The following is a 55,415-nucleotide window of genomic DNA, read 5'->3' as shown; positions in this document are numbered from 1 at the left end:
AGATCGAGGACGAGGACGTCTTCACCCTCCGCTCCATCAACGACGTCGTCCGCACCGTCGAGGCGGGACTGGCTGCCGCGGCCGTCTGACGTGGGGTGATCCGCCGGTGGCGGGCACCAGCGGACTCCCTTTCCCACGGATCGCCGAACTTCCGAGTGACCTGAGACACGTAGTACGCATCACATTCACTGAACATCGACGTTGCAGCGCAACGGTGCGGCACCGAAGGCACATCGATGCCGCACCGTTTTCCCAACCTCCTGTTCGCACCGGTTTCCGGAACCGGAGAACTGCCATAGCCTGCCGCCGTGGATGTCCACATCCGGCACCTGCGCTATTTCGTCGCCGTCGCGGAGGAACTGAGTTTCACCGTGGCCGCGCGCCGGTTGTTCGTGTCCCAGCCGGCGCTCAGCAAACAGATCCGCCAGTTCGAGTCGTCCTTTCGGGCCACGCTCTTCGAGCGCAGTGCCCGGGCGGTCAGCCTCACCGAGGCGGGCCAGGCGCTGCTACCCAACGCCCGCCGGGTCATCGCCCAGTGGGAAGACGCTCAGCGTGCGGTCGCCAACGCCGTCGACGCGCAGTACCGCACACTGATCGTCGGCTTCCAGGCCAAGATCGGCCGTGGCCTGATCCCACACGTCACCGCCACCATGGGCGCGGAGCTCCCGCAGTGGCGGCTGCTGTTCCGCCAGATCGGCTGGAGCGACCCGTCGGTGGGCCTCGCCGGCGGCGAGGTGGACGTGGCGCTCGCCTGGCTGCCGGTGCCCGCCCACGGCGGCTTCTCCTGGAAGGTCGTCGCCACCGAACACCGCCTGGTGGCCCTGCCGTCCACCCACCATCTCGCCCCCCGCGCCGACCTCACCTTCGCGGACCTCGCCGCGGACCCCTTCATAGCCCTGCCCGCGCAGGCCGGCCCGCCCCGCGACTTCTGGCTGGCCACCGCCCGGCGCGGCACCCAACCAGCCGTCGCCGCCGAGGCCGCCACCGCCGAGGAGGCCCTCGACGCTATCGCCGCCGGCACGGGCATCGCCCTTCTCCCCGCCGGCCACGCCGACCTGGCCCGCCGCGACGACATCATCCTGCGCCCCGTGCGCGACCTGCCCCCCGCCGAACTCGCCGTCCTCTGGCGCTCCGGCGACGACCGCCCCGCGGTCCACACCTTCACCGCCGCCTGCCACCACCACCTGCGCACGGCAACCGACGCCTGAGCCTCGCGATCCCGGCCCAGCCGTTCGTCCCTCCGCATGGGGCGCGATTCCCTCGTCCCTCCTGTGATAATTACGGGCGAGCAGTCGCACGTCTTTCGGGGGAGACGAAGTGATCTTTTTGGCGCCGCTGATCCATCCTTTTCTTCAGGGGGCCCACGCTGGCTGGCAGCTGTCGAAGTGGCTCACACAGCCGGTCGAACGGCCATTGACTCTGGTCAACTCGACCGCCAAGAACGCCTTCTTCGCTGTCTGTCTCTTCAGCCCAAGCGGAGAGGCCGCCGATACGGTCTCCACCGGCTGGGTGATGGTCGGTCCCAGGACGCGGGAGACGGTGTCGGTTCCGGTGCCACGGGTCGGCTCCCGATGGGTAGCCCTCCACGGGCGATCACGCAAAGGCGTGCGAACCTGGGGTGGCGGCTCGGGAAACGAGAAGCGAAACTTCGATGTCGTCCTCCCTTCCTCCGGTGGGAAGCTGGCCGACGATGCGCGATTCACCGTCGTCGGCCCCGTCTCGAACTCGCCGGAGCTACTGATGAACCAGAACGGTGTCACCCGCCTGGTGACGGTCTCAGGTTCCCTCTTCAAGCTCCAGACCAGCTTCACCTACACCATCGAGTAGACGGTCGTTCTCAAGATCCCGGAGGGATCGAAGAGGGGCTCTGGCCGGAGCGCGGACGGCACCGGCCGTAGCCCCTCTTCCGCTGAGCTGTCAGCTGGTTCCGGCGGTTCGGTAGGCAAGTCCGGAGGCGTTGAGCCGTTCACCATCGCCCAGGCTGTGGACGACCTCGACCAGTTGCGCGCCGCGCTGAGCATCGATCGAACCGCCCGCAGCGACCCGCCACGCCATCCTGACCCACGTTGACCGAAGTCGTCCCGGTTAATCAGTTTGCCGGGAGTAACGGCTGCGGACGTGATTCGATACGACTGGTGATCGTCGGATCACGCTGACGGTCTGGGGCAGTCGCACGCCGGAGGTTGGGATGGCGATCACGCCGCGGTTTCGGCGGGTGGCCGCGTTGCAGCGGCAGTTCGTGGATCGGGAACCTCTCCTGCGGGCGTTCCAGGAGGAGATCGGTCTGGTGCAGGCGGCGCTCACCGACGGCGCTCCTTTTCCGCGCGTGTTGAACGTGACGGGCGTCGGGGGAATCGGCAAGTCGCGGCTGTTACGGGAGCTGCGGGTTCGGGCACCGGAAGGATGGCGCACCGCGTCGCTGGATCTGCAGGTGCCGGCGATGCGGCAGCAGGAGGACGCGCTCGCGGTGCTGCGTGCCGACCTGGGCGGGCAGGGCGTCCGGTTCGATCGGTTCGACCTCGCCTACGCGGTGCTGTGGCAGCGGATTCACCCACACCTGCGGATCAGCCGGGAGACGCTGCCGTTCGTCGAGGAGAGTGGCATCCTCACGGAGATCGTCGACTCGGTGGCCGGCCTGCCGGTGTTCGGCACGGCGCTCGGTCTGCTCAAGGCCGCGGAGAAGGTGACGACGGACGCCCGCCGCCGGCACCGCATTCGTCATGACGAGACGTTGTCGTCGCTGGACGATCTCCCGAACGCCGAGATCGTCGACGCCGTGACCTTCCTGTTCGCCGAGGATCTGCGGGCCGCGTCCGAGAATCGTCCGTATGTGCTGACCATCGACACCTACGAGGCGCTGGTCCCGGAACCGACCCGCTCCGGGCGCACCCAGCTGGCGGACGTCTGGCTGCGGGACCTGATCGCCCAACTCGACCGCGGACTGGTCGTCATCGCCGGCCGGGAACCGTTGCGCTGGGATGTGTACGACGCCGACTGGCGCGGGCTCATTCGTACCCGTCCGATCGACGGGCTGCCGTTGGAGGCGCGCCTCACGCTGCTCGGCACGTCCGGAATCACCGAGGAAGGCGAGCGTCGGCGGCTGGCGGAAGCGAGCGCCGGCCTTCCGTTCTATCTGCATCTCGCGGTCGACACCAGCGGCTCCGGCTCGGACGGCGGCGCCAGCGGACCGCGCCGGGCACGAGCCGCGGCGACCCAGCAGGAGATCCTCCAGCGGTTCCTTCAGCACGTCGGCGCCGAGGAGGTCCGCACACTGGAGGTTCTCGGGGTGGCGAGGATCTTCGATCACGACATCTTCCGGACGCTGACCGCCGCGCTGCAGCTGCCCGGTCACCGGACCGCCTGGGAGTCGATCGCCTCGTATTCGTTCGTCTATCCGGCCGGCGAGCAGCTGCGTTTCCATCAGCTCATGGCCGAGGCGCTACGCGACCTGCTCTCCGCCCCCGCCCGGCTCGAACTGCACCGGCTCCTGCGCGACGCCTGGGCACACCGGGCCTTCGAGGACCCGGAGGACGACGGCCTCACCGGCCAGGATGCGTCCCGCACGGTGGACGGGCGAATGCTGGCCGACCCGGTGGCATTCCAGGAAATGGTCTTCCACGCGTTGCACATCGGGGAGCTGACCGGGGCGGAACTCCTCGACCTGGTCGAGGTCGCGGTGCGCGGCGGTTCCGAGAGCGCCGCCGGCGGAGTGCTGGACGACCTGCGCGACTTCCTCCGCACCCATCCCGACCGGGCCACCCCCGAGTTCGTCCAGACCGCCCAGGTGCTCGACGTCGAGGCGGTCCTGCGTAGCGGCGAGGCCACCCGGGCACTCGAGCTGACGCCGGAGCAGGCCTGGGAGGCCGGCAGCCCGGTCGGCGCCCGGCTCGCCGTCGCGGCCGGCCAGGCGCGCCGCATCGCCGGGCGGACGTCCGAGGCACTCGCGCTCTACACCCAGGTCTGGAGCGGCGACGACGACACCGCCCGGATGAACGCCGGCCTGTGGGCCGCCGACCTGCACATGTGCCAGGGCCGCTTCGCCGACGCCGAACGGTTCGCGGCCGAACTCGACGTCATCGCCGCCCGCCGGCACCCCGAATGCCGCGGTGACGTCGCCCGCCTGCGCCACCTCGCCCACCGGTTCGCCTTCGACCTCGTCGCCGCCCGCCCCTTCCTCGACGAGGCCTCGACCCGCTACCAGACGGCCCGGTCCTACCTCGGCAACGCCAACATCAGAACCAACCGGGCCGAGTTCCTCGCCTTCGCCGACGCCGAGGCGACCTTCACCGAGGCGGACGCCGCCATCGAGGTGCAGACCGAGATCGGCGCCCAGCACGAACTCGGTAAATGCCACACGGCGATTGCCGTCGCCGCCCTGCGCCTGGGCCGTCTCGACGCCGCCGAGCGCGCCTTCGACGACGCGGTCGTGGCCCTGACCCGGGCGGGCTACCGGTCGGGACTCGCCCGCGCCAGCCTGTACCGGGGGGCGCTCGAAGCCCGCCGCGGCCAGCTCGACCGTGCCCGGAGAACCGTGTCCTGGGCGGTCAGCGAACTGGAAGCCGCCGAGGTCTACCCGACGCTGATACTGGCCGCAGGCATCGCGCTGCGAGAACTGGGAATCGAGGACGGGGAGGTGACGCGGGCCTGCCAGCGCGCCGAACGCGCCATCCAGCCACCCACGACGCTCGACGACCTGAAGGGCCGTATCCACGTGTTCGTCCGCGACCTGTTCGGCCTCGACGAGGCAACCCGATGACCCTCCCCGAGCCCGTGGACCCGGCCGCCACCAGCAGCAGCGATTCCGACGAGCTCTACCGTCTGGCTCTGGCCCGCACCGACCGCAGCGCCGGCTTCTACAACCACAACGTACGGATCGACACCCCCGACGGACCGGTCGTCGTGCGCATCCCGATCCCCGGCGCCGACACCATGGACCTCGCGATCTGGCCCGAGGCCGCTGTCGTCCGGGCCATCAACCCGGTCGTCCGGCAGTCACCACGGCTGATCCGTGCCAGCACCGACCCCGCCTACCAGGTGGTCGAGTTCATCACCGGCGATGTCCTCGACGCGGTGGCACCGCGCGGCAAACGGGTCCCGGACCATGTGCTCGGCGACGTCGGCAGCCTGTTCCGCCAGCTCGGCGGGGTCCCGCTCCAGCACCTGCCGGCGCTGCCCGAGGGCTGGCCCGCAGACGGCGACACGGCCACCTTCGCGCACCGACTGTCCGACGTCACCGTGGGCGTCCACACCCGCTTCCGCGACGCGTTCGGCGCCCTTTTCACCGCCCTCGGCTTTCCGTCAGACCCGTTCGAGACGATTCTCGAACGCTGGCACACCCTCTCCCCCCGGCCGTTCCGCCTCCTGCACACCGACATCCACCGCAAGAACATGATCGTCGATGCCGGCGTGACCCATTTCCTCGACTGGGAACTCGCCCTGTGGGGAGACCCCGTCTACGACCTCGCCGTCCACCTCCACAAAATGGCCTACCGGCCGGACGAGGAGGACGCCGCTCAGGCCGCGTGGCATGCCGCCGTCCCCGCCGAATCCGCCGTTCAGTGGACGGCCGACCTCGCGATCTACCTGGCCCATGAACGCGTCAAATCAGCGATCGTCGACACCGTCCGTTACACCAAGCTGATCACCGCCAGATCCGAATCCCCCGCCGCCGAGGCCGCCCTCCTCGACAAACTCACCACCAAACTCACCGCGGCCCACGCCGTCTGGCGGACCGGCCATCACCCCGATCGGCGCGAGGTGGAGCGGCAGGTGCGGCTTCCCCGATAGTCGAGGTCGTCTTCGGGAACGCGCTCGGGCTGGTCCGGGTCCGGGTCAGCCGACGCTGCATGACGTTCCCCGAGATGGCCGCGGTCATCGCTTGGCCTCGCCCTGGTTCATGGCAGCCGCCAATGAACGGCTGTCCCTACGCGACCCTGCGACCAGCCGGCGCGCTACCGATCATGCTGACCTTCGCCAGAGCCGGCCAGATCGAGCTCTTCGCCCCCATTCCCGGCCCTGCTAGCTGACAGCGAGTCCGACCGCAGCATCGCCGGACGCCTGTTCGCTAAACACCGTTGGCGCCCAATCCAGGCCTTAGTTACAGGCCACCCGGCATCGGGATGACACACGTATTCGTATTCGACAGCCCGGTCGCACAAAGTAGCGATCATGGATAGTGTTTCCTCTCGCGGGAAGAGCCGCAAAATCGGAAGTCGCGAGAAAGGGATCAAGAATGCCTCAGCAGGAGCAGCAGCAGCGGCAGCAGATCGAGCAGCAGCTGCGGCAGAACTGGCGGCAGCTGCGTTACCGCGTGCTCGACCAGTTCGGCCAGGTCGGCACGTCGGACATCGACGCCGCTACTGGCATCAACGACCTCATCGCACGGATCGCGGACCGGACGAACCACAGCGAGCGGTATGTCGAGAACCGTCTGCGCGAGCTGGCCGGCGTGGGCGCCGGCCAGGGCAGTGGTTCCGGCGAGCGGTTCGGAGAGGGCAGCCAGGGCCAGCAGGGCCAGCCCTTCGGCTCCTAGGGAAAAGCGGTCCGTCGGACCGGGCAGGCGCCCCGCAGGACGGAGCGCCTGCCCGGATTCACGCGCCGGCCAGTGGGCAGGGGTCGTCGAGGTTCGCCAGCAGCGACCGAAGATCCAGCAGCTCGTCGATGAGACTGGCAGTCGCCACGGTCCGCGGCAGCCTGCGTAGCTCCTTCAACATCGCATCCGTTTCCGACATACTGGGAATGTCGTCTACAGACGATGCCAGCGCGACGATATCGGTCATGGGTCACCCGCCAGTCAGGGATCAGAGGCACGCCGCCTGCTCGGACAGATGCCAGGATTACTCAGACTCACGCGCAATAGTGTACCCACCGCTACGCCGACGCTACAGGTTTACTACACCTACCCCTCGCCCGGCCACTTTCCGTGATGATCGAAGAACTCGTCGACCGTCAACTCGGGCACTTCACCGTCGGCCGGAATTTGCGCTCAGCCTGCCGATCAGCCCGCAGCACGCACCACCGGGAGGGTCACCGCGCTGACTGAGACGTGCGGAACGGACCGGTCATGGTCAGCGCCGAGTACGGCACTGCGTGCTCGCAGCCCTGGCTACTGGGCTGATCGCCAGCGCGGTGGCCGGCTGCTCCCGGTCGTCCTGACCTTCGCCCGGGCAGGCCAGATCGAGCTCTTCGCGACGATCCCCGGACCAGCCAGCTGACCGCCGTCCGGCATGCCGGCGCAGCCACCAGCCCACGAGGGTGCGAGGGTGCGGATTCCGCCGGCCACATCCGTACGACGCGCACAGCGATCGGCTACCGGCTGAACCCCGCGTGGGCCCCGCTGGAGTTCAGGTGGTCCCGGTCGCCGTGAGCCGCACCAGCGCTGAGCGCTGAGCGGCCGTCAACGAGCTCCAGCGTTCGTCCACCGCGGTGGTTACCGCTGCTCGCAGCCGCCGACCGAAAAGCCGTCCGTCGTCGGTGAGGTGCAGCCGGGTGACGCGTCGGTCGTCCGGATCGGTCCGGCGCGCGACCAGACCACGGCGGGCCAACCGGTCGGCCATGCCGGTGATGTTCGTCTTGTCGCAACCAAGCAGCTCGGCCAGCTCGCCCAGGGCGGGACGGCGATCGCCGAGGGCGCAGAGCAGCTCGATCTGCGCGACGGTCAGCCCCTCCTGGCGCGCGACGGAGGCGAGTACCACCCGCATCTGCCGGTGCACGTCCAGCAGGGTGCGGGCGAGATCGTCGGGCTGCCCGGTCGGCTCCACAGGACGGAGCGTACCCGGACAGTTGACATGCTCTACCAAATCAGTTGAGGATCTCGATAGACGAGATACTCAACTAACTAGGAGCGGGTGTGGAGCAGGAGCGCAGGGTCGCGTTGGTGACGGGGGCGTCGCGGGGAATCGGCCGGGCCATCGCCGAGCGCCTCGGCGAGACCGGGGCCCGCGTGATCGTCAACTATCGCGCCGATGGTGCCGCCGCCGGCGGCGTCGTGGACGCCATCGCCCGCTCGGGCGGCAGCGCCGTGGCGATCCAGGCCGACGTCACCGACCAGGCGCAGCTGCGCGGCCTGTTCGACGCGACCGAGCAGCGGTTCGGCCGGCTGGACATCGTGGTCAGCAACGTGGGCGTCGCCCGGTTCGCACCCGTGGCCACCACCACGGACGACGACTTTGACGCCTGCTTCACCGCCAACACCCGCGCCGGCTTCCTCGCGCTGCGCGAGGCGGCCAACCGGGTCGTCGACGGTGGCAGGGTCGTGGTCATCTCGTCCGGGGTGACGATCACCAGACGGCCGGGCACCGGCGTCTACGCGGCAAGCAAGGCAGCCGTCGAGCAGCTGGCCCGGGTGCTCGCCCGAGAACTCGGCCCCCGGCAGATCACCGTCAACTGCGTACTCCCCGGCGCCGTCCGCACCGACGCACTCGCCGCAGGCGTCCCCGCCGAGACGGTCGACAGAGCGGTCACCGAGATCCCCCTCGGCCGCCTCGGCGAGCCGAACGACATCGCCGACATCGTCGCCTTCCTCGCCTCCGACAACGGCCGCTGGATCACCGGCCAGTCCATCCCCGCCAGCGGCGGCGCCTTCTGACAGCGCTGGACCTGTTCGCCCGCGACGGCAATCAGGCCCGCGAGGCGGCGGTCGATGTGACGGCCGCCGTCCGACCTCGCCAGCGGCTCCGGGGTCGTCCCAGTCCGCTGACGTGGCCACACAGTCGGCCCCACGACTCGACCGTGGATGACGCCATGCATGCGCCGCTGCAGTCGCCTGGCGTTGTTACGCGGCCCACTCTTGTAGCGTTGCGCTCAGGCCGTCGAGCGCCCGGATCAGCTCGTCGAGACTCGCATCGTCAAGACTCGGATCGAGACCGAAGCACACGTCCATCGGAAAGGTCCCCGCGCTGATGAGACCCGCGGAACCGACCGGTCATGGTCGGCGCCGCGTGCCGACCGCCGTGCTCGCCGCCCTGGCCGCCGGGCTGATCGCCAGCGCGGTCGCCGGCTGTTCGTCAACCGGAGGCCCGGTCGCGGTCTCCGGCTCGTCCGCTCAAAGCCAGCCTCCCGCGACGGGTCACACGCTCGCCGTCGGCCGGGCAGGAGCGAAAGCCATCACGATCACAGGTGCCCAGGTCACGCCGCTGGCCCCGGGCACTTCCATCACCGCGAACTCCAGCACCGCCGGACCGTCCGCGAGCACCGCCTCGATCCACCTGGCCATCCACAACGCCGCCGCCGCGGCGGACACGCTGACCGCGGCCAGCAGCGAACTCGGCGGCTCGATCACCCTCGTCACCGCCCCGGGCGACACGCCGACGCGTGGTGTGGCCATCCCCGCCGGCCACACCGTCACCATCGGAGCTCCGGCCGGCCCGCGGCTCCTCCTACGCGGCGCGACCCTCCGGCCAGCCGGCACGCTACCGATCGTGCTGACCTTCACCCGAGCGGGCCAGATCGAGCTCTTCGCGCCAATCCCCGGACCGGCCAGCTGACAGCGGTCCGGCACGCTGCCGCCGTCACGGCCGCCAGCCGGCCCGCCCCAGCCAACCGCGCACAGTCGGATCCCGCGAGCTCAGCTGGTTCTGGTCGCCGTGAGCTGCGCCAGCGCCGTCCGCTGGGCCGCGGGCAGCGAACTCCAGCGTTCCTCCACCGCGGTGGACACCGCTTCTCGCAGCCGCTGACCAAACAGCCGTCCGTCCTCGGTGAGCCGCAGGCGGGTGGTGCGTCGTCAGCAACGTGGGCGTCGCCCGGTTCTCGCGCCCGGCTCCGCCACCACGGATGACGGCCTCGACGCCTGCTTCACCGCCAACACCCGCGCAGGCTTCTTCGCCCTGCGGGAGGCTGCCGACCGGGTCGGCGACGGCGGACGGATAGTGATGATCTCGTCCGGGGTGACGATCACCGGCCGTCCGGGCAGCGGGTCTACGCGGCGAGCAAGGCAGCCGTCGAGCAGCTCGCCCCGCGTGCTCGCGCGGGAACTCGGTTCCAGACAGATCACGGTCAACTGTGTGCTCCCCGGCGCCGTCCGTACCGAGGCACTCGCCTCCGGCGTCCCTGCCGAGACGCTCGGCAGGATAGTCGCCGAAATCCCCCTCGGCCGCCTCGGCGAGCCAACCGACATTGCCGACATCGTCGCCTTCCTCACCTCCGACCGCGCCCGCTGGATCAGCGTTCAGTCCTTCGCCGCCGGCGGCGCATTCTGACAGAACCGCCCCTCGACCGACATCGCCTCGTCGGCCTATTCGCCTGAGGCGGAGGTCAGGTCGGCGAGACGGCGGTTGATGTCGTCGCGGTCGAAGGGGGTGGGATCTTCGGGATACTCGGGATTCCAGTCCTCGACCGGGGCGTCACCGCGGCCGGCCAGACAGGTCGGAAAGGAGACAGCCGGATCAGCGTCGACGATCTTCTCCAGGGTGATGGTGTGTTCCCACCAGTCCCCGAAGTCGTACACGTAGCTCATCGCGGCTCCGGCTCTGGGCAGCACACGGGACAGCCGGATAGTGCTCTCGTCGCCGCAGTCGTCCAGCTCGTAGTACGGGTCGGAGTATCGAGCGCCGTCGGCAGCAAATGAGTGGAGGTGGTCGTCGCCCCAGCCCAGAATGACCCGGATCACGGCATGCAGGTCGCCGAGGGTGGCGCTGGCCGGCACCAGTATGCGCCGCCACACCGGAGGCCGGCCCCGAGACAGCGCGACTTTCAGCTGGAACACACGCAGTCGGAGACCGGAACCGAAGAATTCGGCCACTGCATCGCGCAGTACCTTCTCGTTGGGATGCCCGCTGTGCTGGAGGGCCCCGAGCCCGCCGTGCTCCTCCACCTCATAGCAGGCGGCCTCGGCGCCGTCCCGGTCCAGGGTGGCCAGGGCGTACTCGACCGTCAGCCACCACTGGCAGGCATCATCGGGATCAGGGCCACGCTGCCAGGCGGCCAGCACGGCTCGCGCGTGGTGGGCCAGCTCCGGGATGTCGACAACCGCCCGCCAGGCCGGCAGGACCGGCTCTCCCAGCCCGGCGATGACGCCGACGGCGGCGACCCGCTGGACCGGTGTGGCCGCCGCCGCGGCCCGCAGAAGCACGGTAGCGGACTCGACCGCCGGCCGGTCGCCACGCCAGCGGCGGTATCAGGCGTCCGCATCCTCTTCGTCCGCCGCTGCCAGCCGGGTGAGGAGCATCTCGGCCGGCAGGTCCGGGGTGACCGGCTCGCCTGCGCGGTCCCGCAGCTGCTCAAGGGCCCGACCACCCAACGGCGTCAGGCGCGTCTCGTCGTCGACCGCACCGAAGTCGGCGAGGACGCCCAGCGCCGCGTCCACCGCCGTCTTCCCTCGGCGGAACGCCTGGAACATCGCGCTGGCGACACCCAGGTCGCCGGCATCCTCGAGCAGCCGGAGCACCGCGCTTTCGATGTCCTCACGACGTGTGGATGGATGATCGGCCAAGACGGCGAGCACCAGCCGGCACGCGGCCGCCCCGCCGCGGCCTCGATGGTCATGCGACTCCGCCAGCAGGACCGCGTCCAGGCCAGCCAGCCACACCCGCAGCGGATCGTCGTCGGCCCCCGGCCCCGGGCCAGCCATCACCCTGACCGCGTCGACCACCAACAGCCTGGCGCTCCGCGCGACCAGCCAGGTGTGGTGCAGCAGTTCGACATCGGCCGCGGACCGCACGCGGCCCGGAAGGTCGACACCCGTTGCCTTCGCCGCCTCAGCGACATCGACCGGCCGCAGCACACCCTTCGCGGTCACCCGCCTACCCGTCGCCCCGACCCAGCGGGCCAGCGCGCGGGCGCGGGACATCACAGCACAGCCGTACGCATCATCGACGAGGTCCCCGCTCATCCGAGTGATCGTACGAGAGGTCCCGCACGGGATCGCGGCCGACTGTGTGGCACCGGTGGGGGATATCGGCAGCACCGATAGTGTCGGCGCCTATGGATGACGCGGACCTCCTCAAGCAGGTATCCCAGCTGCGGGACGCGGGAAGGTCGCCGAAACAGATAGCCCGCGTCCTGGGCATGCCGCCGTCGGCGGTCGCCCGGCTGGTGCGCACGGTCGCGGCTCAGACGCAGGCCGAGGCCGGTGAGCCCGCGGTTGTCGGCTGCTGGGTCAACGCCGGCTGGAGCCGAGGGCTCACTGTCGACCCGTCCCGGGGATGGGTCGACCAGGCACCGGAACCTGACGGCATCGGCGGGCTGGTCAGCGTGCTGGTCGCTCGCAGGCACCGCTGGGACAGGGTCTCGGTGTGCGGATACCTGGCCGACGTCTACTGCCTCGGGGTGAAGAACGCCTTCGGCCCAGACGTCAAGACCGAGCTCGAGCTGTCGCGGTTCCTGCCGGACTACTTCGCCAGCTACCCGGACGGCTGGCAGGACGCCCCGGGCGACCTGGCGGCCGACCTGGTGTTCGGCGCGGTCGAATATGCCCGCGGCCTGGGTTTCGAGCCGCACGTCGACTTCGCTCCGGCCGCCGGCCATCTGGGTTCGTGGGCGGGCCCGTCAGCCATTACCTTCGGCAGGGACGGCAAGCCGTTCTACATCTCCGGCCCATATGACAACCCCAGCAAGGTCATGAAGACCCTGCAAAGCACGGCCGGCTCACCCCCCGCATTCAACTTCCTCACCGGCATCGAAGGCTGACAGCCAGAAGGGACTCGTGGCCGCTTCCTGTCCCCTCACAGGTATGCCGCTGAGGTTTCGTCGTGCGCAGCCATCGGTCGTGGTCTGCCAGTTTGGTTGACGCGGGCTGGCCGTGTCCCGGCGAGCTATGCCGCCGGGCTCCCCGCCTGATGGCTCTCACACCGCCTTTTCTCCAACGCTCAGCACGACAGTCTTCAGCTAACGCACCTTGAAGTGGTTTTGCTCCTCCCCCGTAGGACGACGCAGGAGCGCCTGCGGCCCTCACGATCAAGGGTCCGCCTCCTCCATCGTCCGTGCAGCACGCACGTGTAATGAGCTACCGGCCTACCTTCAGAAAGCTCCTTCCCCGCGCTCGGGGCGCAACAAAAACAAACGATCTACGAGACCTGACCGGTTACGCCCGGGAGAGCCCGCCACATAACTACGAAATCCGAGATACCACGAAAGCCGAGATATTCCGCGAGTTGCGACTATCCACGCCGACTCGGTAGTCAGGTGGTGCGCCGCGAAGGCGTTGGATAGCGTCTCTTCTCGCGGGGAACGCCAGGCAAACAAGAACCACGAGGAAGGAATCATAGAATGACTCAGCAGGAGCAGCAGCAGCGTCAGCAGCTCGAGCAGCAGCTGCGGCAGAACTGGCGACAGCTGCGTTACCGCCTGCTCGACCAGTTCGGCCAGGTCGGCACGTCGGACATCGACGCCGCGACCGGCATCAACGACCTCATCGCGCGGATCGCGGACCGCACGAACCACAGCGAGCGGTACGTCGAGAACCGACTGCGCGAACTGGCTGGCGTGGGCGCGGGCCAGGGCGGCGTGTCCGGCGAGCGGTTCGGGGAGGGCGGCCAGGGCCAGCAGGGCCAGCAGCCCTTCGGCGCCCAGTAAGAGCGCTCCACGGACCGGGCAGGCGCGACCAGGGACCTTCAGCCCCTTCCCCGGCGCGCCTGCCCGGGTTCACGCCTCGCGGGCGGGATCCGTCGAGATCGCCAGCAGCGACCGGAAATCCAGAAGGCCATCAATGAGGTTGGCGGTCTCCACGGTCCGCGGCAGCCTGCGCAGCTCCTCCAGCATCGCATCCGTTTCCGACATGCTGGGAATATCGTTCACGGACGCTGCCAGCGTCACGATATCAGCCATGGGATCACCCGCCATTCAAGGATCAGAGGCACGCCGCCTAGCCGGGCAGATGCCAGGATTCCTCAGGCTCACATACGAGAATGTACACGCCGTTACGCCGAGAATGCAGAATCGTCACATCTCCTCATCGTCCGGGTGCATTGCGTGATGATCGATGGCGACCGGGGTCCACGCAGGACCAACATGATGGGTCTGTCTGACCTGCGCGAAGATCGTCACCCCCGCAGCGAGCAGGTGCTGTGGGACCGCTGGTCGGGCAGTTGGCACGGGGGACGTTGAACCTGGCGGACCGGAACTTCTTCTCGATGGGTCGCTGACGGGTCGCGGCCGCGACCGGCGTGCACCTGGCGTGGCGGGTGAAGAACGGCCACAGCTCCCTCGGGGAGATCCCCGGCGTCCTGTGGACGCCCGGATCCGTTTCCGCACCGGTGCCGCTGATCCTGGTCGGCCACCCCGGCGGGCTGCCCACGATGCGCCCCCGGCTGGCGGGGCGGGCCCGGCACCACGCGGCACAGTACGGCTTCGCCGCGGCGACCATCGAGCTCCCCGGCAGCGGTGACCGCCCCCGCTCTGCCGGCGCCGAGGCGGCCCGCGCCGACCTGCGCCGGGCGATGGCGGCCGGCGAGCCGGCCGGCGAGATCGTCAACGCCGTCGTCCTCCCGCTGGTCGACGCGTCGGTTCCGGAATGGCAGGCCACCCTCGACGCACTCCTTGCGCTGCCCGAGATCGACGGCCCGGTCGGGTTCGGGGGCGGACTGATCGCCCTCGGCATCCGGTTGGCGGTGGTCGAGCCGCGCATCTCGGCCGCCGTGTTCTTCGCCGGGCCTTTCGTGCCCGACGCCCTGGTCGACCAGGCCCGGCAGGTCACCATTCCGCTGCAGGTCCTGCTGCAGTGGGACGATGAGGGCAACGACCGGCAGTCGGCCCTGGACCTGTTCGACGTCTTCGGCTCCCAGGAGAAGACCCTGCACGTCAACCCTCGGCGGACACACCGGCGTCCCGTGGTTCGAGGTGGACGACGGGGCCCGGTACTTCGCCCGGCACCTGAGGTGAGGCCAGGCCGGCAGGCCAGCAGCGGACGGTAGGCGGTCTTCCGACTCTGCGTACTACGTCTGGGACCGCGTTTGGGTGATCATGCTGCGGATGTAGTGGTGGTGACGGGGAGTGGCCAGGCCGGGCGGGTGGCGCGGGAGGCGACGTAGCGGGCGCGGGTCTGCTGGTGGACGATGTTGGTCGGGCCGAACGCCGTGCGTGGGGAGGTAGGGAAGTTCATTGATGTGGTCCCGGTAACGCGCGAAGCGCACGTACCGTCGTCCCCGCCTATTAGGCAAGAAGGCCAATTGATCTCCAAGTCGGGGTCGCGCGTCAGCGGGCGAAGACGTTCCGGACGAAGAAGGACGCTCGCGCGTTTCTGGCGACGGTGGAGGCGGAAAAGTCGTGCGGCGCGTACCTCGATCCGTCGGCGGGGAAGATCCTGTTCCGCGACCACGCGGCAAGGTGGATAGCTGCACGGAATGTGGAGCTGACAACTGCGGCGGCGTCGGATTCCCGTATGCGATGCCACGTACTGCCGCAGTGGGGAGACTGGCCGCTGATCGCCATCGGATATCTGGACGTGCAAGGGTGGGTGACTCGCCTCTCGGAGAGGCTCGCGCCACAGACCGTGGTGGCCTGCTTCCGGCTGTTGTACTCGGCGATGAAGGCGGCCGTCCGGGCTCGCCTGGTGGCCATCAACCCGTGTGGAGGTGTGAGTCTTCCGGCTCGGAGGGCGCGCGGGTCGGTCGACGCGCGATCACTCGGGCTGAGCTGGTCGGCAAGATTCTTCCTGCGCTGCCCGAACGATATCGGGCGCTCGTGCTGACGGCTGCCTACACGGGGCTTCGGTGGGGTGAGTGCGCCGGTCTCCGCTGGGCTCAAGTGGACATGGACGCGCGGCGGCTCGTGGTCATCGAAACGGTGGTGGAGGTGTCGGGTCGGCTGACGAGAAAGCCCTATCCGAAGTCGGAAGCGGGTCGGCGCGCGGTGCCACTCCCGCAGGCTCTCGTCACTCGCCTCCGACGACATGCGGAACTCGTCCCCTCGGGCGCGGACGACTTGGTGTTTCCGGACTCGGGCGGCAGCTTCCTGCGACGGTCGAACTTTCGGCGCCACGTCTGGGTGCCGGCTCGGGCGGCGGCGGGGGTGCCGGACTCCCTGGCCTTCCACGGGCTGCGGCACTGCTACGCCACGTGGCTGATCACGGAGGGGGTGCCTGTGAACGTCGTACAGGTCGCACTCGGGCACGAACGCGCGAGTATGACGCTCGACCGGTACACCCACCGTCCGCGCGACTACGAGGACCGGCTGCGAGACGCGCTGACCGACTCTGCTGACGATTCGCCGACCGGCGATGATCGTGAGGGGTAGTCGATCATGCAAATATGCTGGTGGAGACGCGGGGATTTGAACCCCGAACCCCTGCCTTGCAAAGTCGGCCCGGTCCGTCCGCAGACGTCCACGTCTGTCCGTAGCGCTCCCTCCGACCTGGCCATCTGGGCCGCCATCGACCGCAGCCGTCCGCGAACGTCCGCAGGCTTGGCTACACGTTTGGCTACACCGGGCCTCCTAGACGAGTAATTCCTGACCCGGTCCTGACCGGCCGGCCGCGTCCTGACGCTGTGCATCTGGTGCGTAGACGTGGAGAGAGGGCCTCCAAGATCGAGTTGTGACGCAAGACCTGGAGACCCTCCTCACGGCACTTTACGTAAAGATCGACAACAGGTACGACGGGAGGCGGCGCGCGGGCAGACACCCACTACTGTCCGACGCCGAGCTTGTCTGCCTGGCCGTCGCCCAGTCGCTACTCGGCTTCACCTCGGAAGCCCGCTGGCTGCGGTACGCCCGCAAACACATGTCCGACATGTTCCCCTACCTTCCGCTGCAACCGGGCTACAACAAGCGACTCCGCAACGCGTTGCCGCTGGTCAAGAAGGTCATCCGAGACCTCGCGGCCGACACCGACTTCTGGTTCGACGACGTGTGGATCATCGACGCGACGCCCGTGCCCTGCGGGATGTCCCGGCCAACGGTCAAACGCTCCAACGCGGCCGGCTGGGCCAACTACGGCTACTGCGCGTCACACTCACGCTTCTACTGGGGGCTCAAGCTCTACCTGGTCCGCACACCCGTCGGCATGCCGATCATGTGGGCGCTGGCCGACCCGAAGATCGGCGAGCGGGAGGTCCTCGAGGCGATACTCGACCGCGACGAGGATCTGATCAACCAGCGCGGTCAGATCCTGTTGATCTCGGACAAGGGCTTCGCCTCCGGGGAGCTCGAGAAGCACCTGTCCGAGGAGGGCATCGAACTGCTCCGGCCGCACCGCAAGAACGAGAAGGTACGGCCCGGGGAATCGCTACTCAAGAGCGTCCGACAGCTGATCGAGTCGGTCAACGACACCCTCAAAGGGCAGCTTGACCTGGAAGAACACGGCGGACGGACCCTCGAGGGCATCGGGATCCGGGTCGCCCAGCGGATCACGGCCATGGCCGCGGGGCTCTGGCACAACCACAAGACCGGCGCGCCAGTGATCCGCTCGTTGATCGCCTACGACCACTGACCCTCAGGAATTACTCGTCTAGGGCGGCTCGGCCCACACACGGACTGGGAGACCACCGCATCTCGTCCGCCGACGCGTCCGGGCATCCGAAGACCTGGTCACGGACACAGCCTCGCCCAACCGGACCATCGATCACCGCAGGCTCGCAACACGCTCGAGCCCAGAATCACTCCACGTGTTCCTTCAAGTAGGTGGCCGTATGAAGCGACATGTCGTAGAGTGTCCTTTCTGGCACGCATCGTGCAGTCCGCGCCGGGGGGTGGGAGTTGAGTCGGAGACAGTTCGGACGCTTGGATCTGAGTGGCGCAATCGGCCGCTACGGAGTTTCCTATGTTCGAAAAGTGTGTGCGCATGCCCACGTCCCTTTTGGCGAGAATTCTGCCGACGAAGACATTTTCGCCCTTGATGGCGACATCAAGTACCTAGAAGGATCTATACGCGTCCAGATTAAGGGCACCACCCAGTGGTCCTTAAAAAACGGGCGCGAATCGCTATATTTTCCCATTGAAGATGAGTGGCGGGAAAAATGGAGGCGCCAGATTAATCCTGCCTACCTAGTCGTAGTTTTGCTTGCGAGAGACGAGCTTGACTGGGTGCGCTACGAGGAACAGTTCACCGTTCTAAACTCATACGCACTTTGGTCTCGCATAGACGGAATCGACGAAGGTACCACGTCAGTTGAGCTGAAAAGAACCCGGAGATTCACTGCAGAGACGATAGACGATTGGCACTCCACGCTCATCTCAGAGTATGGTGTGGGCGTGTGAGTCACCCTGTTCACGAACCTCGCCAGGCACCGAGCTCCCTACCGCGCGTGGAAACCGTGAAGAGGTTTCTTCAGATCCAAGGCTGGGCGCTTGCCGGCACCGGCTCCAGGGGTGAGATGTGGGGGAAGGACCGATTCCGAGTTGCCATCCCCAATAACTGGGCCTCAGACTTCGCGCTGGCTAGGGAAACGGTCGCAAGACTCGCAAATGCTACAGATACAGATCCTGGCTCCTTGTGGCTTCGCCTAATAAACGACGGTTTCGATCTAATAAAGATGCAAATTGAGGGCCAGTCCCTGAGGCCTGGATATATTCAATTAGGCGAGGCCAGCGCAGCAGTATCAAGTGCCAAGCGTTTGATTTCATGCGCCGGAACGTCAGCCGTTCGGCCCACTCGACGTATAGACGGGAAATACGATAGGAGAGCGCAGCGAGTAGCACGCGAGGCTCTCTTGGGGCACACAAAAGACGGGTCTTTCATATTTCCCATATACGTCCAAGTCCGCTCGGTCGACACCCGAGACGAGCTGTTCTCAGACGAGCTTTTCGAAGCATTTCCACGCCGAACCACAAGAGCCCTCTCGGATTCACTCACCATGGCTCGTCGCTTGGTTGATCAGACAGGAGAGAGCATCGAAAGAGATTTGGATGATGCAGTTGCTGCTGGCGTCTCTAGTGAGCTATGTTCCTCTCTCGCAAAAATGCTACAGGGGCAAGACATTGAGCATTTAAAAATTGCTTTCGAGTGGGGCCTATCTCCCGGTCCGGCGCCTGAGGGCACAACAACGATTGCATTCGATAAGGCCGCTCAGTCGGTTCTCAAATCGCTCGCGCGACGTCTCGCGACTCCCGCCCCTGATCGAGAAATGAATTACGTCGGACGACTCATCACCATAGGCCGGGATCCAGACGAACGGGAACATTTTATTGTGATCCACACGTATCGCAACGGGCGTCCCACAGAGCTACGCGTTCTAGTCGGCGAAGAGGTGCATTCAAAGGCAGTTCGCTGGTACGAAGAGAAAGCAACAATCATCGCCCGTGGAATTGTTCAAGATGTGCAGTCGCAAGCAATTATAAGGGAGCCTCTGTCAGTTAAGGCGATCGTCGAAAGCCAGCTTTCCTAATCGCCCCGGTTAAACGATCGGGGGCGTGGGGCGAGCATGGCGCCGGCCGGCGCACGCGCCCCTCTGCCGTCGCACGGCGCTGGCTTGAGTCGCGCATTGACTCCCCCAGAACGCACCCGTCCGTGAACCTCCGCCGGACTCGGCTACGCAACTGGCTACGCTCTCCGGGCCGCGTGAGTGACGCAACCCACGGATTAAGAGATCACCAGAGGTTCGTCCGTCGGTGTCCGTGGACATGCACCGGCGCCGGTCACTGGCTTGGCCTCGTCCACCGAGCGACGTGGCTGTCTCCCGCCGTCCGTGGGCTTGGCTGCCGCTCTGGCTGCCACCCGCCCCGACGGCCATTGCCTCCCGCCACGTGGCCCGACCCAATGTCTCCCGGCCGCCCGCTGGCATGCCCCCTGCCCGCGGGTGTAGCCGCTAAGCGTACCCGGCGGCGAGATAGTGTTTGGCCATTGTGCCAGGGCTGGATCGGCTAAGCGCTCGCGTCAGCTGCAATGAGTGGGCTGTCTCACCCTGCTCGATGTTCGCTTTATAGCAAAGAGTAGCCTGCCGGACATGACGCAAGCACGGGGGTTCTTGTCGTATCAGCACGACGACGATAAGGCGGAAGGCGGTCGCATCTGTCAGCTCGTGAGAGATATTTCCGAACAATACGAGCTGCTTACCGCTGAGCGGATAGAACTGTTCCTTGACCGAGATCACATCGCGTGGGGTGAGGAGTGGCGCAGCAGGATCGGGGAGAGCCTTTCTTCGGTCGCTTTTTTCATCCCGATTTTGACGCCTCGATACTTCCTCAGTGTTGAGTGTCGGCGTGAGCTCCAGATTTTCGCGCGTCGTGCAGATAGAATTGGCGTCCGGGATCTGATTCTGCCTATCCTCTACGTTGATGTTCCCGCCCTATCTAACGAGAGCTCCGAAGACGATCTAATCAACTTGGTCAGGACCTTTCAGTGGGAAGATTGGACGCAACTGCGCTTCGCGGCCCGCGACTCAGGAGAGTACCGGAGTGCGGTTTCGCGCCTTGCTAGACGACTCAAGGATGCAAACATTGCCGCCGAGTCTCTGCGGCCGGAAAGCGTACCGCCCGCGCCATTGTCCCCTGATGACGATGACAATGAGGCCGGATATGTGGACAAGATTGCTGCGGCCGAGGAGACGATGCCCCAGTGGGTAGAGACCATCGTGGCCGTAGCGAAAGAAATTGAGCACGTCAGCGACTCTATGCAGGCGGCTAACCTGCGAATAAGGGCGGCTGGTGAAAGTTCCGCCTATGCTGTGCGGCTAACGGAAGCACGCAAGCTAGCGGCGGATCTAGAAGGTCCGGTAGTGCGAATCGAAGCGCTGATTAACAACTATTCGACGCAGCTCAATACGGTCGACGATGGCATTCGCACGATTATCGAGATGGCGCCCGATGAAATTGATCGACGACCTGAAAGTCGGACCGTCGTATGTGAGTTCTTTGCCTCGATGTCTGATCTAGCCATATCCGCCAGGGAGGGTTTCGGCTCTGCGGAGAGTATGGTTCGCACGGTATCCGATCTTGAGGGCAGCACTCGTCTGTTGCGTCCGACTATGCGACGTCTCCGTAAAGCGCTTACGATAATGATCGAAAGCAGAGAAGTGACAAATGAATGGGCAGATCTTATCCGGCGGTCGCCGGTAGATTGTCCGCAGGAACTCGGTACAGCCACAAGCTGAAAAACGCTGGAAAAGTAGAGCGCACTGGCCCCGTCTGCGCGAGTGAGGACACGGTGCGGGGCCGCGACGCACCGGCGAGCATGGCGCGCCAGCGCCACGCGCAGCCGTCGTGTGGCGTGGTCCCGCACCGCGCTTGATCCTAAAACGGGGGTTTCGGCAGTGTGCGGCAGCGGCTGACGGCTCCGTGGCTCGGGTCGTACGGTGATCGGGTGGAGGTAGCGGCTGCTGAGCGGTTGGCGAGCGAGCTTCTGACCCCGCTGGGGGATCGGTGGCGGCATGTACAGGCAGTTGCGGCTGCCGCGCGGGAGGTCTCGGCGGCTGTCGATCCGGCAGAGCGGGACCTGCTGGTGTCGGCAGCCTGGCTGCATGACATCGGGTACGCCCCGTCCATCGGGCATCTGCGGTTCCACCCTGTCGACGGGGCTCGGTTCCTGGCGGGCCAGGACACACCGGAACGACTGTGCGCCCTCGTCGCGCATCACTCGTGCGCCCGGTACGAGGCCGAGGAGCGCGGGCTGACGGCGGAGCTGGCCGCCTGGGAGCTGGAAGAGTCGGCCGTGATGGACGCGCTGTGCACTGCGGACATGACCCGGGGTCCCCAGGGGCAGCGGTTCGCCTTTCCGGAGCGGATAGCGGAGATCCTTTCGCGGTACGGGGAGGGTTCGATCGTGTACCGGTCCATCACCAGGTCCCGGCCCGACCTGGCAGCTTCAGTCGACCGGACCATGGCGCGGCTCGCGGCAGTTCAGCCAAGGTAGGGCGTCGCCCGGCGGTCCAGGTAGTGATCGATGCGTAGACGCATTGACGGATGGATGTTCAGCGCGTCGAGGTCGGCAGGGGCGACCCACTTGACCTCCTTCGTCTCGCTGGAGGTGCGCAGCTCACCGCTGAGGTTGCGGGTGGTGAAGCAGAGGGAGAACTGCTGGCGGACCTCGCCGTCGTCGTAGGCCAGGACGTGCCGCGGGTTCGTGTACACCCCGATCAGGCCGGTGACCTCGATATCGACGCCGGTCTCCTCCTTGGTCTCGCGGACAGCCGCGTCGGTGATGGATTCACCGAGATCCATGCCACCGCCGGGGAGGGCCCACAGGTCGTTGTCGGTCTTGTGGACCATGAGGATGCGCCCGGCCTCATCGATGACGACCGCGGTGACGGACGGGACGACGCTGTTCGCCTTGGGGGCGTTCGGGTCGTTGAAGTAGTCGATGCGTGCCACGGGTATCAGGCTCCTTCCGTGGAGGCCCAGACGCGCTCGAAGCTCGCCGCGTAGTGGTCGAACAGTCCGCCGGAGCGGGCGTGAAGATGCAGAACGGGCGAGTGCGCGGCGGGGGCGCCGTAGACGTGGATGTTCACGAGCATCTCGCCGTCGAACCGGTAGATCGAGTTGTACAACGTGGTGCGGTGCAGGCGGAGATCGACCCCGGGCGCGTCCCGTAGGGCGGCAAGGTAGGTGAGGGTGATCCGGGTCCGGGCGGCCAGGCCGTCGCCGATGCCCTCCTCGTCCCCGCGCAGGCTGACCGCCGGCGACTCAGGGTCCCCAAGCGCGTAGCGGATCTTCACGCCGCTCTCGCCCTTGCGGCGAAGGACGTGCGTGAAGTCGGCGTGGCCGTCGGGAAGAAACAGACCGGCAATCACGAGGACGTCGACCTGATGCGTCGCGTCGGCGAAGAGAGTCCGCCACAGGTCGGCGGGTACGGCGGTACGGCTTGGGTACACGCGCACAACGTCGCTCGGCACCTCCGCGGCCGGAACGCCCGGCTCGGGCCGGGGCCCGGGAACGGTGCCCGGCTTCTCGGCCAGGCCGATACGCGTGCGTGGGATACCGATCCCGTCAGCGATGCGCTCGAAGATCTCCAGGCTGGTGACCTGGCGGCGACCGTTCTGGATCTCGCTCACGTGGGACTGCGGGACCTCGCAGACGGCCGCGATCTGCGTCTGCGTCGCTCCGGTCCACTGGCGGTAGATCTTGAAGACCGCGCCGATGTCCCGGCGGGCAAGGGCCTCGGACATGTCCGGGCGGTCCCACAGATCGGGCGGGGCCTGGGGGAGCGGACGGCGGACGGACACCACGTAGCGCCTCCGGACGGTAGGAACAGGACCGTCAGTCCTCGATCGACTGCGTGGCAGCTTATCCGGTCTCCGTATAGATCGGAAGTCTGGGCGTATACGTCCGGTGCCCTTCCGTGACATCTGTCCTGGCTGGACGGTGGGAAAGTAACGGCTCCGGCCAGGCTGGCCGCCCGGCAGGGAGCTGCCCCTGTGCATGTCGCGGACCCGGGAGGGCAGATCATGATCACATTTGGGACGGGTGGTGGACTCGATCCGGACGCGCTGATGTTCGGCGTCGTCCGCTTTCGACCCGGGGACGGACGGCAAGTACGCGACGTCTTCGGCGCCTTCGACTCCCCCGCCGCCGCCGATCTGTTCGTCGTGGAGAGGCGCTGGACGGATGACTACCAGGTGTCCGCGCTGCGGCTCGCGGTCCCGGAGGCGCTGCGGCCACCGGCCGGGTCCCGACTCGCCCTGGATCATCTGGCGGCGCGCTATCCGAACCGTCGGCGGCGGCCATGACCTCGGCTGCGTCGTCCGATCGGACGGATGCGACCGCGCCGAGCCCACCGCCCGCCAGTGGGCAGGGTGACCAGGGCAGACCACCCGCCGTCGCTCTGCTGCCCTGGGGTGCGGCGGAGTGGGCCGTGATCATCCAGCCGGGCTCCGACTCCGCTGACCTGCTGCGCGCGGTGGCACGGATGCCGGCCGGGCTGACCTTCGCCGAGTCCTTCGAGGATGTCGACATGGTGCTCGTCTACCGGGCGTCGGCCGACTACTCCCCAAGTTCCGGTGACGACGTGGAGCCCTCCCGGCGGGGCCTGGCGGGCACGGCGCTCAGGACGACCCTCGACCTGCATCCCTGCCGGCCGGACTCGCGGTGGATGACCAACGGGGAGCGCGCCGCGTTCCAAGCCGGCCAGGTGGAGGCCCTCGAACTGGTGCGCCGGGCGATCCTGCACGCACTCGGGGTGCCGCCGGTAGCGTGAGCTGAGGGCCTCCTACAGCCCGAAATCGGAACGGGCCGTGCTCGGCGCTGAATCTACTTCGCCGGGCGCGGCCCGTTTCCATCGTCATCCTGCCGGCCACGACTCACGCCTGGAACGATGCGCTCCGCCAGGTCGGTGAGGCGCTCTTCGATGCGGAGCAGGACGGCGAGGATCTGCCGCTCGGTGCCGGCGATGTCGGCGGCGGTGTCCGCCGGTTCCTGCTGCGAGGCGGCGTTCCCGACCAGGACGCGGATGAGATGGTCGTCCGGCCAGTCGAGCGCGCGGGAGACCGCAGTGAGCGTAGCGTTCTGAATCCTCCGGCCGCGGGCTCCATGCTGGAGCTGCCGTAGAGTCGCAACGGACACTCCCGAGGCATCGGCAAGCGCCTGCTGTCCGAGCCTCAGCGCGGCCATCCGCTCGTTGACAGCATCGGCCACGGCCTGCCAGTCTTCGCCCTCGACCCTTCCGCGGGCCGTGTATGGCGGAACTCCCCGTCGGTTTGCCATACGGCAAAGCTAGCGTGACGCCGAGTGGATATTCTAGCCGGTCACCGGATAACTTCGATACTCCGCGCGTATACATGGATACGAAAAGACTTGGCGAGCGGTTGGTGAGCGGTTCAGAGTGGGTTCTGCCTGGCGGCGCCGGAACCCCGGTGGCGGGGCAGACTCACTCGGAGGTCTTCTCCATGGCTGTTCCTACTCGTATTCCGGTGCGATTCGAGGACGTGTTTCCGGCTGGTGCGTTCGTGCTGGAGGTGGAGGCGGCGAGCGACTACGACAAGGTGAAGGCGAACCTGTCGGATGTGCAGGCGCGGGACAAGGACACCGGCGAGCGGTTGTGGGTGGTCCGGGTACTGGACGCGGACCCGGCGGCCCGGCAGGCCGAGGCGAAGGTGAAGATCACGGCCGAGGTGCAGCCGGTGCCGCCGGACGTGATGCCGGGGACGCCGTTTCGCCCGGTGGTGTTCGAGGGGCTGACGGTGACGCCGTGGGTGGACACCAGCGGCTCTCGGCCGCGGCAGGGGTTCGCGCTGCGTGCGTCGGCCATGCAGGCGGTGGGGACTCCGGCTCGTCGGACGTCGGCGGTGGCGGCATGAGCGGCGGCACGGTGACGACGTCGTACTCCTCGGTCGGCGTGACCGTGGGCACGGACTGGTTGGTGTCATGCCACACCTACCCGGACCGCCGGCCAATCCTGGCGGTGGACGCAGGTGATCTGCACCTGACCCTCAGCGCCGCGCCCGAGGCGCCGTCCGGCGACCACATCGACTTCGCGTACAAGCTGCTCGCCGCCGCCAACGAGTACCTGATCGCCTGCGAGACTCACCAGCTCGACGCCGAGGACGCGGCGACCACGGCCGCGGAACCCGCCGACAGGCTGGAACGCCGCGCCGCATAGCGCCGCTTTACCGGTCGCCCTTGTCGACTCGCCTTCTCGCTCGGGTCGACCGCTTAATTCTCCGTTTCCCGACCCCTGTAGTTTCGTGCGCTCGAAAGCAGGTGGATATCTGTCATGTCCAGAATCAATGGTGACCGGCCGTCGCCGCGTATTCCGACCCGTGCGGACAAGGTGCGGGTGCCGCTGTGGATGCTGCTGCTGGCCGCCGCCTGCAAGCTCGCGTGGCTGGCGGTCCGCTGGGGTTTCCGTCACCGCGTCGCGGTCGCGGTCGTGGTGGGGCTGCTGCTGTTCACGCACCGCTTCGGCCTGGTGGGCCTGGGCGCGTTGCTCGGCGGCCTGGCTGCGGTGGTGCTTGCCTGGGCTCGGCTGCATCCGCGGTCGCTGGCCTGGTTGGGCTGCTGGGTGTTGGGGCGGGCGCGGCTGGCGTTCGTCTACCGCTGGCGGTGGCAGTCGGCGATGGTGCATACGGATCTCGCGATCCGGATGCCGGCTTCGACCGGCGATCAGGTGACGTTCGACGAGGTCTTCCCCCGTATCCGCACGATCCGTTCCACCCGTGCCGTCGACGTCCTGCGGGTGGAGCTGCTGCCAGGGCAGACGCCGCAGAAATGGGCGGAGCAGGCCGAGGCGCTGCGGCACATCTTCCGGGCACGCCGCTGCCAGGTCCACGCCGAGACGTTCCGCTTCGTCCGACTGCACTTCCATCGCTGTGACCCGCTGACCCCGCCGACCGCCACCCGGTCGTGCGATGGGGGTGAAGGCTTCGTACCCGCACGAGGCCTTCCCGCTTTGGCTAGACAACGATCTCAGGATGCCGCCACGCCACACCCGGGGGGTTCGGGGGGTCGTCCCCCCGGCCAGCATCGCGGCAGCTGGGAAGGTGCCCCAAAGGGCAACGACCATGAGGAATCAGCGCGTGGAGACGCGGGGATTTGAACCCCGAACCCCTGCCTTGCAAAGGCAGTGCTCTGCCAATTGAGCTACGCCCCCTCGGCGCGACCGCCGGACGGGGCTGCCGACCCGGAGGCCGGGAGCCGCGCGGCGAGGCGCGTCACCAGACTACGTCATCCGGGTCGCGCTGGACGTTCGCGAGGGAGAGAACTCGAAGACCACATGTGCGGCGACCCCCTGGCCCCGCTGGCGCCCAGCGTAACCGCTGCGGCGACTGGGCGTCGGGGAGTAGCCGGGGCAGGAGCTGCACTCGGACGAGCCCGCTCGGGCGGACACGGCCGCAGGCCGGCAGGCAGGTCTGCGGCCTGCGATGTCACGCTGCGCTGACGATGGAGGCGGCAGCATGTCACCCGCCGCCCGCCAGCGCGGCACTGATGTGGCAGCGTGTGTCGCGAATTCTGGGGCAAATCGGACGGGGAACCGCGAACTGGCGACACGGTACCCGTCTGCCATGCATCACTCCGGTCGACGACCCGCCTCGACAGCCACAGCCACGAGGAAACCTTGGCGACGATGGTTACTGTTCGTGATCGACGCCGTTTCACGCGGTCGACGGGCGGCAGGTGGCGGGGGCCGGCGTCGGCGGAGGTAGACGTAGACGCCAGCGGCCACAAGGCGGTTGGGGTCAGCGGGAGTCGGGGCGGCGGAGGGTGGGGTCGATGTAGGCGAGGCGTTCGCGGACCTTGAGGGCGAGGTCGCGGAAGTCCGAGTAGCAGCGGCGGACGGCGGTCGCGGTGCCACCGACGGCGCCGTCGGCGGCGCGCAGCTCGAACATGGGCTTGCGGGCGTCGTGGGCGAGCGGGATCAGGTTGGCGTAGTGCCGCATGGTGGCGATCTCGAAGGAGCGGTCGCGGGACCCGGGGTTGCCCGACGTCAGGACCGAGGTGGCGAAGACCTCGGGGATGCGGTCGAGCCAGCGGTCGTGGGCCTTGGCGGGGCGGTCGGTGCGGGTGGGGGGCTGCATGATGATGTAGCCGATCGGCATCATCAGGGCGCGTGGCGCGGGGATCCGGTCGGGAACCTTCGGCAGCACGGTGCTCTGCCAGGTGGATCGCCACTCGCGCAGTGTTGGGCCGAGGTTGCGCAGGCCGCGCAGCGAGAACAGGTCGGCGGCCAGCGGCATGAGCACCGTGTCGGCGGACAGCAGCGACGCCCGGTTGATGGCGCCGAGGTTCGGGCCGACGTCGATGAGGACGATGTCGGCCCCGACGGCCCGGGCGCCGTTGTCGATGACCCGGTGCAGGGCCGTCGTCGTGCGCAGGGCGGCGACATCCTTGCCGAGGAAGCTGTTCGGCCAGGCGGCGGACAGCCGGTCCTCGAAGACGCTGAGCTCGACGTCCCCGGGCAGCAGCCACAGACCGTCCTCGATCGTCACCGGCTCGAACATCTCGACGTCGCCGATGCCCTCCATGATCGGTTCGATGGCGGTGGCCATCGTGCCGGTCCTCGCGGTGGTGCGCGGCCGACGGGTGTCGAGGTCGAGGTCGAAGGGCTTCGGCGCGGACGACGCCGTGTCCTCCGGCTCGCTCCACAGCATGGTCAGCTCGTCCTCGTCGAGGAACTGGGCGGTGAGGTTCGCCTGGGGGTCGAGGTCGACGGCGAGCACCCGGTGGCCCATCCGCTGCAGCATGTGGGCCAGGTGGTAGGCCAGCGTCGTCTTGCCGACGCCGCCCTTGTTGTTGAACAGCGCCATCGTGATCATGTGGCGCTCCGCGCACGCCCGTCGCGCGGGGCCCCGCCCAGGGCCCGACCCACACTGTCCAGGTTGTCCGACACGGCAAGCATTCTTACGCCTGCCCGTTGCCCACCGATGGGCGGGAGACGCACAACCGGGCGACGATCACGCACCGTCCGGCAACGACGCCGGCGGGAGGCCCCTGCCAGCGTGACGGCGGCGCCCACCTGACGGCTTGGTCAGACGTCTGAGCGGCAGAGGCCGGCACCGGCGACGATCAGGAGTCGGTTCAGAACCAGGGGGTGAGCTCGGGCCATCCGTCGCGGCCGGGCACCCGGCCGGTCAGCCAGGCCAGCGCGGGCAGCGTCGCGTCATCCACGACCACGATCCGCTCGCCGCGCCGGCCGGCGGCATGCGACGGCCGGTCCCCCGGCGTCAGCAGCAGCGTGACCTCGGGCGGGACCCGGTCAGGCAGGCCGCGGATCGTCCGCTCCCATTCGACGTCGACGTACGCGGGGGTGAGGTCGGCCCAGCGGGGACCGCCCAGATCAGCGAGATCCAGATCCACGAGATGGATCTCGACCTCGCGCCAGCGCAGGAAGACCAGATCCGCGAGCGTGGTCACGCCGTAGGAGCTGACCCGGCCGGCGCCGGAACGCCAGACGTCCACATGGGTCGCGTCCCAGGCCCGCTCCAGCCGGGCGATGGCGGCGGCCAGCTCGGCGCGCGCGGTCGCGGCCTCGACCCGTTCGCCGGCGGCGATGTCGTCGGCACGCTGACGTGCCCCGCCGGGATACATGTCGACGACCTCGCCGGCGGACGCGCCCTCGACCATCCCGGCATGGGCCTCCGCGTTGCGGGCCAGATGGGTGAGCAGGTGCGCGACGCTCCACCCCGGCAGGGCGCACGGGCGGCGCAGCACCTCGTCATCCACCCGGTCGACGAGGTCGAGCAGGCGCCGGTGCGCGGCGGCACAGCCGGCGAGAAGGTCGTGCGGGATCACCGAAGGCAGGTAGCCCGACGAGGGCAGACCGGAACCGGACGCCGCCGCGACCGCGGACTCGATGCCGGCCTCCTGCGCCGGTCCCGCGTCCGGGTCCGCCGGCCCGATGATCGGACGGGATGATGAAGGGGCAGCCATGACCCCACCGTGCACCCTTCGCCGCGCCGATGCCAGGCGAAGCGCCCGACCAGGAACGTCCCACCCGGAGGTGGCGCCCGGCTACTCTTCGGACGGCGTGCCACCCGCTTCTGGCGGGGAAGCCAGGAACTGCTCCAGGGCGGCGCTCAGCCCTTTCTCCGTCACCGCTGTCGGCGCGGCCCGGCGCAGGGAGAACAGGCCCAGGTACGTGGTGTAGGCGAGCACGGCCCGGCCGCGGGCCTGCGGCGCGGGCTGGCCGAGCGCCGAGTAGATCCGTTCGAGGTATTCAAGCCGGCGCTGGGTCACCCGCTCCAGCACCGGCGCGACCAGCGGGGACGGCGCGTCGGCGAGCAGAGCGGCCTCCACGCTGCCCGTCACCGTCGCGCCGAAGGCACGCGCGAACAACGCTCGCAGTCGGAGCGCCGGATCGGCGATCGCCTCCAGCTCGTCGATGACCTCCGCGGTTCCGCGCTGCTCCCAGACCAGCAGGGCGGCGGTCAGCAGCTCCTCCCGATTGGCGAAATGCCAGTAGAAGCTGCCCTTGGTAGCCCCCAGACGGGCAGCGACCGGCTCAACCGCGACGGCGGCCAGCCCGCCGGCCGCGATGGCCTCCAGCGCCCCCGTGATCCAGTCCTCCCGTGACAGCCGGCGCGGCGGGCCGCCCGTGCCGCGGACACCCGGCACCCGCCGACCCCCGGTCGCGGAGGACGGGACGACGGCCATGTCCATACGCTACCGTACGGTCATCTCCATACGGCACCGTATGGAACGCCAGATCGCCGCCGGGAGCGCCCATGGCCACCACCCCCACCCCGCACACACCGTCGGCCTCGACCACGCACAGCTCGACCGCGCCAGGCTCGCGGGCCGGATCTCTCGCTCTGGCGAACCGTTGGGCCGAGGCGCCGTTCCGCAGCCGGTACACGCGGTGGGTCGACGCGCCGCCCGAAGACGTCCGGCGGGCGATGGATGAGCTGACGCTCGACGAGCTCCGGCTGGGCCGGCTGCTCATGGCCGTGCGCACGCTGCCGAGCAGGGTCGGCGGCCGCGCGTCGACGGCGGCACCGGGCGCGCGGCCATCCCGCGTCGCGCACGGCGACGGAGCACGCCCCATGCTGGACACGTTCGCCAGCCGAGGATTCCTGCCCCTGTGCGCGGACGCGGACGGCATCGCCGCCGGCATCATCGGCCAGTTCTGGCACGCCCGCGTGCCCCGGCCCGTCGGCATCACCGACGCCGACGCCTTCGACGCCTTCCACACGCCCGGCTGGGCGAAGGCCGTCACCACGATCACAGTGGTTCCCGAGCGCGGCGGCAGCCGGTTGTCCACGTCGACGGCCATCCACCCGACCGACGACGCGGCCCGCCGGGCGTTCGGCCGCTACTGGCGGCTCATCGACGTGCCCTCGGGGCTCATCCGCCGCGAGTGGCTCGCCGCGATCGCCCGCCGCGCGCGCCACGCCCGACTATCCTGACCTGGCCGGATGATCCCGGCCAAGGCCAAGGCCAAGGGTCCGTAGCATGGGGGCAGCGGAGCGCAGTGGGCCCGCGCGGGAAGCGGGGCGCCGCCGAGCCCGAATCCCGGCACCCGGCGGGCGGAAGGACAGGACGGGCGCGTGTTCACGACTCCTCGCTTCCTGCAGGGAATCGTCCCGTTCGAGGGTCGCGGGCTGGAGGCGCCGTTCACCCTCGGTCCGGCGTTCGCCTACACGGTGCCCGCCGCCATCACGGCGCAGCCGCTGTACTTCCGCGGCGGCAACTCCACCGACGGGCTGATCTGCGTGATCCTGCAGCGTGACGGCGCGCCGATGCGCTACTTTCCCATCGGCGCCCGGGCCTCCGTGCACGTCCCGTTGCGCGTGATCGAGGACCTGCCGCCGCAGACCCGGATCGAGCTGCTGCTCGCCGCGCCGGTGGGGCTTTCCGGCACGGTCGTCGTCGACGTCGGCATCGTCGAGCTCTGACCAGCGCCCGCGGGACATCGGACGACCTGGCGGGACCACCGGGGACACCGAACGCGTCGGCAGGACGCGGCCGGAACGGGGCTCGAACGACGACGACCGCGGGCGGGCCGATCAGTGGATCGGCCGATCAGTCGTCGGGTGGCGCCGCGCGACGGGTTCGCTTGGTGGCGGAGCGCTGCTTCTTCGCGGACAGGCGCCGCTCGACGGAGCCACGGGTGGGCGCCGTCGGCCGGCGAGCCCGGGCCGGGCGGGCCGTCGCGGCGCGCAGTGCCTCCACCAGCCGGTCCAGCGCCGCCTCCCGGTTGCGCAGCTGGGAGCGGTGTTCGCTGGCGACGATGGTGAGCACCCCGTCGTGCAGTCGGTCGCCGAGCCGCGCGACGGCGCGGTCCCGCAGCGCGGCCGACAGCGCCGGGGAGCCGGCGACGTCGTAGGAGAGCTCGACCCGCGAGTCGGACGTGTTCACCGACTGGCCACCGGGGCCGGACGACCGCGAGTACCGCCAGCGCAGGTCGGCGACGGGAAGCACGAACCCTGGGCGGACCAGGATCTCCCGGGGCAGCATGGTCACATGGTGCCCGATCCCGGGCCGCCCGTCAGGTGAGTTTGGAGCCGCCCAGGTCGAACGGCTCCGCCGGACCGCTCAGGCCGGACCGCTCAGGCCGGACGGCGCCGTCGCGGACGGCTCAGCGCGGAGTGGAGGTGGTGGTGCCGGCGGTGGAGGTCGCCTCGCGCCACAGGTCGATCTCCTCGCCGCCGCGCGCCCGCCGCCGGGCGGCGGTGAGGGCGGCTCCGGCCCCGGCCAGCAGCGCCAGCACGGTCATCTTGCGCGCCATGTCCGCTCTCCTCGTGCTCATCGGCGTCCCGTCGTCGGCGTCGCAGGACCGCGGCGGCTCGATCACGTCCACGTTATCCCGCGTCCGCGGCGATGTCGCGCCCGGGCGCGTTCCGCGGAACGCCCTCGACGGGACACGCCCTCGGGGCCGTCAACGCCCTGGTCGCCCGCCCGAGACCACCGGCCCACGGGCGATGCCAGGCCGGCAACGACAGGATCAGCGCCGCAGCAGGCCGCGCAGGCGGGAGCGGGTCGGCCAGGACGGTGGCGGCCCGGACACCTCGTAGGCGGGGAACGCCCGCTCGGCCACGTCGACGAGCATCGCCACGTCGATCGGCCGCAGCACCATGCCGGCGGACAGGATGTAGTCGGCCACCCCGGTGGCGGGCAGCAGCAGCACCCCCTCGACGAGGGCGAGCCCGGCTGGCACCTCGGCCCGCGCGAACGCGACCACCGGCTGGACCTCCAGCTCCCAGCCCTGCGGCAGCTCACCGAGCAGCTGGGCGGTGGCTTCCTCCCCCATCCAGGCGACCAGGCCGAGCATGGCGCGCAGCGGCACCTTGCCGGCCCACACGCCGGCCGCGTTCTGGCGGACGGGACCCTGATGGGCGTCGGTCTCGATCACCCAGGCGCCGGACGGGCCGATGACCAGATGGTCGATGTTGCCCGCCGAGTCGGCCAGCGAGCGGTCGTGCAGCACCGTGTAGCCGGCGCGGACCAGGCGGTCGAGCGCGCGGGCCGTGCTGCGCTCGGCCTCGGCGTCCTCACGCCACGCCTCGATCTCGGGCGGGGTGCGGAAGAAACGCGCCGCCGCGACGGCGGCGACCCCGAGCACCGCGGCGAGCGACAGCTGCGCCATCGCCCCCGCGGACAGCCCGGCGAGGCCCGCGAGCACCACCACGGCCGCGACCGCGGCGGCGGCCAGCATGCCGGCGAGGATCAGCGCCCGCCGTTTGTGATCTCCGCGCTCGGCGGAATAGAGCTCCTTGCGCCGCAGGTACTCGGCCATGGCCGAACGTCCCGCTGACTGCCGACCGGACACGTCCGCGGTCACCACCTCCCGGCGCCGTCTAGACGCCGTTGCGCTCGGCGTTGTCTCCGGTGACGGAACCGGGCCGGGTCGTTGTCGGTCACGACGAGCTACCGGCTTTCTGGTCCATCCCGGTCACCATTCCATCGAATACACAACAGCGACAGGGTCAGGGACGTGGAATATGCGAGAGAGAACCACGTTGAACCCACATCTATACCACCCATCGGCGGACTGGCCGAGACGCCACCGCGCGCCTGGCCGGGTAGGGAGTCGGCAGCACGGGGGAGAACCCCCCGGGGCACCCGCCATCGGGCGCGGCGCCGACCGGGTGCAGTACCGAGAAGGAGCCGCAGGATGCCACGTCACGCGACACCTCGGGGCGCGGGGAGCGAAGACCCGCCACCGCACCGCCGCGCCCCGGCAACCGCGCCCTTCGCCGGTGCGTCGGCCGCGCGACAGTCATCCACCACCCCGCCCACCGACCCTGCAGGATCGGACAGCGTGGCCCGCCCGCTCGACGGCGACGCGATACTCGCCTTCGCCGCCCACTGCGTCACGCCCATGAGACAACAGCGGCCAGATACTGCCAACGGCGGTCACGACGGGTCACCTCTGCTGCGGTCCTGCGTCGGCATCGAGACGGAGTGGTTCGTGGTCGACCCGCGGGCCGTCCACACGCTGATCGCGCCGGAGCGCACCCGGGAGGCTCTGGCCGCCGGCGCGGGTGGAGACGGTTCGGTGCTGCCCGGCGGCAGCCGGATCACCTTCGAACCCGGCGGGCAGCTCGAACTGTCCGGTCCGCCGGCGGACCTGCGCACCGCGATCCGGTCGACCGCCGCCGACCTGCGGCTCGTCCGGGCGGCGCTGGCCGAGCGTGGCCTCGCGATCGTCGGCATGGGCACCGATCCGCTGCGGGCGGGGGTCCGCCAGACCGTCGCGTCGCGGTACGCCGCGATGGAGGAACATTTCCGCACCGGCGGCGGGCGCTCCGGCCCGGCGATGATGTGTTCCACCGCGTCCGTCCAGGTCAACCTGGATCTCGGCGCCACGGTTGAGGACGCGCGGCGGCGGTTCCAGCTCGCGCACACGGTCGGCCCGGTGCTCACGGCGATGTTCGCCGCGTCACCCGCGCTGGCCGGGCGGCGTACCGGCTGGCGCAGCACCCGCCAGGCGATCTGGACCGGCATCGACGCCAGCCGCACCGGCAGCGTGCTCGATCTGGAACCGCCCGCCATCACCGCGGCAACGCACCCCGAATCTCCCGATATTCACCCGCAATCAACGCAAAGTTGCGATAATCCGACGTTCATGGGTGGCTTGGACATACCTCGCACGCATCAATCCCGCGATTCCGCCACCGCCGATCTCGCCGAGCTCTGGGCACGCTATCTGCTGGATGCCCGTCTGATGATGATCGCCGAACCAGGCGACGCGGACGTGCAGGCGCGCGGGGAGCAGCACTTCACCGCGGCGACCGGCGGGCACACCTTCGCCGACTGGCTCGCCGGGCGCGGCCCCGCCAGCCGCCCGCCCACCCTCGACGACCTGCGCTATCACGCGACGACGGTGTTCCCGCCCGTGCGACCGCGGGGTTGGTGGGAGCTGCGCTACCTCGACGCCCAGCCCGGAGACGACTGGCAGGTCGCGGTGGCGGTGACCACCGCGCTGCTGGACGATCCGACCGCCACGGCGGGAGCGGCCGAGGCCTGCGCACCGGTCGCGCGCCGCTGGCCGGCGGCCTCGATGCAGGCGATGGCCGACGAGCCGCTGCGGCGGGCGGCGTTGTGCTGTCTGGAGCTGGCGGCCCACGCCCTGCGCCGGGCGCAGGCCGCGGAGCTCGCGGACGCGGTCGACCAATTCGCCGAGCGCCACACCTTGCGCGGCCGCTGCCCCGCCGACGACCTGTCCGAACGGATCGCCCTGATCGGCCCGGCCGGTCTGCTGCGCGAGGAGGCACACAGTTGCGTTTCGGTCGCCTGACGGAGAATCCGACGACCGCCGGGGCCGCCGCGTCCGCCCAGGCCGCCGAGGAGAGCGAGTCGCCATCGGTGCCGCTCACCGTGGACGCCGTCGCGCGGGCGCTGGAGCGGGTCCGGCGGCGCTCGCTGTCCTACACGGACATCGACGACGACGAGCTCGTCCGCCAGCACTCGCCGCTCATGTCGCCGCTGGTCTGGGACCTCGCGCACGTCGGCAACTACGAGGACCTCTGGCTGGTGCGCGCCCTCGGCGCGGCGGCGGCCACCCGGGCGGGCCTGGACGACGTCTACGACGCCTTCCGCCACGACCGGGCCAGCCGGGTGCGCCTGGCCCTGCTCGGCCCCGAGGCCGCCCGTGCCTACCTGCGCGAGGTCCGCGGGCGCACCCTCGACCTGCTCGACCGGCTCGCCCCGCTCCCTGATGGTGGCCACCGGCGGCTGCTCGCCGACGGGTTCGTGTACGCGATGGTCGTCCAGCACGAGCACCAGCACGACGAGACCATGCTCGCCACCCACCAGCTGCGCACCGGCCCGCCGCTGCTCGCGCCGGGCGCCCCGGCTCCGCCCGGGCGCGAGGTGGCGCATCGGGAGGTGTTCGTGCCCGCGGGGCCGTTCACGTTCGGCACCAGCACCGACCCGTGGGCCTACGACAACGAGCGACCCGCCCACCAGGTGAACCTGCCGGCGTTCTGGATCGACACGCTGCCCGTCGGCAGCCGCGCGCAGATCGCGTTCATCGAGGACGGCGGCTACGACGACGAGCGGCTGTGGTCGCCGGCCGGCTGGCAGTGGCGGCAGCGGGAGGGGCTGACAGCGCCGGCGTTCTGGTGGCGCGACGGCGGCACCTGGCTGCGCCGCCGGCTGGGGCACGTCGAGCCGGTGCCCCTTGACGAGCCAGTGCAGCATGTCTGCTGGTACGAGGCGCAGGCGCACGCCCACTGGGCCGGCCGGCGGCTGCCCACCGAGGCCGAATGGGAGAAGGCCGCCGCCCACGACCCGGCCACCGGACGTTCACGGCGCTATCCGTGGGGAGACACCGATCCGACGCCGGACCGTGCCAATCTGGGGCATCGCACGAGCGGCCCGGCCCCGCTGGGGGCCTATCCCGCGGGCGCGAGTCCCTGCGGAGCCGAGCAGATGATCGGGGACGTGTGGGAATGGACCGCGAGCGGATTCACCCCTTACCCGGGCTTCCGGTCCCATCCCTACCGCGAGTACAGCGAGGTCTTCTTCCCCGCGCCGGGGGAGGAGTCGGCGTTCCGCGTGCTGCGCGGCGGCAGCTGGGCGACGGACGGCAGCGCCGTGCGCACCACCTTCCGCAACTGGGACTATCCGATCCGGCGGCAGATCTTCGCCGGCTTCCGGCTGGCCCGCGACGCGGACTAGGTCACCGACCGTCTCGCTCGCGCCGCCAGGTCCCTGGCCCCGTGTGGAAGGAGCGGCCGGTGTGCCGTCATCTAGCCTGGCTCGGAGCGCCCCGCACACTGGCGGCGCTGACCACCCAGCGCCCGTTCAGCCTGCTGCGCCAGTCCTGGTCACCGCGCCGGATGCGGTACGGCACGATCAACGCGGACGGATTCGGTGTCGGCTGGTACGCCCCGGACCTGCGGGCCGCGCCCGCCCGGGTGCGACGCGCCGTCCCGATGTGGACGGACGCCTCCTACGCGTCGATGGCGGGCGTGATCGCGTCGGGGTGCGTGCTGGCGGCGGTGCGCGGCGCGAGCCTCGGCATGCCGGTGGAGGAGACGGCCACCGCGCCGTTCACCGACGGCGTGCGGCTGCTCAGCCACAACGGCCGGGTCGATCCGGCGGCCGCGCGGGCGCTGCTCGCCGAGCGACCGGACTCCGGGCCACCCGACTCGACCTGCGACTCGGCGCTGCTCGCGGCGCTCGTGTTCGAACGGGCCGGCAAGAGCCCGCTGCCCGACGCGGTCGCCGATGTCGTGACGTCCCTGGGCCAGGCGGCTCTCGCGGGCCGGCCCGGCTCGCTCACCCCATGGGCCGGCGACTGGACGGACGGTCACGAGCCCGCCCCACCCGGCGGGACAGCCCGGCTCAACCTGCTGGTGACCGACGGATCCCAGCTGGTGGCGACGACCTGGCGGGACACCCTCGTCTACCGGATCGAGCCGGACGGCGTGCTGGTGGCGAGCGAACCAGACGACGACAAACCGGGCTGGGTCGACGTTCCGGACCATCACCTCCTGGTGGCCGACACGCACCAAGTCACTCTTCGTAGTTTGATCTCCTAGTACGATTACCGTGGGTTGCACAATGTCGATGGAGGGCGCCACGATGACACCGAGGACCCCGACGACCGCCCCCGCCGGGACGGCCACCCCCACTGATTCCGCCGACGCCGCGATCCGCGCCGGCCAGCTCCGCACGGACGACGCCGGATCCCGCCTCACCCTGGAGCGGCATGTCCGTGACACGGACCGCGCGGTCGCGCTCGCCCGCGACGTGGTCACCGGGCTGACATCCATCCCTCGCGCGCTGCCGCCGAAGTGGTTCTATGACGCGACCGGCGGCATGCTCTTCGACGAGATCACCAGGTTGCCGGAGTACTACCCCACCCGGCGGGAACGGGCGATCCTCGACCGGCACGCCGGCGACATCGCCGCCGCCTGCCCCGCCGACACCCTCGTCGAGCTCGGCTCCGGCACGTCGACGAAGACCAGGCTGCTGCTCGACGCGCTGCGCGACGGCGGCAGCCTGCGCCGGTTCGTCCCGTTCGACGTCGACGAGCAGACACTGGCTCGCGCGGGCCAGGGCCTGCTCGCCGCCTACCCGGACCTCACCGTGCACGCGGTCGTCGGCGACTTCGAACGCCACCTCGGACGACTGCCCGCGGGCGGCCGCCGCCTGGTCGCCTTCCTCGGCGGCACGATCGGCAACATGCGCCCGGCCGTCCGCACGGAGTTCCTGCGCACGGTGCGCGCGCAGACGGCCCCGGACGACGCCCTGCTGCTCGGCACGGACCTGGTCAAGGATCCCGACCGGCTGGTGGCCGCCTACGACGACGGCGCCGGGGTGACCGCCGCCTTCAACCGCAACGTGCTCACCGTGATCAACCGGGAGCTCGGCGCCGACTTCGACGTCCGCGGCTTCGCCCACATCGCGCTGTGGAACGCGGCCGACTCGTGGATCGAGATGCGGCTGCGGGCGGTGCGCGACCAGCGGGTGAGCATCGACGCCCTCGCCCTCACCGTCGACTTCGAACGCGGCGAGGACCTGCTCACCGAGATCAGCGCGAAGTTCACCCCCGACCGCCTCGACGCGGAGCTCGCCGCCGCCGGCTGGGCGACCGCGCAGCGCTGGACCGACCCCGACGGCGACTTCGCCGTGACGCTGGCGACGCCGTCCTCCCACCCGGTCGCCGCGCCGATCTGAGCCGTCAGCCGTCGAGCAGGGTGACGTCGCGGGCGGCACCGGTGGACGCGGAGGTCGCCATCGCCGCGTAGGCACGCAGCGCCGCGGACACCGAACGCTCCCGCTGCGCGGGCCGGTAGCCGCCGGCGGCCTCCAGCTCAGCGCGCCGGCGGCCCAGCTCCTCGTCGGAGACGAGCAGCTCGAGGCGCCGGGTGGGGATGTCGATCTCGATCGTGTCGCCGTCACGGACCAGCGCGATCGTGCCGCCGTGCGCCGCCTCCGGTGACACGTGGCCGATCGAGAGGCCGGAGCTGCCGCCGGAGAACCGCCCGTCGGTGATCAGCGCGCACTTCGGGCCGAGGCCGCGGCCCTTGAGGAAGGCGGTCGGGTAGAGCATCTCCTGCATGCCCGGCCCGCCGCGGGGTCCTTCGTAGCGGACGATGATCACATCGCCGGCCTGCACCCGCTTGGTGAGGATCGCGTCGACCGCGTCCTCCTGGCTCTCGACGACGAGCGCCGGCCCGCGGAACGTCCACTGGCTCTCGTCCACCCCGGCCGTCTTGACGACCGCGCCGTCGACGGCGAGGTTGCCGAACAGCACGGCGAGGCCCCCCTCGGCCGAGTACGCGTGCTCGGCCGAGCGGATGCAGCCGTTCTCGGCGTCGGTGTCGAGCGCTTCCCAGCGGTTGGTGGAGCTGAACGGCTCGATCGTGCGCACGCCTCCCGGCGCCGCGTGGAAGAGCTCCACGGCGTCGGGCGACGGGTTCGGGCCGCGCACGTCCCAGCGGTCGAGGAACTCACGCAGGCTCGCGGCGTGCACCGAGTGGGTGGCCGGGTCGAGCAGGCCGGCCCGGTCCAGCTCACCGAGGATCGCCGGGATGCCGCCGGCGCGGTGCACGTCCTCCATGTAGTACCGGGTGGAGCTCGGCGCGACCTTGCACAGGCAGGGCACCGTGCGGGAGATCTGGTCGATGTCGGCGAGGCTCACGTCGACGCCCGCCTCGACGGCCGCGGCGAGCAGGTGCAGCACGGTGTTCGTCGAGCCGCCCATCGCCACGTCCACGGCGAACGCGTTGCGGAACGCGGCCGCGGTGGCGATCGAGCGCGGCAGGACGGCCTCGTCGTCCTTCTCGTAGTAGCGCCGGGCCAGGTCGACGACGAGCCGGCCGGCCTCGACGAACAGCTCGCGGCGGGCGGCGGCGGTGGCGAGCGTGGAGCCGTTGCCCGGCAGCGACAGCCCGATCGCCTCGGTCAGGCAGTTCATCGAGTTCGCGGTGAACATGCCCGAGCAGGATCCGCAGGTGGGGCAGGCCGACCGCTCGATCGTGGCCAGCTGGTCGTCGGAGACGTCCGGGCTCACCGCCGCGGACATCGCGGTGATGAGGTCGAGCTTGGAACGGGCCGTGCCCTCCGAGATCACCGCGTTGCCGGACTCCATCGCCCCGCCGGAGACGAACACGGTCGGGATGTTGAGCCGCAGCGCCGCGAGCAGCATGCCCGGGGTGATCTTGTCGCAGTTGGAGATGCAGACCAGCGCGTCCGCGCAGTGCGCGTTGACCATGTACTCGACGCTGTCCGCGATGAGCTCCCGCGACGGCAGCGAGTAGAGCATCCCGCCGTGCCCCATCGCGATGCCGTCGTCGACGGCGATCGTGTTGAACTCGCGCGCGACCCCGCCGGACTCGGCCACCGCGCCGGCCACCAGCTCACCGAGGTGACGTAGGTGCACATGGCCCGGGACGAACTCGGTGAAGCTGTTCGCGACGGCGATGATCGGCTTGCCGAAGTCGTCGTCGGTCATGCCGGTCGCCCGCCACAGGGCGCGGGCACCGGCCATGTTCCGGCCGTGCGTGGTCGTGCGGGAGCGTAGAGCGGGCATCTCGACCTCGGGACATCACGTCGGCGTCGCCGCGGCGGAGCTCGCCGACGGCGGTTATCTGGTGATGAGTCGACGGTACGCCACACCGTCGGTGTGTCCCCGGCGCGGCCGCGCCCCGACTGGCCGTGGCGCCGCCCGCGTCGGGGAACGTGCCCGGTCAGGAACCCTGGTCGGGCTCGCGGGGCGGCGTGTCGTCCGGCGAGCCCGCCTCCGGCGGGTCGACGGGCGCCTTCCCCGGGGGCGGCGCGGCCCAGGGGTAGCCGGCGATCCGGCGGCCAGCGCCGGATCCAGAGCCGTCGCTCGGGCCCGGCTCGCCAGGGTCGCCCGGGCCGGGCCCGATGTTCTCCGCGCCGCGCGGGGCGCCTCCCGCCTGATCGCTGGCAGCGCCGCCCCACTGCGGCGGCTCCGCCAGCGGCCCCGCCCGGTTCGGCGTGGGCGGAGCCGGCAGCTCGTCGAAGTTCGGCGGGTAGTCCGGAATGGGCGGCAGATCCTCGAGTGGGGGCAGTTCTCCCGACGGATCCGGGTCAGACGGCCCGCCGCCCGACCCGGACGACCGGTCGAGGCCCGACGGCCCGGCGGTTGTCCCGGCGCCCTCTGTCGGCGTCGCCCGCCCAGACGGTGGCCCCGGCGGGGGACCGCCCGGGTCGACCGGCGGTTGCCCCGGCTGCCCGCCGGACGCCCCGGGTGGCGTCGGCTGGCCCGGACCACCCGGCTGGCCGGGCCGCGCTGGAGAGGCCTGGCCAGAATGCGCCTGCGGACCTGGGTAGGCGTGTGGCCCCGGCGGGACCGGTGGGCCCGGGTAGGCATGCGGTCCCGGATACTGCGGCTGGCCGGGATACTGCGGCTGGCCCGGATACTGCGGCTGGCCAGGGGGAGTCGGCTGGCCAGGATGGCCGGATGCGGTCGGCGCCCCAGGCTGGCCCACGTGTCCGGGATAGCCGGGGTGGCCAGGCTGGCCCGGATAGGCCGACTGGCCTGGGAAGGCCGACGCGACGGGGCCGCCGGGCATCGCGCCGGGGACCCAGCCTCCGGCCTGGTTCCAGCCACCGGCCTGCCCCTGGAGACCAGGCTGACCTGTCGCCGGGGGGATCTGGGAGTTCGGTGCCTGCCCGTCCCGGCTCGCCTGCGCCACCGTGCGGGTGCGTTTCGGGCGGCGGCGGCGCCACTGGTCCCGGATCACCCACACCAGGCCGAGTGACGCCATCGTGCCGGCGAACGGCCCGACCCATGCCCGGACGAGGAGCAGGTAGAAGGTCAGGACCGCGGTGAAGACGTAGCCGGTGACGAAGAACGCGAACGGCCGGATCCGGAACTGGCTGATCCTGTCCCGCAGCAGGATCGCCGGGAAGACCCAGATCAGGAAGCCGAAGAAGCTCGCCGCGACCGGGGCGATGAACAGGTATCCGAAGAACGCTTCCATGGTCAGGGGTCCAGGCGCTCGGTGCGGATCAGACCGGGTCGGGTCCGGGCGGGATGTCGACCCCGTGGGACACCGACGGTGGTTCGGCGAAGTAGGGGCCGAGCGCGGCGCGCCAGCGCACGAACCGCTCGGACTCCCGGAAGTTCTTCAGGTGGCTGTCCAGCGTGTCCCACTCGACGAGCAGCACGTAGCTCGACGACGATTCCACACCGCGGGTCAACCGCGCCGCACGGCATCCCGGCGTGCCCACCAGCTCCGCACGGATTCCCCGGTAGGCGGCCTCGAACTCGTCCTCGGTGCCGGGGCGCACCTCGAACCTGGCGATCTCCAGCACCGCCACGTCGATCCCGCCGCCGCTCGCGTCCTCACTCACCAGGCCGCCTCCTCGCTGGTTCGGGGGGCTCGTGCTGTTTCTCGGCCCGCCGCCGGGCCCCCGGCCGTGCGCAGCCCGTCCCCCGCCAGGCCACACGGTCGATGTGCCCAGTGTGTCACCGCCGGGCGGCGATCGGCGGCGGTGCCCGCGGATTGCGGGCCCCCCGTTTCGTGCGTCCGCGGTCAGTTCGCCATGTCGACGAAGCGGGAGTAGTGCCCCTGGAAGGCGACGGTGACGGTACCGGTCGGGCCGTTTCGGTGCTTGGCGATGATCAGGTCCGCCTCGCCGGCCCGCGCGGACTCCTTCTCCACGGCGTCCTCGCGATACAGCAGGATCACCGCGTCGGCGTCCTGCTCGAGGCTGCCGGACTCGCGCAGGTCCGAGACCTGGGGTCGTTTGTCGGCGCGCTGCTCGGAGGCCCGGTTGAGCTGCGAGATGGCGACCACCGGCACCTCCAGCTCCTTGGCCAGCAGCTTCAGCGACCGGGAGATCTCGCTGACCTCCTGCTGGCGACTCTCCACCTTCTTCGGTGACGACATGAGCTGCAGGTAGTCGAGGATCACGAGACGCAGCTGGTTGCGCTGCTTGAGCCGCCGGGCCTTCGCCCGGATCTCCATCATCGTCAGGTGCGGGCTGTCGTCGATGAACAGCGGCGCCTCCGCCACCTCGCCCATCCGCCGGGTCAGCCGCGACCAGTCGTCCTCGGAGAGCCGGCCGGTGCGGATGTTCTGCAGCGAGACCCGCGCCTCGGCCGACAGCAGCCGCATGGTGATCTCCATCCGGCTCATCTCCAGCGAGAAGATGACCGACGTCATCCCGTTCTTGATCGACGCCGCCCGCGCGAAGTCCAGTCCCAGCGTCGAGTTGTGCGTCGGGATGCACGAGATGCCCGCCAGGTACAGGTGGTCGGCGTTGTCCACTTCCACGCACCGGACGGGCACGGAGGCGATCGGCCGGACTGCGGTGATGTACCGGAGGCCCACGGTCGGGTGCCCCGTCGGCCGTAGCCGGTCGGCCTTGCGCGTGAGGCGGAAGACCTGCTCCTGGGGCGCGAAATTGATCATGTAGCAGGTTGAGCTGGCGGCGGAAGCGCCCTGCACCCGCTTCGTCGTCACGGACGCGCGGTATCCCAGAGAAAGGATGAGTTCGTGCGTGTCGCGGGCAAGACGTTCGTTGGTGACGGCGAACTGCACGGTCGTCCCGTTGGACGCCACCGTCCCATCCGTGTCCAGCAGACCTGCGAGGAGATCGCGCCGCTGCTGCTCATCGGCCCGCAGGTACTGAAGCGGAATGTGCTTGTCACCCAGCACGCCCAGCGTGCGCAACTGCGTCTGCAGCGTGCCGGACTCGGCGTGACAAGAGCCGCAGCGCGGGCCGTAGCTGGTCACACGCCCACCGCAGCCCACGCACGTCCGCGCAGGTAGCGGCTTCGCGAGGAACCGCAGCTTGCCCCCGCAGGACTGGCCACAGGTGCGCACATGCGGCATGCGGTTGGCGAAGGTGCGACCGCACACCATGCACGACCGCTCCTCCACGGCGGTCTGGCGAAGCCGCAGTGAGTACCGGTACTTCACCGTCGCGCTCGCCACGACGTCGTAGCCCCGGCTTCGGATCTCCGCAGGAATGTCCGGGTCGGCGGATGTCAGCTGGGCACAGCTCGAGGTCCCGTCGCCGAGCCAGGCGCCGAGCAGGTACGGATCGATCGGAAGGTTCACCGTGGGCAACGCGAACGGCCTGGCCACGCGAACGGCGTGGTTGTGGCGACGATCCGCGGTCGAGCAGTGGAGCGTGCGCGCGATCTCCTCCGTCGTCACGGGCCTGCCGCCCGCCGCGGTGCCAGGGCAGGACGTCCGCCCGGCGGCGACGCGACGATCCGCCCGGGTCTCGGTGACCCACTGGTGCTGTGCGTCGGCCACCAGCACGGAGCCGTCGGAGAACTCCACCTCGTAGCACGGGCGACCGACCATCACCTCGGTCGCCGCCACGACCCGGGTGGGCTGGCCGTCGGCACCGATGAGCCGGTCGCCGACGGCGACCCTGCCCATCGTCGTCCACCCTGTCGGCGTCGCCAGCGGAGTGTCGAGTGCGAGAGCCTTCCCGACGGCCGGGCGGGCGGCGACGATCCACAGCTGGCCGCCGTGCAGGCCGTTGGTGAGCTCGTCGAGGTCGGTGAAGCCGGTCGGCACGCCCGTCAGCGCGCCGTCGTGGCCCTCGATCGACTCGATCTCCTCGAGTGCCGGGTTGAGCAGGTCGCCGAGCGGGGCGTAGTCATCGTTCGTGCGCCGCTCGGTGACGTCGTAGACGGCGGCCTGCGCCCGGTCGACGACCTCGCTGACGTCCGGCGCGGCGCCGTAGGCGAGCTGGACGATGCGCGTCCCCGCCTCGGCGAGGCGACGCAGGATGGCCTTCTCGGCGACGATGTGGGCGTAGTAGCCGGCGTTCGCCGCGGTCGGCACGCTGGAGATGAGCGTGTGCAGGTATCCCGCGCCGCCCACCCGCTCCAGCGCGTCCCGGCGGCCGAGCTCGGCGGCCGCGCTGATCACGTCGGCCGGCTCGCCCCGCCCGTACAGGTCGCCGATGACCTCGAAGATGAGCCCATGGGCGGGCCGGTAGAAGTCCACCATCCGCAGGACCTCGACCACGTCGGCGATCGCGTCCTTGGACAGCAGCATGCCGCCGAGCACGCTCTGCTCGGCCGGCAGGTCGTGCGGCGGGGTGCGGTCGAACTCCTCGGCGCCCCCGACGCCACGCGAGATCTCGGTGACGCTCACGACGCACCTCCTGGCTGTCCCACGCGGTCTCGACCTACCGCGTGATCTGGCTGTCCCGCGATCCCAGTTTCGAACGCATGTTCGTACACGCCCGAGCGATCGTCAACGGGCCACGCCGCGGTGGACGCCGGCGACGCTCCCGGCACGTCGATTGGCTCCCCAGTTTGGAGGGTCCGACCCTACGGACCGGCAGCCACCCCCGCCAAGAAGTTATCCACAGGCCCTTGTGGAAAAGCTGTGGGTAACGGCCGAGAAGCTGGGGAGAAGCTAGGGACAGACGCGCACTACCTGTGGATAGTGCTGGCCTTACGGCGCGAGAACCGCGGGTTCCCAGAGCTCCGTTCGAGACGTCGCCTGTGGACAACGAGTCGAAGAAAAAACTTTTCGGCGACCTGCCGGGCGCGTAACGCGAACTCCCCCGGTCCCGCCACCGTGACGATGGGTGGGAGCCGGGGGAGTTCGTCGACCAGTCGGCGGCACGGAGCCCGGCGGATGGCCGGGCGCCGGGCCGCCACCGCGCTGGCCCGCGGTTTTTGCTACGCCTTGCGGACCTGGACCTTCAGCGACGCGGTCACCTCGGGGTGGAGGTGGACGGCCACCGTGTAGGCGCCGAGCGACTTGATCGGCGTGGTCAGCTCGACGCGGCGCCGGTCGAGCTCCGGACCGCCGGCGGCGGTGACGGCGTCGACGACATCGGCCGCCGTGACCGAGCCGAACAGCCGGCCTTCCTTGCCCGCGCGGCTGGCCAGCTCGACCTTGAGGCCGCCGAGCTGACCGGCGATCTCGTTGGCGTGGTCGAGGTCGCGCACCGCCCGGGCCGACCGGGCCCGCTTGATCTGCTCGACCTGGCGCTCCGCGCCCTTGGTCGCGAGGATCGCGTACTGGCGGGGCACCAGGTAGTTGCGCCCGTACCCGTTCGCGACCTCGACGATGTCACCCGGGCTACCGAGGCCGGGGACCTCCTGGGTCAGGATGAGCTTCATCGCGCCACCCCCTAGCGAGCCGAGGCGGTGTAGGGCAGCAGCGCCATCTCGCGGCTGTTCTTCACCGCCGTCGCCACGTCGCGCTGGTGCTGGCTGCAGTTGCCGCTGACCCGGCGGGCACGGATCTTGCCTCGGTCGGAGATGTACTTGCGCAGCAGCGACGTGTCCTTGAAGTCGATGTACTCGACCTTGTCCTTGCAGAAGACGCAAACCTTCTTCTTCGGCTTGCGCACGGCCGCCTTGGCCACGGATGTGCTCCTACCTCGTTGTGCCGTCCTCGATGACGACGACCGGCCGCTCAAAACGGAGGCTCGTCTGAGTAGCCACCGGCCGGCTGCTGCGACCAGGGGTCATCGTTGGGGGCGCCGCCGCCGTAGTTGCCGCCGGACGGCGCTCCGGCCGGGGCACCGGCCGGGGCACCGGCGGGCGCGCCGTAGCCGCCCCCACCACCGCTGTAGTTGCCGCCGCCGCCGGAACCGGAACCGCCGCCCCCGTTCCCGCCGCCGAAGCCGCCTCCGCCGCCGCCACGGGCGGCGCGGACGACCTTGGCGGTCGCATAACGCAGGCTCGGGCCGACCTCGTCGACGTCAAGCTCGATGACGGTGCGCTTCTCACCCTCGCGGGTCTCGAACGAACGCTGCTTGAGCCGGCCTGTGACGATGACCCTGGCTCCCTTCTGCAGGGACTCGGCGACGTTCTCCGCGGCCTGCCGCCAGACGGAGCAGCGCAGGAACAGCGCTTCGCCGTCCTTCCACTCGTTGCTCTGACGGTCGAGCGTGCGCGGAGTTGAGGCGACGGTGAAGCTCGCGACGGCCGCGCCGTTCGGCGTGAACCGCAGTTCAGGGTCGCCTGTCAGGTTGCCTACGACGGTGATGACAGTCTCACCGGCCATGGGCGCCCTCCCAGCTCTCGGCGGTCCGCGACGACGGGCGAACCGCCGTCAGCCCGGACCGGGTCATGCCGCCGCCCGGCGGCTCTGACGGGGCTTCTTCGGCTCGGGGAGCCGGATGACCTTCGTGCGCAGGACCGACTCGTTCAGGACGAGCTGCCGGTCGAGCTCGGCGACGATGGCCGGCTCCGCGTGCAGGTCGATGACCGCGTAGATGCCCTCGTGGTTCTTCGCGATCTCGTAGGCGAGCCGGCGGCGACCCCAGATGTCGACCTTCTCCACCACGCCGCCGCCCTGACGGACGACACCGAGGTACTGGTCGATGGACGGCGCGACGGTGCGTTCCTCGAGGTCAGCATCGAGGATCACCATGAGCTCGTAATGGCGTGCCAAGGGTGAACCCACCTCCTGTGGACTCAGGCGGCCACGGATCTTCCGTGACAGGAGGAACCGCGCTCCGGTCCTGCGCCGCCGCGAACGCGCTCGACGCCGACCACCCGGCTGGGGATCGTCCGCGAGCACATCCGGACGATCATCAGTACACTGCGCCCGACCGCGGCCAGGCCGACCGATCCCGGTGATCGATCAGCGGCTGACCAGCGACGAACACGTGCGCCGGCGCACGGCATGTCCCGGCGAGTCTACTCGATCCCGCCTCGGTCCCCGGGCGCGCCCACCGTCAGGACCACGCGCAGCCAGGCGGTGCCGACCCCGCCCAGCAGGACGAGATCCACCGTGACCAGCAGGCCCCGCAGATGCCGGGACGGTGCCGGATCGGCCAGTGCCAGCCCGAGCAGCACGCAGGCCAGTGCGAGCGCGCCCGCCGTCAGCAGCGGGGCGACGCCCCGCGGCCCGGACCTCGGCGCTCCGTCCCCACCGCGGGCCCCCGCCGCGTCCCCGGCCCTCACCGCATCGTCCTCCACCGTCACCGTCACCGTCAGCTCAGTCGACCCACTGCCCCTGGGTGAAGGCGACGACGAACGCCGCCATCACCGGCGCGCACAGACAGACATACACCGGTGCCACCCAGGATCGGCGCGCCGCCACCCGGGCGAACAGCAGGTACAGCGGGAAGGCGACCAGGATTGCGCGGATGCCCGAGGCGTAGTAGTTCGTGCAGGCCATGATCGTGGTCATCACACCGACGAAGGTCGCCTCTCCCCAGCGCCTGCCCACCAGCAGGGCGATCGTCAGCGCCACCCCCACGACCACCGCGAGCAGTTCGCCGCGAAAGAACCAGACGAAGGTCGACGCCCCGTTGCCGTCCGTCGCCGACGACCAGGTGGCCGCCCACCCGGACCAGGGCCAGTCCGTCCAGCGGTGCCAGCCGTCGTGCATCGCGTCCGTGTACGCGCCCCAGCCGCCCGTGCGCACCCGCAGATAGCAGAGATAGGCGACGACGGGGATCGGCGGCAGGGCCAGCGACAGCGCCGGCCATGCGACGACGGGTCGCCCCGCGGCCCGCCGGCCCACCACGTACTGCACGGCCAGCGCCACCCCGAAGGCGACGCCGCTGATCCGCGCGGAGGCGGCGCCCGCGCCGAGCAGGCCGGCGAGCCACCAGCGCTGCCGGCGCGCGGCGAGCCAGGACGCTGTCGCGAACGCCAGGAACACTCCCTCGGAGTAGGCGGCGAACAGGAACACCGCGTAGGGGAAGCAGATCAGGCCGACGACGGCGACCCGGGCATCGCGCTCCCCGACCTCGTCCGCCGCGAGCTGCCACAGGGCGGCCACGGTGACCACGCCGGCGAGCAGGGAGACGACAAGACCGGCGGCGATCCAGTCCCGGACGACCAGATGGGCGAGCCTGATCGCGATCGGCAGTCCGGGGAAGTCGACCTCGGTCCGGTCCGCGTACGCGGGGGACAGGTAGCCGTACCGGGCGACCTTGGTGAACAGCCCGACATCCCACCGGTCCCACAGCGTGCGCAGGCCCGGCGCGGACCGGGCCGGCCCGGTGGTCAGCGCGCGGGCGGCGGCCAGCGACAGCAGCGCCACCGCCACCCGGCTGCCCAGCCACAGCGGCAGCGTCGCCCGCACGGGCGTGGGCAGCAGCGCCCACCAGGAACGCGCCCGGCCCGCGAGGTCGGATCCGCCGGCGCCGCCGGGATCCGACGCCCGCGACCGCGCGCGGTGCGTCGCGACGGGCGTCGAGCCCGGTCCGGCCGTCGGCTCGGGGATCGCCGGGCTATCCACCGGCGGATCCGTCTCCCGCCGCCGGTGCGCCAGGTCCGTCGCCGTTCTGGTTGCGCGGTCGGAACAGCGCACCCGGTTCGATCGGCGTGAACGTCGGCCGACCGTCCTGCTCGGTTCCAGCTCCGGACCCGGCTCCGGCGTCCTTCGCCGCCCCGGCGCCCTTCGCCTCACTGGTCGCCATGGAGGCGCCGACCAGGAGCGCGCCGGTGTTGGCGGGAAGCTCGTCGTCGCCGCGGGCCCTGGTCGTCCGCCCGCGCCAGCCGCCACGCACGTCGGGTGCGTGGTCCAGGATGCCGCCGGCCGGGTCGTCGATCACGGTCGGGTCGAGGCCGGCGTCCGGCCGGTCCGCGGCCAGCAGGTCGGCGTCGGTGCGGGCGCCGGTGGTGCGGACCACGTCGGCCCGGGGATGCAGGATCTCGCGCACGACGAAGCCGGCCATGACGAGCAGCACGAGGTCGCGCAGGGTCACGGCGCTGACGAACCAGCCCCGGTCGATCCCCCGGCGCCCCTGGGTGTCGTTGAAGATGAAGTGCATGAAGCGGGTGAACAGCACCCACGCCTCGCACAGCTGCCAGAGCAGGAACAGCCGCCAGCGCGGGCGGGCGAGCGCCACCAGCGGCAGCAGCCAGATCGTGTACTGCGGCGAGAACACCTTGTTACTCAGCAGGAACGCCACGACCAGCAGGAACAGCACCTGCGGCAGGCGTGGCCGGCGCGGGGCGAACCAGGTCAGCAGGCCGATGCCGATCACCGCGACCACGAGGGTCGCGCCGGTGATGACGTTCAGCGTGCCGACGGGCAGGCCATGGTCCCGGATGCCCTGCAGCACCAGCGGCACCGCCACGGCGACGGTGCCGAAGACGGCGGCGGCCAGGGCGACGGCGAGGCGGCGGGTGTCGGGGCGGTGCACGATGAGCGCGGCCGCCGCCGCGACGACGACCGCCGCGGTCACCAGGCAGATCACCAGATGCGTCGGCCCGAACCAGGCCGGGTCGTGCCGCTCGGCGAGCCAGGTCGCGCCGAAGGCGATCGAGTCCCAGTCGGCGCCGCGATCGGAGTTGAGATCGACGAAGCGCGCGACGGCGTTACGGGCGCCGTCCGGGCCGCCGCCGAGCAGCCGCAGCCAGTCGCCGCCGTGCCAGAAGGTCACCCAGATGCTGTTGCCGGCACGGTTGTTCTGCTCGTCGAAGTAGCCGGCGACCAGCCACAGCGGCACGATCACCACGACGATGGTGACGGCTGCCGCGGCCACCGCCTTCGCCCATTCCCGCAGCTTCCCGGCGCGCAGGCAGAGAAAGCCGATCCCCACCAGGAACAGCACCGGGTAGAGCTTGGTGAGAATGCCGAGGCCGAGCAGCACTCCGGCCAGCCGTGGCGCCCGGCGGGACCAGGCCAGCAGACCGGCGGCCGCGAACGCGACCGCGATGATGTCCCAGTTCGTCAGCAGGTGCAACGCCAGCGCGGGGGCGAGCGCGAACAGCGCGGCGTCCCAGACCCGCCGGCGCCCGGCGGTCAGTGCCGTGCAGGCCACGGCGACGCACGCGGCCAGCGTGAACAGCAGCGCGGTCAGGTCGTAGAAGACGGCCGAACGCCGGTCCATCGTGTAGTGGTCGAAGACGCGCTGGCCGTTGTCGTCGCGGTAGACGGCCCGCGGGCCGGAGGCGAGCCCCGCCGGCCAGGAGATGAGCTGCATGGCCGCGCCGATCAGCGGCGGGTACTCCGTCGGGTAGTCCAGGTAGGGGATCTTGCCGTCGACCAGCCCCTCCTGGCTGTAGAGAGCGACCACGTCGGAGTAGCACAGGGCGCTGTACTGGTGCTCGTGCGCCCAGTTCCGGGTGTCGCGGCAGCTGGCCTTCTGCGCGTAGCCGAGCACGCAGACGAGGATGACGAAGGCCATCAGCACCCGCAGTGGCGTCAGCCACCCGCGGCCGGTCGCGGCGGCGGCGTGCCCGCCCGGCGGCCCGCCGATGAGCTGGCTCGCGCCCGCGACGACCGGGTCCTCCCGGGCCGGGCTGACGCGGGCGGGAGACGCCGGTGTCGTGGCCATGCCGGCCATTCTCACCCACGGCCTGGACGGATCGGCTCACCAGCGTCCCGATCGGCCGCGGGCGGGCGCCGGCCGTGCGGGCGCACGCCAGCGGCGACAGCCCCCCGGCGCGCGGCCCACGGGTCGGTTCCGGTCACCTGGATCCGGGTCATGACGGTGCGGTGGGGCCGGTGGACGGGCCTCCCCTGGCCCCGGTGGGCTCGGGCTGGCGGGGACTCATGGTGACGACACCCTGGCCAGCCGAGCTCCGCTGGGCGGTCGGCCCACCGGTCATCCGAAAGGGTCGACGATGATCCCGCCGCCGCCACCACCACCGCCACCGCCACCACCTGGCCTGGCCGGCCGGTTCTGTCGGCCCTGCCCCGGTTGCGTCTGCTGCTGCGGGGCCTGGCCGCCGCCGTTCGTGCCGCCGTTGTTGAACAGGTCACCCAGTAGGTCGGTGCCTGTACTCGGTCCCGGGCTCGGTGTCATCGAGTCGGTCGGCGCCGGCGCCGGTTCGTTGTCCTGGACGAGGCCACCGAAGGCCGGCGGGTCGAACGTGGACTTCGGCACGCCCTGCAACGCGGCGTCCATGAAGGCCTTCCAGATCCTGGCCGGATAGGTACCGCCGTAGACGCCACGTTCCGCGCCCGGAATTCCGGTGAGCAGTTCGTCGCGGCCTCCGTTGCCCATGTACATGTTCACGCAGGAGGACAGTTCCTTGGTGTACCCGCAGAACCAGGCGGAGCGGAAGGAGGTGGATGTGCCTGTCTTGCCCGCCGCCACGCGGCCGCCGGCGAGCGCCGCCTTCGTGCCGGTCCCGGACGGATCGGTGATCACGCTCTGCAGGGCGTACGTCGCGTCGCGGGCCACCGTCGTGGGGATGACCTGCTTGGCGTCCGCCTGACCGGAGTAGATGACCTGCCCGGTGCCGTCGATGACCTTGTCGACCATGTGCGGCTTGGCCCGCACGCCGTTGCCCGCCAGCGTCGCGTACACCGCCGTCATGTCGATGGCCCGGACCGGGTCCTTGCCCAGCGTCACCCCGGCCTCGACCGGAATGGCCGGCTTGTCGCGGATCCCGAGTTTGTGCGCCATGTCGATGACGTTCTGGACGCCGATGTTCTGGCCGAGCGGAACGTACACGGTGTTGATCGAGCCCGCGGTGGCCTTGATCAGGTTCATGTAGCCGAGGTCGCCCACGTCGCCCTCGTCGTTACCCACCACGTAGTTGCCCGGCAGGGTGATCTTCTCAGGGGCCGCGAAGGTCGATTTCAGGTTGATGTTCTTCTCGAGCGCGGCGACCAGCGTGATCGTCTTGAAGGTGGACGCCGACTGCACCTGCGCCTGCGCGACGCTGTCCAGATACTGCTCGTGGCCCTGCGCGTCCTTGCCGTAGGACGTCCCGCCGTACCAGGCGAGTATTCGCCCGGTCCCGGGTTCGACCGCCGACAGGCCGGTCCGCAGCGCGGGCACCGCGGCGTAGGCGGTGCTCAGCACGTTCGTCACCGCCTCGTAGGCGGCCATCTGCCGGCCCTTGTCGATCGTCGTGACGATGCGCAGACCACCACGGTTGATCTGGTCCTCGGTGATCCCGTCCGCGATCAGTTCGCGTTTCACCTCGTCGCGGATGTAGGCGACCTGGGCGGAGGAGGTGGTGGGATCGTCCACCTTGGCGACCACGGGCGGCGGCTGCTCGCTGGTGATGGACGCCGGCGCCCAGCCCTCCTCGGCCATCGTGGCGACCACCTCGTGCCAGCGGTTGGCCGCCGGCTTCGGATTCTTCGCCGGGTCGAGATAGTTGGGTGATCGGATCAGGCCGGCGATCACCGCGCCCTGCTGGGCTGTGAGCTTCGCCGCGGTCGTGTTGAAGTACGTCTTGGCCGCCGCCTCGATGCCGTAGGCGCCGCGGCCGAAGTAGATGGTGTTCAGGTAGTACTCCAGGATCTGGTCCTTGGAGTACTTCCGGTCCAGCTTCACCGCGAGCACGATCTCCCGCATCTTGCGGGTGAACGTCCGCTCCTGGGTCAGGTAGGCGTTCTTCGCGTACTGCTGGGTGATCGTCGAACCACCCTGCAGATCACCGCCGGTGAGGTTGACGTAGAGGGCCCGCGCGATGCCCTTCGGTGAGATGCCGGGCTCGTGGTAGAAGTTCTTGTCCTCGGCCGCGAGCGCCGCGTGCTGCATCTCCTTGGACACCTGCGCCAGGGGCACGTCGGTGCGGTTCACCGTGCCGATGCGGGCGAGCTCGTCGCCGGTGTCCTGGTTCCCGCCGGACGGCGGGCCGTAGAAGATGATCGACGTCTGGTCGGTCCTGACCTGGCCCGGCAGCGGCACCCGGGTCGCCGCGTAGATCACGGCGATGCCGGCGACGAACAGCAGGATCGACGAGAACACGCCGGCCAGCACCAGGCGGCGCAGCCACCGCGGCCGGCGGCGCCACCACATGGGCCCACGGGTGCCCTGGCCAGGCCGCGCGGCCCGACCACCGCCGCCACCGCGTCGCCGCGGACCAGCCGGGTCGTCCGGATCGCCGAGGCCGCCCACCGCCGCCCGCGACGTGCGCGACGGCGCGTTCCTGCCCGGACCGCTCCGGCCCGGACCGCTTCGGCCGGGAGCCGGCTGCCGCGAGGCGGCCCGCCCCCCGGTGCCCGGGTACCCGTCGGCGGCCTCCCGCTCGCCGACCCGCAACGCCATCCGCTCGGTGGCCTGGGTCGGCCGGTCGCGGCGGCGGCCCGCGACACGGCGCGTGGGGGTGACGGTCGTCATCCCGGCGGCGCCCGCCGCGTCCACGCCGTTCGCGTCGTCCCCGGGGCTCACCTTCCGGTAGACGGTCGAGTCGGCGGTGCGCTCGCTGATGTCGACCCGGCGCAGCGCTGCCTGGTCGACCGTGTCGTAGAGGGTGTTCACCCCAGCCGCCGTGCCGGCGCGGCCACCGCTCCCGTTCGTCCCGCCCGGGCGGGACGGCTTGTCCAGCCGGCTCTGGCCGCCGGCGGTCCGCGCCGCTCCCGTCGCGCCGCGATCGGAGATCCCTCGACGCGGTCCGGTCCGGCCGCGGCGAGGCCCTGTCCGCGGGATGATCTCGGTGCCGGGACCGCCGTCATCGACGGACTCGCGTGCACCACGCGCCGGTCGCTCTGCGGTGCCCGAGCGGTCGGCACCGCCGGGACGACCGGCAGCGGCCGGTGGGTGATCGGCGGTTCCGGGCCGGCCGGTGACCCCAGGACGGTCAGCAACTCCAGGACGGTCAGCGACTCCCGGACGGTCAGCGCCCTCGGGCCGCCGGCCCGTGCCGGAACCAACCCGGGTGGCGGCGGGATCGTCCCGTGCCGGGAATGCCGACGGGGAGACCGCGGGCCGGCTCGCGCCGCGCGCGGCGACGGGCACCGCCTGGGCCGTGCCGGCCACGGCCCGGGTGGCGCCGGGATCAGTGCCACGCCCGGCGAACGTCGCCGAACGCCCCGCCCCACGGTCCGACACACCGTTCGACGCGGAGGGCACCCCGGCCCCACCGACCGGCTCCGCACGCTGTGCGCCGCGGGACACGGTCCTGCCACGGTCTGGCACCGCGGCGGCGCCGGAACCGCTGCGGCCACTCGCGGCGGCGCTGTCGAGCGAGCCGCGGTCCGGTACCCAGCCGGTGGTCGCCACGGGCGCGGCCTGCTCACCGGCGGCGAGCCGAGGCACGCTCTGCTCCCGCGCGCCCACCCCGGTGCCAGGGGCCGCGGACCGGGTGGCGGCCGCTGCCGGGCCCGAGGCGGGCGGCACCAGCGCCCCCCGCGTCCCACCGGCGGGAACGGCCCGAGCAGCCGGTGGCACGAGCGCCGTGCGCTCACCGCGCGGCTGGGCCGCCCGCGGCGACGCGGCGCCGCCGGCGGGGACGGGCCGGCCGGAACCGGACGCGTGCTCCCGCGCCGCGGGAACCGCCTGGTCGGCCGAGTCACTCCCGGCGCGCTCGGAGGTCGCGCCACCGGGACGACCGGGCTCGGGCCGTCCTCGGTCCGAACCGCCCCGGTAGGCGCTCTGGTCGTAGGGAGAGCTCACCAACCGCTCCATCCGTCGCTGTGGGACTCCCCGGTCACCGATCCGCCACAGGGGACGGGCCGGCACCCCCAACCGCAACCGAAGGTCCGATCCCCACTGCCCGGGTTCCGTCGGGACCCGGGCGCGTGGAACGCCGGCGACGGCCCGCCCGGACCGCGGCCCGGCCGGTCGACCAGGCCACGCCCGCCCGTCTGGCCGCCGCTGACGAGGCCACGGCATCGGACCACACGCGGCTCGTGCCACGCCTGGACACGCCGTGAAACCCACATGGCAGACCAGGATCTCACGCCAGATTCCGCCCGCTCACGCAGGGCGCCCCCGACCACTGTGTCGCGGGGAACGGCCGGGCGTGGCGACCCGGCGCCCGGCGCACTGGGCGGGCCGGATCAGGTGTCGGCGGCCCGGCGCCGGGACTGCTTCACCCTCGGCTCGCCGGTGCCGATCACGTAGGAGGAGATGAGGTGGTTCCACCCACAGGGGCGGCACACCTC

The 55,415-nt window shown here is 70.4% G+C and carries 57 protein-coding genes, 1 tRNA gene and 1 pseudogene (2 of these 59 cut by a window edge); 29 read left to right on the top strand and 30 right to left on the bottom strand.

Annotated features, from left to right (window positions below):
- From AC6EXY_RS00725 to AC6EXY_RS00715, 3 genes are all read left to right on the top strand, one after another.
- A protein-coding gene (locus AC6EXY_RS00725; protein ID WP_101831642.1) for an acyl carrier protein crosses the window boundary here: on the top strand, positions 1-89 show its 3' end. Its footprint begins 172 nt before the window's first position; 89 of the gene's 261 nt are visible here — the last part of the coding sequence; the start codon falls outside the window, past its left edge; it ends in the stop codon at positions 87-89.
- Positions 90-308: 219 nt separating this feature from the next.
- Entirely contained in the window at positions 309-1,208 is a 900-nt protein-coding gene (locus tag AC6EXY_RS00720; RefSeq protein WP_101831643.1) for a LysR family transcriptional regulator, read from the top strand.
- 109 nt (positions 1,209-1,317) lie between these two features.
- Positions 1,318-1,827, top strand: coding sequence for a hypothetical protein (locus tag AC6EXY_RS00715; RefSeq protein WP_133150650.1), 510 nt, complete (start codon positions 1,318-1,320; stop codon positions 1,825-1,827).
- 90 nt (positions 1,828-1,917) lie between these two features.
- Here AC6EXY_RS00715 and AC6EXY_RS00710 read toward each other — a convergent pair whose 3' ends face one another.
- Positions 1,918-2,055, bottom strand: a complete 138-nt coding sequence (locus AC6EXY_RS00710; protein ID WP_165818349.1) for a hypothetical protein — start codon at positions 2,053-2,055, stop codon at positions 1,918-1,920.
- A 133-nt stretch (positions 2,056-2,188) separates the two neighbouring features.
- Between AC6EXY_RS00710 and AC6EXY_RS00705 the strand changes: the two genes are divergently transcribed.
- The 3 genes from AC6EXY_RS00705 (at position 2,189) to AC6EXY_RS00695 (ending at position 6,532) form a co-directional block, all read left to right on the top strand.
- Positions 2,189-4,756 (top strand): aminoglycoside phosphotransferase, encoded by a 2,568-nt coding sequence (locus AC6EXY_RS00705; RefSeq protein ID WP_101831645.1) that lies wholly within the window; start codon positions 2,189-2,191, stop codon positions 4,754-4,756.
- Positions 4,753-5,787, top strand: coding sequence for an aminoglycoside phosphotransferase family protein (locus AC6EXY_RS00700; protein ID WP_101831646.1), 1,035 nt, complete (start codon positions 4,753-4,755; stop codon positions 5,785-5,787). The genes AC6EXY_RS00705 and AC6EXY_RS00700 overlap by 4 nt, the downstream gene beginning before the upstream one ends.
- A 445-nt stretch (positions 5,788-6,232) precedes the next feature.
- Entirely contained in the window at positions 6,233-6,532 is a 300-nt protein-coding gene (locus AC6EXY_RS00695) for a hypothetical protein (RefSeq protein ID WP_101831648.1), read from the top strand.
- A 58-nt stretch (positions 6,533-6,590) separates the two neighbouring features.
- On the opposite strand, the gene AC6EXY_RS00690 is transcribed toward AC6EXY_RS00695, so the two are convergent.
- Both AC6EXY_RS00690 and AC6EXY_RS00685 read right to left on the bottom strand, forming a co-directional pair.
- Positions 6,591-6,779, bottom strand: coding sequence for a hypothetical protein (locus AC6EXY_RS00690; protein ID WP_101831650.1), 189 nt, complete (start codon positions 6,777-6,779; stop codon positions 6,591-6,593).
- A 564-nt stretch (positions 6,780-7,343) separates the two neighbouring features.
- The gene (locus AC6EXY_RS00685) at positions 7,344-7,760 is read right to left on the bottom strand and encodes a MarR family winged helix-turn-helix transcriptional regulator (RefSeq protein ID WP_243407462.1); all 417 of its coding nucleotides are present in this window, start codon (positions 7,758-7,760) and stop codon (positions 7,344-7,346) included.
- 89 nt (positions 7,761-7,849) lie between these two features.
- Between AC6EXY_RS00685 and AC6EXY_RS00680 the strand changes: the two genes are divergently transcribed.
- From AC6EXY_RS00680 to AC6EXY_RS00670, 3 genes are all read left to right on the top strand, one after another.
- Positions 7,850-8,587, top strand: a complete 738-nt coding sequence (locus AC6EXY_RS00680; protein WP_101831651.1) for a glucose 1-dehydrogenase — start codon at positions 7,850-7,852, stop codon at positions 8,585-8,587.
- A gap of 313 nt (positions 8,588-8,900) precedes the next feature.
- Entirely contained in the window at positions 8,901-9,485 is a 585-nt protein-coding gene (locus AC6EXY_RS00675) for a copper chaperone PCu(A)C domain-containing protein (protein ID WP_499816795.1), read from the top strand.
- Between the two features lie 210 nt (positions 9,486-9,695).
- The gene (locus AC6EXY_RS00670; protein WP_499816794.1) at positions 9,696-10,196 is read left to right on the top strand and encodes an SDR family oxidoreductase; all 501 of its coding nucleotides are present in this window, start codon (positions 9,696-9,698) and stop codon (positions 10,194-10,196) included.
- A 35-nt stretch (positions 10,197-10,231) separates the two neighbouring features.
- On the opposite strand, the gene AC6EXY_RS00665 is transcribed toward AC6EXY_RS00670, so the two are convergent.
- Together AC6EXY_RS00665 and AC6EXY_RS00660 are read right to left on the bottom strand one after the other, a co-directional pair.
- The gene (locus AC6EXY_RS00665; RefSeq protein WP_499816793.1) at positions 10,232-11,068 is read right to left on the bottom strand and encodes a plasmid pRiA4b ORF-3 family protein; all 837 of its coding nucleotides are present in this window, start codon (positions 11,066-11,068) and stop codon (positions 10,232-10,234) included.
- A 45-nt stretch (positions 11,069-11,113) separates the two neighbouring features.
- Entirely contained in the window at positions 11,114-11,827 is a 714-nt protein-coding gene (locus tag AC6EXY_RS00660) for a hypothetical protein (protein WP_499816792.1), read from the bottom strand.
- A 92-nt stretch (positions 11,828-11,919) separates the two neighbouring features.
- On the opposite strand from AC6EXY_RS00660, the gene AC6EXY_RS00655 reads away from it, so the two are divergent.
- The gene (locus tag AC6EXY_RS00655; protein WP_499816791.1) at positions 11,920-12,624 is read left to right on the top strand and encodes a helix-turn-helix domain-containing protein; all 705 of its coding nucleotides are present in this window, start codon (positions 11,920-11,922) and stop codon (positions 12,622-12,624) included.
- Between the two features lie 579 nt (positions 12,625-13,203).
- A complete protein-coding gene (locus AC6EXY_RS00650) occupies positions 13,204-13,509 on the top strand; it encodes a hypothetical protein (RefSeq protein ID WP_101833911.1) in 306 nt (101 codons plus the stop codon).
- 69 nt (positions 13,510-13,578) lie between these two features.
- Here the strand turns inward: AC6EXY_RS00650 and AC6EXY_RS00645 are convergent, their stop codons facing one another.
- Positions 13,579-13,761: a hypothetical protein gene (locus AC6EXY_RS00645; RefSeq protein ID WP_101833908.1), complete on the bottom strand. Its 183-nt coding sequence runs from the start codon at positions 13,759-13,761 to the stop codon at positions 13,579-13,581.
- A gap of 338 nt (positions 13,762-14,099) precedes the next feature.
- Between AC6EXY_RS00645 and AC6EXY_RS00640 the strand changes: the two genes are divergently transcribed.
- Positions 14,100-14,846 carry a dienelactone hydrolase family protein gene (locus AC6EXY_RS00640; RefSeq protein WP_499816790.1) on the top strand — a complete coding sequence of 249 codons (747 nt, stop codon included), beginning with the start codon at positions 14,100-14,102 and terminating at the stop codon, positions 14,844-14,846.
- Between the two features lie 47 nt (positions 14,847-14,893).
- On the opposite strand, the gene AC6EXY_RS00635 is transcribed toward AC6EXY_RS00640, so the two are convergent.
- Complete coding sequence (locus AC6EXY_RS00635) at positions 14,894-15,034, bottom strand: hypothetical protein (protein WP_499816789.1); 141 nt, start codon at positions 15,032-15,034, stop codon at positions 14,894-14,896.
- Between the two features lie 284 nt (positions 15,035-15,318).
- Here AC6EXY_RS00635 and AC6EXY_RS00630 point away from each other — a divergent pair, with 284 nt between their 5' ends.
- From AC6EXY_RS00630 to AC6EXY_RS00605, 6 genes are all read left to right on the top strand, one after another.
- Complete coding sequence (locus AC6EXY_RS00630; protein WP_499816788.1) at positions 15,319-16,167, top strand: tyrosine-type recombinase/integrase; 849 nt, start codon at positions 15,319-15,321, stop codon at positions 16,165-16,167.
- A gap of 298 nt (positions 16,168-16,465) precedes the next feature.
- Positions 16,466-17,359 (top strand): IS982 family transposase, encoded by an 894-nt coding sequence (locus tag AC6EXY_RS00625; RefSeq protein ID WP_499816787.1) that lies wholly within the window; start codon positions 16,466-16,468, stop codon positions 17,357-17,359.
- Between the two features lie 266 nt (positions 17,360-17,625).
- The gene (locus AC6EXY_RS00620; RefSeq protein ID WP_499842274.1) at positions 17,626-18,126 is read left to right on the top strand and encodes a DUF4365 domain-containing protein; all 501 of its coding nucleotides are present in this window, start codon (positions 17,626-17,628) and stop codon (positions 18,124-18,126) included.
- Positions 18,127-18,722: 596 nt separating this feature from the next.
- Positions 18,723-19,253, top strand: coding sequence for a hypothetical protein (locus AC6EXY_RS00615; RefSeq protein WP_499816785.1), 531 nt, complete (start codon positions 18,723-18,725; stop codon positions 19,251-19,253).
- Between the two features lie 501 nt (positions 19,254-19,754).
- Entirely contained in the window at positions 19,755-20,957 is a 1,203-nt protein-coding gene (locus AC6EXY_RS00610; protein ID WP_499816784.1) for a TIR domain-containing protein, read from the top strand.
- A 209-nt stretch (positions 20,958-21,166) separates the two neighbouring features.
- Entirely contained in the window at positions 21,167-21,715 is a 549-nt protein-coding gene (locus AC6EXY_RS00605; protein WP_499816783.1) for an HD domain-containing protein, read from the top strand.
- Here the strand turns inward: AC6EXY_RS00605 and AC6EXY_RS00600 are convergent.
- The gene (locus AC6EXY_RS00600) at positions 21,703-22,173 is read right to left on the bottom strand and encodes an NUDIX hydrolase (RefSeq protein WP_499816782.1); all 471 of its coding nucleotides are present in this window, start codon (positions 22,171-22,173) and stop codon (positions 21,703-21,705) included. The two genes, AC6EXY_RS00605 and AC6EXY_RS00600, sit on opposite strands and share 13 nt — an antisense overlap.
- Positions 22,174-22,178: 5 nt before the next feature.
- Entirely contained in the window at positions 22,179-22,967 is a 789-nt protein-coding gene (locus AC6EXY_RS00595; protein ID WP_499816781.1) for a helix-turn-helix domain-containing protein, read from the bottom strand.
- 279 nt (positions 22,968-23,246) lie between these two features.
- On the opposite strand from AC6EXY_RS00595, the gene AC6EXY_RS00590 reads away from it, so the two are divergent.
- Together AC6EXY_RS00590 and AC6EXY_RS00585 are read left to right on the top strand one after the other, a co-directional pair.
- Complete coding sequence (locus tag AC6EXY_RS00590; RefSeq protein ID WP_499816779.1) at positions 23,247-23,528, top strand: hypothetical protein; 282 nt, start codon at positions 23,247-23,249, stop codon at positions 23,526-23,528.
- A complete protein-coding gene (locus AC6EXY_RS00585; protein WP_499816778.1) occupies positions 23,525-23,995 on the top strand; it encodes a hypothetical protein in 471 nt (156 codons plus the stop codon). Before AC6EXY_RS00590 ends, AC6EXY_RS00585 begins: the two co-directional genes overlap by 4 nt.
- Before the next feature lie 53 nt (positions 23,996-24,048).
- On the opposite strand, the gene AC6EXY_RS00580 is transcribed toward AC6EXY_RS00585, so the two are convergent.
- Positions 24,049-24,501: a helix-turn-helix domain-containing protein gene (locus AC6EXY_RS00580; RefSeq protein ID WP_499816777.1), complete on the bottom strand. Its 453-nt coding sequence runs from the start codon at positions 24,499-24,501 to the stop codon at positions 24,049-24,051.
- 182 nt (positions 24,502-24,683) lie between these two features.
- On the opposite strand from AC6EXY_RS00580, the gene AC6EXY_RS00575 reads away from it, so the two are divergent.
- From AC6EXY_RS00575 to AC6EXY_RS00565, 3 genes and pseudogenes are all read left to right on the top strand, one after another.
- Positions 24,684-25,094 (top strand): plasmid replication, integration and excision activator, encoded by a 411-nt coding sequence (locus AC6EXY_RS00575; protein WP_499816775.1) that lies wholly within the window; start codon positions 24,684-24,686, stop codon positions 25,092-25,094.
- Complete coding sequence (locus AC6EXY_RS00570; protein WP_499816774.1) at positions 25,091-25,396, top strand: hypothetical protein; 306 nt, start codon at positions 25,091-25,093, stop codon at positions 25,394-25,396. The genes AC6EXY_RS00575 and AC6EXY_RS00570 overlap by 4 nt, the downstream gene beginning before the upstream one ends.
- Before the next feature lie 114 nt (positions 25,397-25,510).
- Positions 25,511-26,146: pseudogene (locus AC6EXY_RS00565) on the top strand (FtsK/SpoIIIE domain-containing protein); the annotation flags it as partial.
- Between the two features lie 167 nt (positions 26,147-26,313).
- Here AC6EXY_RS00565 and AC6EXY_RS00560 read toward each other — a convergent pair.
- The 4 genes from AC6EXY_RS00560 to AC6EXY_RS00545 all read right to left on the bottom strand — a co-directional run bounded on the left by AC6EXY_RS00560 (position 26,314) and on the right by AC6EXY_RS00545 (position 29,886).
- Positions 26,314-26,386: transfer RNA gene (locus tag AC6EXY_RS00560), tRNA-Ala, on the bottom strand.
- Between the two features lie 586 nt (positions 26,387-26,972).
- Entirely contained in the window at positions 26,973-28,049 is a 1,077-nt protein-coding gene (locus AC6EXY_RS00555; protein ID WP_101833894.1) for a ParA family protein, read from the bottom strand.
- Positions 28,050-28,311: 262 nt separating this feature from the next.
- Positions 28,312-29,163: a maleylpyruvate isomerase N-terminal domain-containing protein gene (locus AC6EXY_RS00550; RefSeq protein ID WP_101833892.1), complete on the bottom strand. Its 852-nt coding sequence runs from the start codon at positions 29,161-29,163 to the stop codon at positions 28,312-28,314.
- Positions 29,164-29,244: 81 nt separating this feature from the next.
- On the bottom strand, positions 29,245-29,886 hold the full coding sequence (locus AC6EXY_RS00545) for a TetR/AcrR family transcriptional regulator (protein ID WP_101833922.1): 642 nt from the start codon (positions 29,884-29,886) through the stop codon (positions 29,245-29,247).
- A 71-nt stretch (positions 29,887-29,957) separates the two neighbouring features.
- Between AC6EXY_RS00545 and AC6EXY_RS00540 the strand changes: the two genes are divergently transcribed.
- Positions 29,958-30,638 carry a hypothetical protein gene (locus tag AC6EXY_RS00540; RefSeq protein WP_101833890.1) on the top strand — a complete coding sequence of 227 codons (681 nt, stop codon included), beginning with the start codon at positions 29,958-29,960 and terminating at the stop codon, positions 30,636-30,638.
- Between the two features lie 141 nt (positions 30,639-30,779).
- Positions 30,780-31,127, top strand: coding sequence for a molybdopterin oxidoreductase (locus AC6EXY_RS00535; RefSeq protein ID WP_101833888.1), 348 nt, complete (start codon positions 30,780-30,782; stop codon positions 31,125-31,127).
- A gap of 127 nt (positions 31,128-31,254) precedes the next feature.
- On the opposite strand, the gene arfB is transcribed toward AC6EXY_RS00535, so the two are convergent.
- From arfB to AC6EXY_RS00520, 3 genes are all read right to left on the bottom strand, one after another.
- On the bottom strand, positions 31,255-31,689 hold the full coding sequence (gene arfB, locus AC6EXY_RS00530) for an alternative ribosome rescue aminoacyl-tRNA hydrolase ArfB (protein WP_101833920.1): 435 nt from the start codon (positions 31,687-31,689) through the stop codon (positions 31,255-31,257).
- A 121-nt stretch (positions 31,690-31,810) separates the two neighbouring features.
- A complete protein-coding gene (locus AC6EXY_RS00525; protein ID WP_101833918.1) occupies positions 31,811-31,960 on the bottom strand; it encodes a DLW-39 family protein in 150 nt (49 codons plus the stop codon).
- Positions 31,961-32,176: 216 nt separating this feature from the next.
- Complete coding sequence (locus AC6EXY_RS00520; RefSeq protein WP_101833886.1) at positions 32,177-32,968, bottom strand: nuclease-related domain-containing protein; 792 nt, start codon at positions 32,966-32,968, stop codon at positions 32,177-32,179.
- A gap of 378 nt (positions 32,969-33,346) precedes the next feature.
- On the opposite strand from AC6EXY_RS00520, the gene egtA reads away from it, so the two are divergent.
- The 4 genes from egtA to egtD are packed head-to-tail and all read left to right on the top strand — an operon-like array spanning position 33,347 to position 38,364.
- Positions 33,347-34,972, top strand: coding sequence for an ergothioneine biosynthesis glutamate--cysteine ligase EgtA (gene egtA / locus AC6EXY_RS00515; RefSeq protein WP_499816773.1), 1,626 nt, complete (start codon positions 33,347-33,349; stop codon positions 34,970-34,972).
- Positions 34,954-36,357 carry an ergothioneine biosynthesis protein EgtB gene (gene egtB / locus AC6EXY_RS00510; protein WP_499816772.1) on the top strand — a complete coding sequence of 468 codons (1,404 nt, stop codon included), beginning with the start codon at positions 34,954-34,956 and terminating at the stop codon, positions 36,355-36,357. The genes egtA and egtB overlap by 19 nt, the downstream gene beginning before the upstream one ends.
- A 59-nt stretch (positions 36,358-36,416) precedes the next feature.
- Entirely contained in the window at positions 36,417-37,223 is an 807-nt protein-coding gene (locus AC6EXY_RS00505) for a class II glutamine amidotransferase domain-containing protein (RefSeq protein WP_499816771.1), read from the top strand.
- Between the two features lie 43 nt (positions 37,224-37,266).
- On the top strand, positions 37,267-38,364 hold the full coding sequence (egtD, locus tag AC6EXY_RS00500; protein ID WP_101833916.1) for an L-histidine N(alpha)-methyltransferase: 1,098 nt from the start codon (positions 37,267-37,269) through the stop codon (positions 38,362-38,364).
- A 4-nt stretch (positions 38,365-38,368) separates the two neighbouring features.
- Here the strand turns inward: egtD and ilvD are convergent, their stop codons facing one another.
- From ilvD to AC6EXY_RS00435, 13 genes are all read right to left on the bottom strand, one after another.
- Entirely contained in the window at positions 38,369-40,222 is a 1,854-nt protein-coding gene (ilvD, locus tag AC6EXY_RS00495) for a dihydroxy-acid dehydratase (protein ID WP_101833878.1), read from the bottom strand.
- Between the two features lie 157 nt (positions 40,223-40,379).
- Positions 40,380-41,642, bottom strand: a complete 1,263-nt coding sequence (locus tag AC6EXY_RS00490) for a hypothetical protein (protein WP_101833876.1) — start codon at positions 41,640-41,642, stop codon at positions 40,380-40,382.
- A gap of 28 nt (positions 41,643-41,670) precedes the next feature.
- Positions 41,671-42,018, bottom strand: a complete 348-nt coding sequence (locus tag AC6EXY_RS00485) for an antibiotic biosynthesis monooxygenase family protein (protein ID WP_423748144.1) — start codon at positions 42,016-42,018, stop codon at positions 41,671-41,673.
- 179 nt (positions 42,019-42,197) lie between these two features.
- The gene (dnaB, locus tag AC6EXY_RS00480; RefSeq protein ID WP_101833872.1) at positions 42,198-44,786 is read right to left on the bottom strand and encodes a replicative DNA helicase; all 2,589 of its coding nucleotides are present in this window, start codon (positions 44,784-44,786) and stop codon (positions 42,198-42,200) included.
- A gap of 536 nt (positions 44,787-45,322) precedes the next feature.
- The gene (gene rplI, locus AC6EXY_RS00475) at positions 45,323-45,769 is read right to left on the bottom strand and encodes a 50S ribosomal protein L9 (RefSeq protein WP_101833870.1); all 447 of its coding nucleotides are present in this window, start codon (positions 45,767-45,769) and stop codon (positions 45,323-45,325) included.
- 11 nt (positions 45,770-45,780) lie between these two features.
- Positions 45,781-46,017, bottom strand: a complete 237-nt coding sequence (gene rpsR / locus AC6EXY_RS00470; RefSeq protein WP_009741495.1) for a 30S ribosomal protein S18 — start codon at positions 46,015-46,017, stop codon at positions 45,781-45,783.
- A gap of 50 nt (positions 46,018-46,067) precedes the next feature.
- Positions 46,068-46,661, bottom strand: a complete 594-nt coding sequence (locus AC6EXY_RS00465) for a single-stranded DNA-binding protein (RefSeq protein WP_101833868.1) — start codon at positions 46,659-46,661, stop codon at positions 46,068-46,070.
- A 63-nt stretch (positions 46,662-46,724) separates the two neighbouring features.
- Positions 46,725-47,051, bottom strand: a complete 327-nt coding sequence (gene rpsF, locus AC6EXY_RS00460; protein ID WP_279354694.1) for a 30S ribosomal protein S6 — start codon at positions 47,049-47,051, stop codon at positions 46,725-46,727.
- 248 nt (positions 47,052-47,299) lie between these two features.
- Positions 47,300-47,593 (bottom strand): hypothetical protein, encoded by a 294-nt coding sequence (locus AC6EXY_RS00455; RefSeq protein WP_499816769.1) that lies wholly within the window; start codon positions 47,591-47,593, stop codon positions 47,300-47,302.
- Between the two features lie 7 nt (positions 47,594-47,600).
- On the bottom strand, positions 47,601-48,713 hold the full coding sequence (locus AC6EXY_RS00450) for a hypothetical protein (protein ID WP_499816821.1): 1,113 nt from the start codon (positions 48,711-48,713) through the stop codon (positions 47,601-47,603).
- A 133-nt stretch (positions 48,714-48,846) separates the two neighbouring features.
- On the bottom strand, positions 48,847-50,910 hold the full coding sequence (locus tag AC6EXY_RS00445; protein WP_499816768.1) for a glycosyltransferase family 87 protein: 2,064 nt from the start codon (positions 50,908-50,910) through the stop codon (positions 48,847-48,849).
- Between the two features lie 261 nt (positions 50,911-51,171).
- Entirely contained in the window at positions 51,172-54,924 is a 3,753-nt protein-coding gene (locus AC6EXY_RS00440; RefSeq protein ID WP_499816767.1) for a transglycosylase domain-containing protein, read from the bottom strand.
- Between the two features lie 386 nt (positions 54,925-55,310).
- Positions 55,311-55,415, bottom strand: the final stretch of a protein-coding gene (locus AC6EXY_RS00435; RefSeq protein ID WP_101835366.1) for a DUF5318 family protein. 300 nt of this gene lie beyond the right edge of the window; only the last 105 of its 405 coding nucleotides appear in the window; the start codon falls outside the window, past its right edge; its stop codon occupies positions 55,311-55,313.

The sequence above is a fragment of the Frankia sp. RB5 genome, assembly GCF_059816245.1.
The sequence above is the reverse complement of the archived record's forward strand: the minus strand, read 5'-3'. Positions and strand labels throughout refer to the sequence as shown.

Excerpts from the sequence above, each read along its gene's own strand:
- AC6EXY_RS00555 (WP_101833894.1), bottom strand. The coding sequence starts at position 28,049 with ATGATCACGATGGCGCTGTTCAACAACAAGGGCGGCGTCGGCAAGACG.
- AC6EXY_RS00465 (WP_101833868.1), bottom strand. The coding sequence starts at position 46,661 with ATGGCCGGTGAGACTGTCATCACCGTCGTAGGCAACCTGACAGGCGAC.
- AC6EXY_RS00540 (WP_101833890.1), top strand. The coding sequence starts at position 29,958 with ATGGCCACCACCCCCACCCCGCACACACCGTCGGCCTCGACCACGCAC.
- AC6EXY_RS00575 (WP_499816775.1), top strand. The coding sequence starts at position 24,684 with ATGGCTGTTCCTACTCGTATTCCGGTGCGATTCGAGGACGTGTTTCCG.
- AC6EXY_RS00705 (WP_101831645.1), top strand. The coding sequence starts at position 2,189 with ATGGCGATCACGCCGCGGTTTCGGCGGGTGGCCGCGTTGCAGCGGCAG.
- AC6EXY_RS00675 (WP_499816795.1), top strand. The coding sequence starts at position 8,901 with ATGAGACCCGCGGAACCGACCGGTCATGGTCGGCGCCGCGTGCCGACC.
- AC6EXY_RS00630 (WP_499816788.1), top strand. The coding sequence starts at position 15,319 with ATGCCACGTACTGCCGCAGTGGGGAGACTGGCCGCTGATCGCCATCGG.
- AC6EXY_RS00520 (WP_101833886.1), bottom strand. The coding sequence starts at position 32,968 with ATGGCCGAGTACCTGCGGCGCAAGGAGCTCTATTCCGCCGAGCGCGGA.
- egtD (WP_101833916.1), top strand. The coding sequence starts at position 37,267 with ATGACACCGAGGACCCCGACGACCGCCCCCGCCGGGACGGCCACCCCC.
- AC6EXY_RS00490 (WP_101833876.1), bottom strand. The coding sequence starts at position 41,642 with ATGGAAGCGTTCTTCGGATACCTGTTCATCGCCCCGGTCGCGGCGAGC.
- AC6EXY_RS00525 (WP_101833918.1), bottom strand. The coding sequence starts at position 31,960 with ATGGCGCGCAAGATGACCGTGCTGGCGCTGCTGGCCGGGGCCGGAGCC.
- AC6EXY_RS00570 (WP_499816774.1), top strand. The coding sequence starts at position 25,091 with ATGAGCGGCGGCACGGTGACGACGTCGTACTCCTCGGTCGGCGTGACC.
- AC6EXY_RS00660 (WP_499816792.1), bottom strand. The coding sequence starts at position 11,827 with ATGAGCGGGGACCTCGTCGATGATGCGTACGGCTGTGCTGTGATGTCC.
- AC6EXY_RS00690 (WP_101831650.1), bottom strand. The coding sequence starts at position 6,779 with ATGACCGATATCGTCGCGCTGGCATCGTCTGTAGACGACATTCCCAGT.
- AC6EXY_RS00710 (WP_165818349.1), bottom strand. The coding sequence starts at position 2,055 with ATGGCGTGGCGGGTCGCTGCGGGCGGTTCGATCGATGCTCAGCGCGGC.
- AC6EXY_RS00650 (WP_101833911.1), top strand. The coding sequence starts at position 13,204 with ATGACTCAGCAGGAGCAGCAGCAGCGTCAGCAGCTCGAGCAGCAGCTG.
- AC6EXY_RS00635 (WP_499816789.1), bottom strand. The coding sequence starts at position 15,034 with ATGAACTTCCCTACCTCCCCACGCACGGCGTTCGGCCCGACCAACATC.
- AC6EXY_RS00645 (WP_101833908.1), bottom strand. The coding sequence starts at position 13,761 with ATGGCTGATATCGTGACGCTGGCAGCGTCCGTGAACGATATTCCCAGC.
- AC6EXY_RS00700 (WP_101831646.1), top strand. The coding sequence starts at position 4,753 with ATGACCCTCCCCGAGCCCGTGGACCCGGCCGCCACCAGCAGCAGCGAT.
- AC6EXY_RS00445 (WP_499816768.1), bottom strand. The coding sequence starts at position 50,910 with ATGGCCGGCATGGCCACGACACCGGCGTCTCCCGCCCGCGTCAGCCCG.
- arfB (WP_101833920.1), bottom strand. The coding sequence starts at position 31,689 with ATGCTGCCCCGGGAGATCCTGGTCCGCCCAGGGTTCGTGCTTCCCGTC.
- rplI (WP_101833870.1), bottom strand. The coding sequence starts at position 45,769 with ATGAAGCTCATCCTGACCCAGGAGGTCCCCGGCCTCGGTAGCCCGGGT.
- egtA (WP_499816773.1), top strand. The coding sequence starts at position 33,347 with ATGCCACGTCACGCGACACCTCGGGGCGCGGGGAGCGAAGACCCGCCA.
- AC6EXY_RS00580 (WP_499816777.1), bottom strand. The coding sequence starts at position 24,501 with ATGGCAAACCGACGGGGAGTTCCGCCATACACGGCCCGCGGAAGGGTC.
- AC6EXY_RS00585 (WP_499816778.1), top strand. The coding sequence starts at position 23,525 with ATGACCTCGGCTGCGTCGTCCGATCGGACGGATGCGACCGCGCCGAGC.
- AC6EXY_RS00550 (WP_101833892.1), bottom strand. The coding sequence starts at position 29,163 with ATGGCTGCCCCTTCATCATCCCGTCCGATCATCGGGCCGGCGGACCCG.
- AC6EXY_RS00545 (WP_101833922.1), bottom strand. The coding sequence starts at position 29,886 with ATGGCCGTCGTCCCGTCCTCCGCGACCGGGGGTCGGCGGGTGCCGGGT.
- ilvD (WP_101833878.1), bottom strand. The coding sequence starts at position 40,222 with ATGCCCGCTCTACGCTCCCGCACGACCACGCACGGCCGGAACATGGCC.
- AC6EXY_RS00590 (WP_499816779.1), top strand. The coding sequence starts at position 23,247 with ATGATCACATTTGGGACGGGTGGTGGACTCGATCCGGACGCGCTGATG.
- AC6EXY_RS00595 (WP_499816781.1), bottom strand. The coding sequence starts at position 22,967 with ATGTCCGAGGCCCTTGCCCGCCGGGACATCGGCGCGGTCTTCAAGATC.
- AC6EXY_RS00615 (WP_499816785.1), top strand. The coding sequence starts at position 18,723 with ATGGCTCGTCGCTTGGTTGATCAGACAGGAGAGAGCATCGAAAGAGAT.
- AC6EXY_RS00655 (WP_499816791.1), top strand. The coding sequence starts at position 11,920 with ATGGATGACGCGGACCTCCTCAAGCAGGTATCCCAGCTGCGGGACGCG.
- AC6EXY_RS00695 (WP_101831648.1), top strand. The coding sequence starts at position 6,233 with ATGCCTCAGCAGGAGCAGCAGCAGCGGCAGCAGATCGAGCAGCAGCTG.